The following is a 56,015-nucleotide window of genomic DNA, read 5'->3' on the forward strand; positions in this document are numbered from 1 at the left end:
AGGTCTGAGCCCGGTAAAGTACCGGGAGCAGGCCCAATCGGCCGCCTGACCCCGTCCAAGTCTCGGGGGTCACTTCAAAGTCGCGGTATTCCGCGCTGCGCGCCTGCTCGGGGTCGACGAACAGGGAGTGATGCTTGCCCTGGATCTCCTCCAGCCGGTAACCCATCGCCTGCAGGAAATTGTCATTGGCCCGCAGGATGGTGCCGTCGAGAGCGAACTCGATGACGGCCTGCACGCGATGCAGCGCGGCCACCTGCGCTTCCAGCTCGGTGCGGTCGGTCATCGCCGCCTCTGTGCTGGTGCGTTGCTGCGGCGCCAGCACGCCAAGCAGCGCACGCCAGGGCGACCAACGGGGATGCAGCTCGGCCGGCGCCTGCGCGCCTGCCGTGAAGCCTGGAATGAGCATTGTCTGATCCTCGGTGTCCGGTAAGCGGTTGTGACCCGACGGGCGGGATGCCCGGCGGCAACATCAGTTGCCAGGGACTACAGGTGCCAACGGGCACCTCTCGAGCGACTGCCAAGAACGTCTGCTGCGGGTGCGATCGGCATCTGGAAACGGCGGAACACACTGCGCGGACCACCCGTCGGGGGCAGCCTGGGGTCCTGCGGCGGGTGACTGGAGCGGGATCCAGAGGGAGTATCGGCGACGCCGTCGGCCGCTTTAGCGGGATTCCGCGACGTCCGTCGCAACTCTGTGCATTGCAGCCGGAATGCGGTAGACGATTGCCGTGTACTTCACGCCCTGCTCACATGCCACAGCCTGCCCACCAAGGGACTCAGCCAGTGCACGGCTGGACCGGTTCCGTTCCGCCACCGGGTAGCGGAACGCAGCACAGCGCAGGCGCCCGGAGGCCGCCGACCACACCGCCGCCACTGCCTCGCGGCCATAGCCGTGCCCATGCATCACTTCTGCGATCCAGATGCCCAGTTCGGGTTCTGCTTCACGGGCTCGATGCAGGCCTGCCAGGCCAAGGAATACCCCATCCCCGCGCCTGCGGATCACCAACGTGATGTCGGTCCCGTCGGCGATGGTAAGCAGCCACGCCCGCCAGACGCCAGCAAACGCCTCCTTCGAGGGTGGGGGCTCGAACGCCATATAGCGGGTCAGCCCGGGTGTGATTGCCACAAATGCCTCGTCGGCATCACCGGGCGTGAATGGCCGGAGGTGCAGCCGCGGACTGTCGATGGTCCAGTCGTCCAATGTCATCTTCTGCATCGCCTGGGCATTGCGTACAGCATCGCTCAGCAGAAGGATGCAGCTCAAGGCAGAAAGGTTTACATGACCAATGCGGGATTCCCCAGCAGGAGAAAATGACCAGCATGCGCAGGATGCTTATCGACATGGAGATCGCATGTTCCCTCGCTTTGCCAGCCTTCTCTTCCTGGCCCTGTGCAGCAGCAGCGCGCTGGCCAACGACGCCGCCTATCGACCCGCCTTCCACCCCGACCAGCTGAAGGGACCACCCGCAGGACGCCCGAACGAAGTGCTGGTGCTGGGCAGCCCGCACCTGTCCAGCCTGCCGGAGACCTTCACGCCGGCGATGCTGGAACCTCTGCTGCAGCGCCTGGAAGCCTGGCGGCCAACCGCGATCGCGGTGGAGAACCTGTCCGGCCTGCAGTGTGACTTCATGCGCCGCAATCCGGCCCGATACGCGGAGAGCGTAGCGGACTACTGCGTCGACCCGGCACCGGCGCAGGCCGCCACCGGCCTGGACGTGCCCAGCGCCAACGTGGAGATGGAACGCCTGCTTGCGGATTGGCCGAAGGCGCCGACCGCTGCCCAGCGGCGCCGATTGGCCGCCGTGTTCCTGGCCGCGGGCGAAAGCAGCTCGGCAGTCGTCCAATGGCTGCGGCTGTCCAGGGAAGAGCGACGTGCTTCGGACAGCCTGACACCGGAGCTGGTGCAGTTCCTCGACACGCGCATGGCCCGCCGCAACGAGGCCGGACTGGTGGCCGGCGTACTTGCGGCACGCCTGGGGCTGGAGCGCCTGTGGTCGGTCGACGACCACACTGCAGATTCGCCAACACCGGAATCGCAGCAGAAGGCCTACGCTGCCGCCATACGCGGTGCCTGGGACAATTCCTTCGTCAAAGCGCGCAGGGCGGCCGATGAACGACTGGAGGCCAATCTTGCTCAACCGGATGGATTGCTCGCAATGTATCGCGCCTACAACGCCCCCGCAGCCGCGATGGTGGCCTTCAACAGCGATTTCGGCGCGACCCTCGTCGAGCCCTCGCCGGAAGGCTTCGGCCGCAACTACGTGGGCTACTGGGAAACCCGCAACCTGCGCATGGTCGCCAACATGCGCGACATCCTGGGCCAGCATCCAGGCACCCGCATGCTGACCATCGTCGGTGCCTCGCACAAGGGCTACTACGAGGCTTACCTCAACCTGATGCATGACGTGCAGCTGGTCAGTTCGGATGAAGTACTGCGCTGACGCAACATGACGTGGAGGAAGCGGTGACCATCCACCGCATCACTCCACCGCGTTCCCGCCCGTCCGCCACAGCACGATGCTGGCGGCACCGATACAGGACAGCGTGAACACCAGCAGGGCGACCGCGCCGCCCTGCAGTACCGGCAGCAGGGCCTGCGCGTGAAGGTCGCCGCGCAGCTGTTCCGCACGCAGGCAGGCGGCCAGCGCGAGGCACCAGCCAACCATCGCCGGGGCGTAGGCCCGCATCGCAACCGGGTTCCAGACCTTCATGGGATCACCTGCATGAGTGGATGTGCGCGCAGTATTCGCGCACGCCCTCTCACAGGCTGAGATCAGCCTTCGGCGGCTTCGGAATCATCGCCGGGCAGCTCACTGGCCTCGCCCTGCACCTGTACGTTGTTGCGACCCATTGCCTTGGCCCGGTAGCACTGGGCATCAGCCGCTGCCACGGCCTGGTCCACGCTCATCCCACCCGCCAATGGCGCGATACCGATGCTGGCACCCACATGCAGGCGGTCCCGGTCCCACGGAATCGACAGCGATGCCAGGGTGTGCAGCAGTTCACCGCCGATGCGCGCGGCACGACGCGGCGTGCAGCCGGACAGGATCACTGCGAATTCGTCGCCGCCCAGACGCGCCACTACGTCCGAATCACGCACACCGTGGCGCAGCACGCTGGCCACCGCCCACAGCACGGCATCGCCAGCCAGATGGCCCCAGGTGTCGTTGACCGGCTTGAAGCGGTCCAGGTCGATGTACATCAACGACGCGGCCTGGCCAGTTCGCTCGACGCGGGTGATCGCCTGCTGCAGGTGCACCTCGAAGCCGCGACGGTTGCTCAGCTCGGTCAGCGGATCGATCTCGGCCAGATGGCGCGCTTCGCGCTGGCGCGCGCGCTGCTGGGTGTCATCGCGCAGTACCCACACTGCACCGCGTACATGACCTTCATCATCACGCAGCCAGGCACGGGTCAGGTCGACCGGGATCGTGGCCGCGCCCAGGCGCAGCAGAAGATCGGCGTGCAGGTCCACCGCATTGCTTTCCGGGTCCAGCAGGACCGACACATCCAGTACCGAGCCGGGCGCATATTCGGTGGTCAGTGCCAGCACGTCCTGCACCTTGTGCCCGGCCAGCGACAGCGCGCCATCACCCGCCAGGGTGCGTACTGCGGCGGCATTGGCGTAGTCGATACGGCCATCCAGGCTGACACTGAGCACCAGGTCGGCAACCGCATCAAGCGTGATACGGCTGCGCTGCTCGCTCTCGAACAGGCGCTGCTCGCTGCTGCGCTGGGCGCTGATGTCCTGGATCTGCGACACGAAATGCAGCGGTTCACCGTGCTCGGTGCGCACCAGCGACACCGACAGCCGCGCCCAGATCACCTTGCCGTCGCGATCGAGATAGCGCTTTTCCAGGTGGTAGTGGCTGCGCCGCCCGGCCAGCAGATCCTGCACCAGGGCCAGGTCGGTCTGCAGGTCATCGGGGTGGGTCAGGCGCTGGAAATCAACCTGCAGCAGTTCTTCGCGGGGGTAGCCCAGGATCCGGCACAGTGCGTCATTGACGTCCAGCCAGCGTCCTTCCAGCGACACCAGCGCCATGCCCAGCGCCGCCGACGTGAACGCACCGGCGAATTTCTCTGCCGACAGGCGTGCTTCGGCGCGCGCCTGCAGGATCTCGGTGATGTCGATGGACATGCCGACATAGCCGATCCGCGCGCCGCCGGCACCATCCATGCGGCTGATCGACAAGCGCACCTGGCGTGGCTGGCCATCCTTGCGCCGCAGTGTCCACTGCCGTGAATAGGTCTGCTCATCGGCGCGGGCGCTGAGTGCTTCAAACGCGCCCGGCAGGCTTCCGTCCGCAGCCGCCAGCGGACGCAGCCAGGCCGCCAGCTCGTCCGGATCGTGGAAATCACCCAGTCGCCGCTGGCCGACCACTTCTTCCGCGCTGTAACCCAGCAGGCGTTCCGCGCCGGTATTGAACAGGGTGATGGTCCCTTCGGTATCGGTCGCGATCACCGCCACCTCATCGGACGCGTCGACCACGGCCTGCAATCGCTGTCGGCTCTCGGCCGCATCCTGCCGCGCCTGCTGCAGCTCGGTCACGTCGGCGTGCGCACCGGCCATCCACAGCGGTCGTCCCTGCCCGTCCCATTCGAACACGCGGCCACGATCGTGGATCCATATCCACTGGCCATTCTTGTGGCGCATGCGCAGCAGGCAGACATAGTTGTCGCTGCGGCCTTCGAAGTGATCCTCGAGTGCCGCGTCGGACAGGACGATGTCGTCGGGGTGGACCAGCTTCAGGAACGTCTTCTGGCACACCGGCTCAAGCTCTTCCAGCCGATAGCCGACAATCTCCGCCCAGCGCGCATTGACCCGCATTTCGCCGGTCTGCACGTTCCATTCCCAGGTACCGGCAGCGGTGCCGTCGATGATCATGGCCAGGCGCCGGCGCTCCTCTGCCAGTTCCTGCAGGCGCCGCTCGAGCAGCCCGTTGCCGTTGTTTCCCTGGCCCGCCATCAATCCGGTCCCCGGCCCGCACAGGCGGGCAGCAGCCGCAGCACAACGCTGCAGCCCTCAACGAAGACAACGGGTCCTGCTGGCGTCATGGCCCTCCCCAGCGACAGCGGGGAGGCCAAACGCCCCCCTCAGGCGCAAGTGTGCGCAATCACGGGGAAAATCGACAAGTCCCCCGCCACGAATCAAGCGTGACGGGGGACACGGTCCTCAACTGCGCTTGGCGCGGGCGAAGGCCTCCGCCAGGGCGTTGTTGGCCGGGGGCGCGGACTGAGCGGGACGGCCGCCATTGCCCTGGCCCCGGTTTGGCCCGCGGTTCTGGCCGCCTGCGTCGCGGCGCGGCCCCTGCCCCTGGCCGCGGTCATCGCGCTGGCCCGGGCGGCTGGTGGCCTGGCCCGGGGTATCGTCCAGGCGCCGGGTCAGGGCGATGCGCTTGCGCGCCACGTCCACCTCCAGCACCTTCACCTTGACGATATCGCCGGCCTTGACCACGTCGCGCGGGTCCTTCACGAACGTATCGGAGAGCGCCGAAATGTGGATCAGGCCATCCTGGTGCACGCCGATATCGACGAAGGCGCCGAAGGCGGCCACGTTGCTGACCACACCTTCCAGCACCATGCCCTCGCGCAGGTCCTTGATGTCCTCGACGCCCTCGGCGAAGCGCGCGGCCTTGAACTCCGGACGCGGGTCACGGCCCGGCTTTTCCAGTTCCTTCAGGATGTCGCGCACGGTCGGCACGCCGAAGGTGTCGTCGGTGAACTGTTCTGCCTTCAAGCCGCGCAGGAAGCTGCCATCACCGATCAGCGCCTTGATCGGGCGCGCGGTGCTGGCCACGATGCGCTCGACCACCGGGTAGGCTTCGGGGTGCACCGCCGAGGCGTCCAGCGGCTGGTCACCATCGGCGATACGCAGGAAGCCGGCGCACTGCTCGAAGGTCTTCTCGCCCAGGCGCGCGACCTTCAGCAGGTCCTTGCGGCGCTTGAACGGGCCATTGTCGTCACGATGGCGCACGATGTTCTCGGCCACCGTGGACGACAGGCCGGACACGCGCGACAGCAGCGCGGCCGAAGCGGTGTTCACGTACACGCCCACGGCATTCACGCAGTCCTCGACCCGCGCATCCAGCGCCCGTGCCAGGCGGTACTGGTCCACGTCGTGCTGGTACTGGCCGACACCGATCGCCTTGGGTTCGATCTTGACCAGTTCGGCCAGCGGATCCTGCAGGCGGCGCGCGATGGACACCGCGCCACGCAGCGACACGTCCAGCCCCGGGAATTCCTTGGCCGCGAACTCGGACGCCGAGTACACCGACGCGCCCGCCTCGCTGACCACCACCTTCTGCAGCTTCGGGTTGGCGGCAGCCTTGATCGCTTCGCCGGCCAGCTTGTCGGTTTCGCGGCTGGCGGTGCCGTTGCCGATCGCGATCAGTTCCACGTTGTGCTTGGCGCACAGCTGCTTGATCGTCTGCAGCGACTGGTCCCACTGGCGGCGCGGCTCGTGCGGGTAGATGGTCTCGGTGGCGACCAGCTTGCCGGTGGCATCGACCACGGCAATCTTGCAGCCGGTGCGGATGCCCGGGTCCAGCCCGAGTACAGTCTTCGGGCCCGCCGGAGCCGCCAGCAGCAGGTCCTTCAGGTTGTCGCCGAACACTGCGATGGCTTCGGCCTCGGCCTTTTCGCGAGCCTGGTTGAACAGGTCCAGCAGCAGATGGGTGTGCAGCTTGGCACGCCAGGTCAGGCGGCAGGCATCCAGCAGCCAGCGGTCGGCGGCGCGGCCCTGATCGGCGATGCCGGCCTTGCGCGCCACGCGTCCTTCGGCGTACTGGTGGCCGGCCTCGGCCTCGCTGCCCGGGTCCAGTTCCAGGAACAGGATCTCCTCGCGGCGCGCACGGAACAGCGCCAGCAAGCGGTGCGAGGGAATCTTCGCCAGCGCCTCGGCATGCTCGAAATAATCGCGGTACTTGGCGCCTTCGGTTTCCTTGCCCTCGGCCACGCGGGCACGGATCACGCCGGTCTCGCCCAGCCAGGTGCGCAGCTCACCGACCAGCGCGGCATCTTCGCCCCAGCGCTCCATCAGGATCGCGCGTGCACCTTCCAACGCAGCCTTGGTGTCGGCCACGCCCTTGTCGGTGTCGACGAAGGAAGCCGCGAAGACCTGAGGGTCCTGCGTCGGGTCGGCCAGCAGGCCATCAGCCAGCGGTTCCAGACCGGCCTCGCGGGCGATCTGGGCGCGGGTACGGCGCTTGGGCTTGTACGGCAGGTACAGGTCTTCCAGTCGGCTCTTGGTGTCGGCGGCCAGGATGTCGTTGCGCAGGTCGTCGCTGAGCTTGCCCTGCTCGCCGATGCTGGCCAGCACCGCCGCGCGCCGGTCTTCCAGTTCGCGCAGGTAAGTCAGGCGCACTTCCAGGTTGCGCAGCTGGGTGTCGTCCAGGCCCCCGGTCACTTCCTTGCGGTAGCGCGCGATGAACGGAACGCTGGCGCCCTCGTCGAGCAGGCCGACGGCGGCACGTACCTGGGCGGACTGGGCACCGATCTCGTCGGCGATGGTCTGGGCGATCTGCTGGGCGAGCGCGCTCTGGGCGTTCTTGGCGTCGTGCATTGCTTCAGGTCTGTGCCGCGTTACGGGAAGACCCCATTCTGGCAATCCACGACGGAGCCGGACAAGGCATTGACAGGGGGCGAGGTTCAGCAGCGAGGCCGGAGTGGACGCCGGCATCCTGGCGGAGAGAGGGCTCGGACTGGCCCTGGGCTGGGATGCCGGCGCGGGCGCACGATGGTGGGCGCGCCCTGCCGCGTGTTGCGGAGGTCAGCGGTAGTGGCGGGCGGCGCGCTGCATGACGATCTCGTCACGCATGCCTTCCAGGGCCATCAGGCGGACCTTGCCGACACCCTGCAGTTCCATGAACCGCTCCGTGTAGAACTCCGGCCCCAGCGCGGTGTCGGCGCGGGATTTGCTGAAGCCGTAGGGCACCACGCCCTTCTCGCCATCCTTGCTACCACCGACATAAAGAACGATTGCCATGTGATGTATTCCTCCAAATTGCTACTGCGTACTGCACTCGATGAGCGATGCTGCGAGCTCATCGAGGGAGAGCTTACCGCGTCGAACCTGACTGGAACGTCACGAAGGCTAATGACGATCGGTTGCATGCAGATGACTGCGGGATCGCAGCAGAATGCTTACGGATCTTTAACTTCCGGCTAACGAATCCGTGGGGGATTCCCGCCAACGGCGCAGCCCCTCGTGGGTGGTTTGGTTGTTCGCGGAAAGCTGGTTTCCCGGGGGCTGGCCGGGAGGGTGGGTAGTGCGGGGACGCCGTGAACCCGTCCCTGAAGTGCCCCCCGGGGCTTGGCCGCGGCATCCATGCCGCGGACACCCCGCCCCACCCACCCTCCCGGCCGCTGACAGGTTCCTGATGCCTGCCTCCCCCCACGGAAAAGAAAAAAGAAGATCAAAAGCAAAAACAGCTTGGCCGGCTGATTTGTTGCTTCCTGTAGAGCCAAGCCAAGCCAAGCCATGCCCCGCTCGCGAGCAAGCGCAGCGCGCGACCCGCTTCTGCTGTTCTATTTCTTCTCCGTGGCTGGACGCGCACGGAAACTGTCAGGGGCCGGGCGGGGTGGGTTCGCGGGACCGTTGGCGCCATGGATGGCGCCATCGAGCCCCCAGGGACGGGTTTACGGCGTGTCCCGCGAACCCACCCCGCCCGGCCCAATCGCATGAACGCATTCCGCGACCACCCACGAGGGGCTGCGCCGTTGGCTGGAAACTACGGCCACCAGCCACGCCCGAACCGGGCGAAATGATCGGCCGCGCGCTCGAACGGATTGCGCGCACTCACCCCACCACACAGCAGGTACACCGGCAGGTACAGCGGCCCCAGCACCATGTATTGGTAGACGTGCGCGCGTTCGTGGTCATCCAGCCGGATCAGCGGCTCCACGCCCCACCCTGCCTGGTGCGCATAGGTGCGGCAGGAAATGCCCAGGTCATGCCCGGTGTGCAGGATCACATTGCCCAGGGTGATCGCCCCACCCGGCCCCCACGGCCAGCGATCGAACACCAACGCGCTGTCACGGCCGCTCCAGCGCAGCGTCGCGCCGCCGAGCATGCCGGCCAGTCCACCGATCAGGCCGAGCAGGGAATTGGGGGACGTCCACACCGCGCCCAGCACCTGCAGCGCGCGCAGCCAGATCGGCCAGGGCGTCACGGGAGTCTTCAATCGGCCTCGTTGGGAATCAGCAGCCACAGGATCAGGTAGACCAGGATGCCGGGGAAGGCCGCCGAGCCGATCGAGACCAGCACGAACACGATCCGTACCAGGGTGGCATTCCAGCCGAAGCGATGGGCAATGCCGCCCATCACGCCGGCAATCATGCGGTCGTTCAATGAACGCGACAGCGTGCGCGGCGTGGTGTTCATGGCGGTTCTCCTGGGCTACGGGAAAAAGCAGTCGAGATGGCTCGACTCTACACCGCCCCTATGTCTACGGCGTGCGGTGGCGCAGGGCCTGCAGGCGGGCGCCGAACCAGGCGGCCGCGGTCTGTTCAGGCTGCCCCGGGCATTGGATGCGATAGGGCTTGCCGCTCATGCTGCTCTGGCTGGCGGCGCGCTCGATGAACTGCTCTGCGCTGTCCACCATGTCCTTCTTCAGCAGGTAGTCGTACTTGCGCTGCAGGTGCGCGCGCGCATCGCTGCTGTCGTACCAGCTGCCATTGCGCTGGAACCGGCACTGGGAGCCGTCCAGGCTGGAGATCAGCTGGGCGATCTCCCGGCGTGCATCCGTACTGGGTGCGGCGTGAGCAACAGGTGCTGCCAGCAGCAGCGTGGCAAGCAGCAGCGTGAACCGTTGCGACATCATTATTCTCCAAGGCAGTCGAGCAAGCTCGACTCTACAAAAGCGAAGCAGGCCTTACACGTCGCGCGCCTTCAACCAGCCATCGATCGTGGCGGGCACTTCGCGCTGCGCGCGACCGGACACGTAGATGCCGATATGGCCGCCACGGAAACTGGACTCAGTGTAATCCTCGGTGCCCAGGCGTCCACGCATTGCGCGCGAGGCATCCGGCGGCACCAGATGGTCCTGCTCGGCGTAGATGTTCAGTACCGGCAGGGTCACCTTCGACAGATCCACCGCCTCTTCGCCGATCCGCACCGTGCCGTTCATCAACCCGTTGCCCTGGTAGAACTGCTTGATGAAGTCGCGGAACGCCTCGCCGGCCAGGTCCGGTGAATCGAAGATCCACTTCTCCATCCGCAGGAAATCCTCCAGCGCAGCCTTGTCATCGAGGATGTCGAGCAGGCCGACGTACTTCTGCACGTTCAGGCGGAACGGCTTGAGCATCAGGTAACTGGCATTCATCAGGTCGGCCGGGATGTTGCCCAGCGTGTCGACCAGCAGGTCCACATCCACCTGCCGCGCCCAGTGCGAGAGCATGTTGTCGGCGGTGTGGAAATCGACCGGGGTGACCATGGTGATCAGCTTGCCCAGCTTCTGCCGGCGCAGCGCGGCGTAGCACAGCGCGAACACGCCGCCCTGGCAGATGCCGAGCAGGTCGACCGGTCCACCACCGCGCGCGCGCAGCGCATCGACCGCGCCATCGATGTAGCGCAGCAGGTAGTCCTCCAGGGTCTGGAAGCGCTCCGAGCGATCCGGGTAACCCCAGTCCAGCACGTAGACGTCCTGCCCCAGCGCCAGCAGCTTCTGTACCAGTGAGCGATCGGCCTGCAGGTCGACCATGTACGGCCGGTTGACCAGCGCGTAGACGATCAGCAACGGCGTGCGGCGGGTCGGTGCCTGTTCGCCGACGAAGCGGTACAGCACCACCTTGTCGTCGCGCCAGACTTCCTCGCGCGCGGTCACGCCGTAGTCCACGTCTTCCACCTGCGGCAGCAGCTTCAGCCCTTCCATCAGCTTGCGCTGCATGGCCAGGGTTTCCTGCATCAGGTCATCGGCGTTGAAGCCCAGCGGTCCTTTCATCGGTCACGCGTCCGCGTGGAAGTACGGGGCGCTGCCTTTGGTGCAGCCCTTTTCGCAGGCGCCTTTTTCGCAGCCGCCTTCTTTGCCGGCGCGGCCTTCTTCGCGGCCTTGCGCGCGACCGGCTTCACCTTCGCCGGCGCCGGCTGTGCCACCGGATCGACCTCGCCCGCACCGGCCATGGCCGCCACCTGTGCCTGCAGGCGGCGCAGGCTGCGCTCCAGCTCGGCGATGCGGCGGTGCGCGGCGTCCATCTCACTGCGGGTCGGCAGGCCGATCCGTTCACTCATCTGTTCCACCTCGCGCTGCAGGCCGGCGCGCAGGCGCATCTGAGCGTTGCCCAGCGCGGCATACACCTGCTGGAACGGTTCGGACATGGCGACCTTGGCGTAGGCCTCCTCGGCCACTTCAATCCACAGGTCGAACATCGCGCGGGCGCTGGTCAGCTGGCTGCCCGGCTGCTCGTGCTCGGCCAGGCGCTGCTCGAACAGCGCGAAGGCCTCGTCCAGTGCCTGCTTGATTTGATCGACGTAGGCGCGCGAATGCTGCTGGTATTCCTCCTGCGCCCGCAGCAGCGCCTGCCAGCGCGCCTGGTGCTCGCGGCCGGGCCCGAACGCCGGGCTCTGCAGCCACGGACCGGCCTGCAGCTGGAACTGCTGCAGCCAGGCGGCAAACTCCGGTACAGCGGCGCCAGCGTGGGTGCTGCCACGGGCGCCCTGCAGCATCCACTGCAGCATGCCGTCGCCCTGCCCCTGCACCGCCTCGCGCCAGGCTTGTGCCACGTCGGCACTGCTGGCGTCGCGGCCGGCGAAACGCGCGGCCACTTCCTGCATGGTTCCGTACCAGCTGCCCGCCTGTTCGCGGAAGCGGCGCACGGCATCTTCCGGCGCGCCCTGCCCCTGCTCGGGCAACAGCTGGCCCCACCAGTCGAACAGCCGTTGCCAGCTGCCGGGGTCGTCACCTGCCGGCGCACCGGGCGTGCTGGCGTGGCGCAGGGCATCGCCCCAGGCGCCGAAGTACTGCCGGGCCAGGGTCTCGAAATCGCTGCTGCCGGCGTCGTGGGCCGAGCTGGTCATCGCAGGCCTCCGCAGGGCTGGCTCATGGCTTGGGAATGCGCAGGGTCTTGCTGATCATCAGCGACCCGGACAAGGCGAACAACAACACCATCGGGTGCAGCTGCCACGGGCCGATCTGCCACTGGCCGAACCAGATGTTCTGGCCGATGGCATCGGTACCGGCGGCGATCGCCAGCACAATCACCAGCACCAGGCTGGTCGGGATCGGGGTGCCCTCGAAATACGCGACCTTGCCCTCGTCGCCGGCCAGCGCCTCTGCGGTGACGTTGTAGCGCGCCAGGCGGCTGACGCCGCAGCAGACGAAATAGCTCAGCACCAGCCAGTCCCAGCCGCCCTGCATGCCGCAGGCGTAGGCCAGCGCCGCCGGGGCCACACCGAAGGAGATCACGTCGGACAGCGAGTCCAGCTCGCGGCCCAGGGTGGAGCTGGACTTGCGCCAGCGCGCGATGCGCCCATCGAGGGCGTCGAAAATGAAAGCCAGCGGGATCAACGCCATGCCGAACAGCAGGTAGCCGCGCTCGCCGTCCTGCAGGAAGCGCATTGCGGCAAAGACCGCACCGGTGCCGCAGAAAGCATTGGCCAGGGTGAACCAGTCGGCCAGCTGGAATTCGCGCAGCATCGAGAAGTGACGTTTCATGGGGTCTCACGGAGCATCAAGGCCCACAGGTTACCGCGAGCGCCGCCACTGGCGACAGCGCTGGCAGGCCCCAGCCTTCACCGCTCCCTCACCTGTCCTCACCGGCGGTGAATTTTTCGCCACCCATCTTGACAGCCTAGGGGGGTGGCGCCTGTCGCGGCTTATCCACAAAGTTGCCCACGCGTAATCCACACCCCCTGTGGACAACCAGATCTCACCGACTGCGACGCTGGACATTTCCTCATCACCCCGAAGCGGGGTTTCCCTACTTCCCAAGCCACAAGGTCGGCGCTATGGTCACCGGCGGACCCGCCGCCGCCACGTCCGAAACTCTGCAACGGACGATGATGATGCTGGATGCTCCCACTCTGGCCGCACAGCTGCGGCAGCCCCATGGCGAGGCCGCGCTGGCGGTGGCCGACTCGATGAACCGCAGCAACGGCGCACTCAACCTGGCCGCGATCGGGCTGCTGGCCGTCGGCACTGGCGAACGGGTCCTGGAGATCGGCCCCGGCAATGCGGCCTTCGCGCCGCTGATGCTGCGGGCCACCGACAGCCACTATCTGGGTATTGAGCTGTCCACCGCCATGGTCGAGGCCGGCAACCAGCGCCTGGCCAGCGCCGGGTTGGCCGAGCGTGCCGCGATGCGACACGGCGACGCTCATGCGCTGCCGGTCGCCGATGCCGCGATGGATGCCGCGCTGGCGGTCAACACCCTGTACTTCTGGCCGAACCTGGCGCCGGTGCTGGACGAGCTGGCGCGGGTGCTGCGCCGGGGCGGCCGCCTGTGCCTGGCCTTTGGCGACGCCAGCTTCATGCGCAGCCTGCCATTTGCTGCCGACTTCCAACTGCATGAGCTGGACGCGGTGGAGCTGGCGCTGCGTGTGTCGGGCTTCCGCGTCTCGGCCTGGCGCAGCCACCGGGAATCCGCAGCCGGCAATGACGGCCAGATCCGCGAAAAGCACTTCCATCTGCTGCTGGCACAGCGGCGCTGAAGTGGTAGAGCCGGCCGCTGGCCGGCTGCCGCGGCATTCCGGATTGCCGGCCAGCGGCCGGCACTACCCAGCCTGTACCCGCCGCCAGCGAGCAACACAGAACACCTGCATCACCAGTGGCCGACCCACCGCAGCCGCCGCAACGACTGTGATCCGAACGCGTGGTAGAGCCGGCCGCTGGCCGGCTGCCCCGGCCGTTCCGCGTTGCCGGCCAGCGGCCGGCACTACCCAGCCTGCACCCGGCGCCAGCGAGCGAAACAGAACACCCGCATCACCAGTGGTCGGCCCACCGCAGCCGCCGCAACGACGGTGATCCGACCGCGTGGTAGAGCCGGCCGCTGGCCGGCTGCCGCGGCATTCCGGATTGCCGGCCAGCGGCCGGCACTACCCAGCCCGCACCCGCCGCCAGCGAGCAACACAGAACACCCGCATCACCAGTGGTCGGCCCACCGCAGCCGCCGCAACGACGGTGATCCGACCGCGTGGTAGAGCCGGCCGCTGGCCGGCTGCCCCGACCGTTCCGCGTTGCCGGCCAGCGGTCGGCACTACCCGGCCTGCTCCCGCCGCCGCCAATGCGCGAAGCAGAACACCTGCATCACCAGCATCGCCAGCAACCCCAGCGGCCACGCGCACCACAGGCCGGCCAGCCCATGCCGCGCCTGCAACCACATCGCCAACGGCAGCTCCAGCAGCAGTACCGCTGCCATGCCCAGCAACGCTGGCAACATCACCGTGCCACTGCCTCGCATCACTCCGACCAGCACCGCGCTGCCTCCCATCGCCAGCACGCCCCATACCACCGTGCGCAGCTGCGATGCGGCCAATTCGCGCACCTCTGCGGCCGCAAGAATCAGCCCGGTCAGCCAGGGCGCCAGCGCCATCACCAGCAGCACCACCACGCTCAGCATCGCCAGCCCAAGCAGCACACCGGTGCGAGCGATGGCGGGCAGCCGTGCCGTACGCCCCGCGCCCATCGCGTGCGCCGCGAGGATGGTGGCGGTGATCCCCAGCGACATCGCCGGCAGTTGCACCCAGCTCATCAACTGGTTGACCGCACCGTAGGCGGCCGTGGCCGTGTAGCCGTAGCGGTTGATCCAGCCCAGCAACACGATTTCGGCAATGGCCAGGCTAAGCATCTGCAGCGATGACGGTACGCCGATGCGCAGCATCGCGCGGATGAGCACGCCATCGAAACGGATGGCACGCAGCAGCTCACGTCCCGGCGCCAACGGGTGCCCCATCCTCTGCCACCGCCACATAAGCCAGGCCAGGGCCAGCAGCGAGGCAAACGCCGCGGAGACTGCCGCACTGGCCGAACCCAGCTGCGGCAGGCCGGCCCAGCCGAGGATCAGCAGCGGCGTGCACAGCAGGCCGACCACCGTTGCCAGCAGCAGCGCATCCAGCGGTGTCTTCGCATCGCCCACCGCGCGGCTCACCGCAGTGGCCAGCCACAGCAGGAAGAACACCGGTGCCGTCAGCAACAGCACGCGTGCGTAGACAATGGACTCACTGAGGACCGCTGCCGGCGTGCCCAACGCCACCAGCAGTTGTGGCGCGAAGCCGCCGCCCACAGTCATCACCAGCACCGACAGCAGCAGGATCAGCGCCACCGCGCTGCCAGCCACGGCGCGTGCCTGCTGCGGGCGGCCCGCGCCCCAGGCCTGGCCGATCAGCACCATCGCACCGGTCGCCAGGCCCATTACCAGGGCCAACAGCAGGAAGAAGACGGGGAAGAACGCAGCCGCTGCGGCCACTGCCTGTGTGCCAAGCAGATGGCCGAGGTAGATGTTGTCCAGCGTGCCTGCGGCCAGCTGCAGCGCATTGGTCAGCAGCATCGGCAGCAGCAGGGTCAGATAGGTGCGCCACAGCGGGGGTGCTGCCGGAGGTATCGGATGTACAGGGGTGCTCATGGGGTTCTCTGGGCAAGGCGCCGCCCTGCCCGGCGTTTCCGCCAGCAAAGCAAGCACAGGGAAAGCAGGCCGTGGCCCGTGGTCAGGTGGCGCCGTCGCTCAGCAACGGCGCGATGGCTCAGCCGTCGATGTGGTCCGCAGGATCGTCGAAGGCCAGGCGCAGAGCGTGGGCGCGCACATCCGCGGGCCAACTCCGCAACGCCGCTTCCAGGCCCGCGCGGTCATGCGCGAACAGGACGCGGATGGCTTCCTCGAAACCCGGCAGGTCACCGGCGATGGTCTGCAGGAAGTGATAGGCACGCTCGCTGTCACGACGCTGGCGGTCCTTGTCAGCACCGGCACGGCTGGCCGCCTCCACCAGCTTGCGCAGCACCACCGAGGCACCGCCAGGCTGCTCGGCAAGCCACGCCCAATCGCGCGGCAGCAAGGTCACTTCTCGGGCGACCACACCCAGCTTGGGGCGGCCACGGCCACGTGGGGTTGCGGGCGCCTCTTCGGCAGTGACGTCGGCATCCGTCCCCACGGCGGCGGGAAACGCTTCGTTTACCCGCGCCAGGAGTTCTGCGTCGCTGCCACGCGTATCGAAATCACGGGTGCGGCCGGTGGCGTTGTCGAACACCAGCAGCGGACCGGCAGCGTTGTCGACACGCAGCTGCTTCAACGCCAGCGCGGCCACTTCCGGCGTACCGGAAGCGACCAGGCGATGGCCGTCGAAACAACTGAAGGGAGGAAGTCGGGACGCAGGCATGGCAACGGCATCAGAGGCGATGCGCGAATATTGCCCGGGTAATTCTCTCCCGTCAATATTGCCCGGGTATTAATTTGCCAGAAGAGCGTGCCGACCAAAGGTTGGCAGCTACCCGATTTCCCGGCTCACAGGCGGCTGAAGGACCAGCTCACCATGCGCCCGTCCTTGTACGGCATCACGCCGTGGAACGGGCGCGGGTCGGCGTCGAACACCAGCGGCAGGAAGTTGCGGTCGCCCTCCCACATCGGCAGGGTGTCCAGCTTGTCCAGGTCCACCCACTCCAGCGTGCCTTCGTGGTTGCCGCCGTGCGGGGTGCCCTCGAATCCATCGATGACGAACACGAAACCCAGCCAATCCTCGCCGTGCTTGCCGAAGCCCGGCCAGCTGATGGTGCCGCGCAGGCGCATGCCGGTGCAGTCGATGCCGGCTTCCTCGGCGATCTCGCGGCGCATGCTGGCCGCCACATCCTCGTCCGCTTCGATCTTGCCGCCCAGGCCGTTGTACTTGCCCAGGTGGTGGTCACCGGGACGGGTATTGCGGTGGATCATCAGCACCTGGCGACGATCAGGCGACAGCACATAGCCCAGGGTGGCGACGATCGGGGTGTACGGCATGGGGCAGCATCCAGCGGCAGGTCAGCCGTGGATTATGGCCGATCAGCGCACCAGCGACAGGCGGCGCTCGGCAGGTGTGCCAGCACCGTCGGGATCGCGGCGCAGGGTGGCCACGCCGTGGCCGCGCTCGGCCAGGTATTCCAGCCACTTGCCGAGGAAGGTGTTCATCCGCATGCGGTGGCTGATCAGCTCCGCCGGCGGCGGATACAGGCCCATCGTGTCCTGCCAGCGGCGGCCTACGTAGCAATGGGTGGTCTCGGCCTGGCGCGCGTCACGGTACAGACGCACATAGGCCGACGGATCCGGCTCACCGGTGACCGGGTCGGCCAGGTCGTAGGTCAGGCGCAGTTCCACCGTGTAGCGGTGGCACTCGATCACGTCCAGGCGGACATCCAGGCCGTCGCCGATCGAGGAAATGTAGCTGCCCGCCACCAGTCCGGCCGGTTCGAACAGACGCACCAGATGGCGGTAGTTTTCCGCGTACAGGCCCATGAGCCAGCTCAGCCGGCTCAGGCGGGGAATGCGTTCGGTGCGGGGCAAGGCTCGGGCCATGGGTCGATCCTACACGTTGGTGCTTCAACGTGGGGGCGCGCACGTGCAAGCCAACCCCTGGGTAGTGCCGGCCGCTGGCCGGCAGCCCCGCATCACGGCCGAGGGTGCATCGACCAGCCGGCCAGCGGCCGGCTCTACCAGACGAGGATCAATACAGCTCGCGCTGCAGCCCCAGCGTGGCCAGCACCTTGCTGGAAATCTCCTCGATCGAGGTATGGGTGGTGCTCAGGGTCGGGATCCGCTCCATCTGGAACATCACCTCGGCCGCAGCCACCTCGCGCTTGCAGGTGTCCAGGTTTGCGTAGCGCGAGTTCGGGCGGCGCTCCTGGCGGATCTGCTGCAGCCGGTCCGGGTCGATGGTCAGGCCGAACAGCTTGCGCCGGTAGTTGCGCAGGCGTGGCGGCAGGCGGTCGCTTTCCAGGTCTTCGTCGGTCAGCGGGTAATTGGCCGCGCGCACCCCATAGTGCAGGGCCAGGTAGATGCAGGTGGGCGTCTTGCCGGCGCGCGACACCGCCACCAGGATCACGTCGGCATCGTCGTAGTTCACCGCGATGCCATCGTCATGGGTCAGGGCGAAGTTCATCGCGTTGATGCGGCGGTGGTAGGTGTCGAAATCCACCATGCCGTGCGCCTGGCCGACCCGGGCCAGGCGCGGACTGGCCAGTTCACGCTCCAATGGCTCGATGAACGGCGCGAACACATCGAGCATCAGCGCGCCGCTGTCGGCCAGGATCAGGCTCAGGCTCTGGTCCACGCAGGAGTTCACCACGATCGGCCGGACCTGGTACCGCTCCCCTGCCGCCTGGATCCGGGCACAGGCTTCACGCGCTTTTTCGGGGTCGTCGACAAACGACATGCGATCGGTAATGAAGCTGAACCCGGAGAACTGGGTAAGCAGGCTATGCCCAATGGTTTCAGCGGTGATACCGGTTCCATCGGAAACGTAGAACACCGGACGGATGGTCGACATGCGCGCTTTTACCCCCTACGAAGCCTAAAAAGGCCGCCAGCACAAGCTTGTGCCGACGGTACTCTGCCCGGCATCATATCGGCTTCTTCCTACGGACGCGGCCATTCCAGCCCGCCTCGGGCGATGGCCAAACGGAGCATCGCGCTTGAACGAGAACATCCTGTGGTTGCACGAACTGCGTCTGGCCGATCTGGCCCGCGTAGGCGGCAAGAATTCGTCGCTGGGCGAGATGATCGGCAACCTGGCCGGTCTGGGCGTTTCGGTGCCGGGCGGTTATGCCACCACCGCTGAAGCCTTCAAGGACTTCATCGCGCACAACGATCTGTCCAAGCGCATCTTCGACAAGCTGGCCACGCTGGACGTCGAGGACGTCAACGCGCTGACCGCAGCGGGCAAGGAAATCCGCACCTGGGTGATCGATGCCCCGCTGCAGCCGCAGCTGGACCAGGACATCCGCACTGCCTACGCCCAGCTGAGCGCCGACAATGGCGGCGGCGACGTGGCCGTGGCCGTGCGTTCGTCGGCCACCGCCGAGGATCTGCCGGATGCCTCCTTCGCCGGCCAGCAGGAAACCTTCCTCAACGTCACCGGCGCCGACGACGTCGTGCACAAGGTCAAGGAAGTGTTCGCCTCGCTGTACAACGACCGTGCCATCGCCTACCGCGTGCACCACGGCTTCAAGCATGAAGACGTGTTCCTGTCCGCCGGCGTGCAGCTGATGGTGCGTTCGGGCGTCGGTTCCTCCGGCGTGCTGTTCACCCTGGACACCGAGTCCGGCTTCCGCGATGTGGTGTTCGTCACCTCGTCCTTCGGCCTGGGCGAAATGGTCGTGCAGGGCGCGGTCAACCCGGACGAGTACTACGTCTACAAGCCCACCCTGCAGGCCGGCAAGCCGGCGATCCTGCGCCGCTCGCTCGGCAGCAAGGCCATCCGCATGGTGTATTCGGATGTTCCGGGTGAGCGCGTCAGGATCGAGGACACCCCGGCTGAACTGCGCAACACCTTCTCGATCAGCGACGAGGACGTGCAGGAACTGTCCAAGCAGGCGCTGGTCATCGAAAAGCACTACGGCCGCCCGATGGACATCGAGTGGGCCAAGGACGGTGTCAGCGGCAAGCTGTTCATCGTGCAGGCGCGCCCGGAAACGGTGAAGTCGCGCAGCCATGCCACCCAGATCGAGCGCTTCGCGCTGACCGAAAAGGGCGGCAACGTGCTGGCCGAGGGCCGCGCCGTCGGTGCCAAGATCGGTTCGGGCGTCGCCCGCGTGGTCAAGACGCTGGACGACATGAACCGCGTGCAGCCGGGCGACGTGCTGATCGCCGACATGACCGACCCGGACTGGGAACCGGTGATGAAGCGCGCTTCGGCCATCGTCACCAACCGTGGCGGCCGCACCTGCCACGCCGCGATCATCGCGCGCGAACTGGGCGTGCCGGCCGTGGTCGGTTCGGGCAACGCCACCAAGGTGATCGAAGATGGCCAGCTGGTCACCGTCAGCTGCGCTGAAGGCGATACCGGCTTCATCTACGAAGGCAAGCTCGGCTTCGAGCGCACCACCACCGATCTGGGCAACATGCCGCCGGCACCGCTGAAGATCATGATGAACGTGGCCAACCCGGAACGTGCCTTCGACTTCGGCCAGCTGCCGAACGCCGGCATCGGCCTGGCCCGCCTGGAAATGATCATCGCCAGCCACATCGGCATCCACCCGAACGCGCTGCTGGAATACGACCGCCAGGACGCAGCGACGAAGAAGAAGATCGACGAGAAGATCGCCGGCTATGGTGATCCGGTCAGCTTCTACGTGGACCGCCTGGCGGAAGGCATCGCCACCCTCACCGCCTCGGTCGCACCGAACGCCGTGATCGTGCGCCTGTCGGACTTCAAGTCCAACGAGTACGCCAACCTGATCGGCGGCAGCAACTACGAGCCGCACGAAGAGAACCCGATGATCGGCTTCCGCGGCGCCAGCCGTTACGTCGACCCGAGCTTCTCGGCCGCCTTCGCGCTGGAGTGCAAGGCCGTGCTGCGCGTGCGCAACGAAATGGGCCTGGACAACCTGTGGGTCATGATTCCGTTCGTGCGCACCCTGGAAGAAGGCCGCAAGGTCATCGAGGTGCTGGAACAGAACGGCCTGAAGCAGGGCGAGAACGGCCTGAAGATCATCATGATGTGCGAAGTGCCGTCCAACGCACTGCTCGCCGATGAGTTCCTGGAGATCTTCGACGGCTTCTCGATCGGCTCCAACGACCTGACCCAGCTCAGCCTGGGCCTGGACCGCGATTCGTCGATCGTCGCGCACCTGTTCGACGAACGTAACCCGGCAGTGAAGAAGCTGCTGTCGATGGCGATCAAGTCGGCACGTGCCAAGGGCAAGTACGTCGGCATCTGCGGCCAGGGCCCGTCCGATCACCCGGATCTGGCCGAGTGGCTGATGCAGGAAGGCATCGAGTCGGTGTCGCTGAACCCGGACACCGTGGTCGATACCTGGCTGCGCCTGGCCAAGCTGAAGGCCAACGGCTGAGACCGTGATTGCTGAGGGCTGACGTCGCTTTCATCGGCGCCGGCCCATACTTCAGCTGCATGCAAGCCCCGCCTCTGCGGGGCTTGTTGTTTCTGGCGTCTGCGCGCGCCACCTCCCCCGCTGCAAAGGAGCCCGCATGCTCGGCACTGCCCCACCCGCCCCCGCCGCAACACCCTGGTTCCACTCGCTCGATTGGGAACGCCTGCTGGAGACCTACGGCGTGCCATTGCTGGCCGCGATCGTGGTGCTGCTGGTCGGCATATGGGTGGCGCGACGCCTGTCCAACGCGATGCCACGCGCCACCGCGCGCATGGGCGTGGACCCGATGCTGGGCAACTTCCTGCGCAACGTGGTGTACGCCGCGTCGCTGGTGATCGTGGTGGTACTGGCGATCGGCACGTTGGGCGTGCAGATCACCCCGCTGCTGGCTGTGCTCGGCACCGCCGGCCTGGCGGTTGGCCTGGCACTGAAGGATTCGCTGTCCAACATCGCCTCGGGCGTGATGCTGGTGACGCTGCGCCCGTTCCGCGTCGGTGATGTAGTGACGGTGGCCGGACAGACCGGCACGGTGCGCGAAGTGCGCATCTTCCAGACCGTCATCACCGGTGCCGACAATCAGCACACCACCATTCCGAACACGCTGATCACCGCTGCGCCGATCATCAACCTGACCGCCGAGCCGACCCGCCGCGTCGAACTGGTGGTGGGCATCGGCTATGAAGACAACATCCAGCTGGCGCGCGACACCGCGCTGGCGCTGATGAAGGCCGACCCGCGCGTGTTGCAGACGCCCGCACCGGACGTGGTGGTGTACGAACTGGGCGCGCACGCGATCAATCTTGGCATCCGCTGCTACGTGAAGTCGGCCGACTGGTTCGGTACCAAGGTCACGCTGTTGGAGCAGCTCAAGCTGGGCTTCGACAAGGCCGGCATCAACATCCCGTATCCGCAGCAGGACATGCACCTGTACCTGCACGGCAAGGATGGCGGCGTGGTCGAGGCCGACGCGCTGGTGCGCGACAAGCCCTGATCCCAAACAGAAATGCCGGCCAGCGGCCGGCACTACCCTGCCCCGCGCACCCTGGTAGTGCCGGCCGCTGGCCGGCACCCACCCCATCTCCATACATCGGTAGTGCCGTCCGCTGGCCGGCAGCCTCCGGGATCAGGCGGCGACGCTTTCTTTCAGCGTCGCGTAATCGGTGAACCCGACCGCACCACCGCCGAAGAACGTTGCGCGATCCGGCGGGTTCAGCTCCGCCCCCAGACGCAGGCGCTCGGGCAGGTCCGGGTTGGCGATGAACGGGCGACCGAAGCCGATCAGGTCGGCCCAACCTTCAGCCAGTGCCTGCTCGGCGCGCTCGGCGGTGTACTTGCCGGCGTAGATCAGGGTGCCCGGGTAGACCATGCGCAGCGCCTGCTTGAACGCCACTGGCATCAGCGGTGCGTCATCCCAGTCGGCCTCGGCGATGTGCAGGTAGCCCACGCCCAGCTCGCCCAGCAGGTGTGCCGCCGCCAGGTAGGTGGCCTGCGGCGTATCGTCCACCGCGCCCTGCAACGTCGTCAGCGGCGCCAGGCGCACGCCAACGCGCTCACCACCGGCTTCTGCAGTCACCGCCTGCACGACCTCGCGCAGGAAACGCAGCCGGTTCTGCAACGAGCCGCCATAGCCGTCGCTGCGCTGGTTGGCCTGCGAGTCGATGAACTGGTTGATCAGATAGCCATTTGCACCGTGAAGCTCGACACCATCGAAGCCGGCGGCCAGCGCATTACGCGTGGCCTGCGCGTAGTCGGCGATGATACCCGGAATCTCGGCCTCGGCCAGCGCGCGCGGCATCGAGTGCTGGATCATCTCGCCCACGCCCGCTTCCGGGCCGGCGCCGGTGGGGTCGACAAACACCTTCACGCCCTCGGCCAGCAGCGCCGACGACGACACCGGCGCGGCACCGCCGGGCTGCAGCGCCACGTGCGAGACCCGACCCACATGCCACAACTGGGCGTAGATGCGACCGCCTGCAGCGTGCACGGCATCTGTCACCTGTCGCCAGCCCTGCACCTGTTCCGGGCTGTGGATGCCCGGCGTCCAGGCATAGCCCTGGCCCTGCGGGCTGATCTGGGTACCTTCGCTGACGATCAGGCCCGCGCTGGCCCGCTGCGCGTAGTAGGCGGCCATTTCCGCGGTGGCAACGTTGCCGTCGGCGGCACGCGAGCGGGTCATCGGCGGCATCACGATACGGTTGGGCAGGGCCAACAGGCCCAGACGGTGGGAAGTGAACAACATGGCAGCGATCTCTTGCGGGGGGACTGACCGCAAGGATGGGGATGGATGCCGCAGTGCAACAGGCGGATCGTGGCAAAACAGTTGTGCCTGGCAGGCAAGGGTGGCGTGGCCATTGGTCAGAGCCCCTTCCTGCGGAACGGGATCCGACCCCGCGCGCAACCGAGGTCGGATCCCTTTGCAACGCAAAGGGCTCTGACCCCGAAGCGGGTTACAACGTGGGCTCGATCAACGCCCCGCCATGCGCCACGCGGTCATAGCACGTGCGCACCACGTCTTCGCCGTACTTGCGCTCCAACCGGCGCACGATGAAGTGGCCGCGGGCCATGTCCTGGTAGTAATCGGTGAACATCGTATTGAGCGTCGCACCGGCAGCGGCACCCACGATCGGCACCGCCTGTGCGGCGAATTTCTCGGTGACCACCACGCCGAAGCGCGCGGCTACCTTCTCCACCATCTTCGCCAGCAGCTTGCCGGCTTCCTTCGGCGCTACGCCCAGGGTGAGATCGCGGCCGGTCACCACGCGCCCGGCCAGCTCGGCCGACAGATGGCGCATCACATCGGTGGTGAAGCCGCGGGCCAGGTAATAGCCCGTCTCGCTGGCGTCATCGCGCGGCGAGTTGCCGCCCAGCGCGAACACCTCCAGGCAGGCCTGGCGGGTACTGAACTCGGACAGGTCGAAGCCTTCGCTGCGAGCCACGTCGGCCACCGCGCGCATCATGATGGTGGTCGACACCGGCAGCTCGATGAACAGCGCGGCAAAGCCAAAGGCGCCGCCCACCGCACCGGAGGTCGCTGCGGCCAGCTTGTGCCAGCGGGTGGACGCCCCCTTGCCGGGGGTGTTGTCCATGCTCCACAGCGCCGCCTGCGCCGACTTGGTCAGCGCCGCCTGCACCGCGCCGTGGATGCGATTGGAGACCGAGCTGGGCAGCGCCTTCACCGCGAACTCCAGCGGCGTGCCGACCAGATTGGCCATGCGCGCGGTCAGGGTCGGCGCTTCCAGCAGGGCCACCGCCCGCTGCAGGTCAGACCAGTCGCGGGCGTCATGGGCAATGTCGCGGGGAAGCAGGATGGGCTCGTTCATGGCGCTGATCTTAGCGCCAGGGAGTTGAACGGAGGGTGGTGCCGGCCGCTGGCCGGCAACCTGATACACGTCACGAAGGCCGCTGAATTGCCGGCCAGCGGCCGGCACTACCAGTTCGCGTGTCACCCGGTAGCGCCGGGCCATGCCCGGCGTCGTTGTTCAGGCCGTGGGCAACCCCGACAGCGCGCCCATGAACTGGCGGTAGTGACGCAGCTCGGCGATGGAGTCATGCACATCGCTCAGCGCGGTGTGGTTGCTGTTCTTGCCGACGCCAGCGGCCACGCTCGGCGCCCAGCGCTTGGCCAGCTCCTTCACCGTGGACACGTCCAGGTTGCGGTAGTGGAAGTACTTCTCCAGGCGCGGCATCTGGCGGTGCAGGAAGCGGCGGTCCTGGCAGATGGAGTTGCCGCACATCGGCGAGAGGCCGGCCGGGATCCACTGCGCCAGGAAATTCACCGTCTGCGCTTCAGCCTGGGCAAGGGTCACCGTGCTGTCCACCACACGCTGCCACAGGCCCGAACGGCGGTGCTGGTTGCGGTTCCACTCGTCCATCGCTTCCAGCGTTTCCAGCGGATGGTGGATGGCGAATTCCGGACCTTCGGCCAGCACGTTGAGCTGGGCGTCAGTGACTACGGTGGCGATCTCGATGATCGAATCGTTGTCGGTATCCAACCCGGTCATTTCCAGGTCGATCCAGATCAGTCGTTCGTTGGCCGCGCCGTTGTCCGCCATGTGTCGCCTCGTTGCTGGGCAGGCGCGCGGCCTACCGGTGAAGGAAAGAGGCGCCCATCATACCCGTTCGCCCTTCAGCCCTCGCCGACGTGGTCTTCCAGCAGCAGCGGCGGCTTGCCACGCTTGGCGCGGAAATAGTTGGTCAGGCGCATGCTGGCTTCCTTGGCCAGTACCCCACCGTGGATCTCCACCCGGTGGTTGTGGCGGGCATCGCCAATGAGGTCGAACACGCTGCCGCAGGCACCGGTCTTGGGGTCGCTGGCACCGTAGACCAACCGTGCAACGCGCGCGTGCACGATCGCCATTGCGCACATCGCACACGGCTCCAGGGTCACATACAGCGTGCTGCCAAGCAGGCGATGGTTCGCCAGCAGTTTTCCGCCCGCCCGCATGGCCACGATCTCGGCGTGTGCGCTGGGGTCATGCGAGGCGATGTTGAGGTTCCAGCCCTCGCCCAGCAGTTGGCCGTCGGCACCGACCAGCACTGCACCCACCGGGATCTCGTCGAACTCGCGTTGTGCGCGCTCAGCCAGCGCCAGCGCGTGGCGCATCCAGTGTTCGTCGGTGTCGTGCACCGGCACACCCAGGGCGTCGGTCATGGCGGTTCTCGCGTGTCTGCAGGGCCAGGATGGCCGCCGGGGCCGCATTGTACGCCCGCAGCCGTGCAGGCGCCGCTAGCGCGCGTCGAAGCGCTCGCGGGCAGCGTCCAGCGCCGGGAAATTGTGCTCGGCCCAACGGTCCAACGCGGTCAGGGTGTCTACCAGACTGCGCGCAACCTCGGTCAACCGGTACTCCACGTGCAGTGGCTTGCCGCCCAGATCGCAGCGCTCGATCAGACCGTTGCGCTCCAGCTGTCGCAGGGTCTGGGTCAGCACCTTCTGCGAGATGCCTTCGATCTTCCGCAGCAGCGCACCATTGCGTTGCGGGCCCTCGGCCAATGCCGGCAGCAGCAGCATCACCCACTTGCCGGAGATCAGTGCCAGCGCATCGCGCGCCGAGCAGTCGGCGGCATAGACATCACCGGGAAAGGCCATGGTTACCTCAAAGTGCGTAATTGCCGGGGCATGCCGGCACCGCGAGGATGGTCGCACATCCCAATACGCCCCTCCCTCATGCGCGCTCTGATCCTGCTGGCCCACCCCGAACCCCGTTCCTTCAATGCCCACCTGGCCATGCAGGCGGCCGAGCAGCTGCGGCACGACCATCTGCAGGTGGACATGGTCGACCTGTATGCAGAAGGCTTCGATCCGCTGGAAGCGGCCTGGCACCATCCACGGCGCCTGCAGCCCGAGCGCTTCGATGCCCAGCGCGAACAGCGCTACAGCGCCGAACACGACCAGTTGCCCGCCGATGTGCGGCATCACCTGCAGCTGCTGCAGGCCGCGGACCTGGTGATCCTGCAGTTCCCACTGTGGTGGTTTGCGGCGCCGGCCATCCTCAAGGGCTGGCTGGACCGCGTGCTGGTTTACGGACCGATGTACAACAGCCGGCAGCGCCACGAGCGCGGCGTGATGCGCGGCAAGCGTGCGCTGCTGAGCGTCACCACCGGCTCATCAGCACGGGCGTGCGCGCTTGATGGCCGCGAGGGTGACACCCGGTTGCTGCTGTGGCCGTTGATGTACAGCCTGCGCTACGTCGGCTTCGAGGTGATGGAACCGCATGTGGTGCATGGCGTGCGCTCAGGGCTTGCAGCGGAACGCGTGCAGGCCCACGACGAAGCATTGGTTGCAGCCACCCTTTCCTACCGCGAGCGACTGTCGCGATGGCGGCAGTGGCCGACCGTGCCCTTCAACAACAGTGAGGACTTCGAGGATGGTGTGGCGCTGCGCGCGGAAGCGACTGCCTACAGTCCCTTCATCGGCCATCGCAACGCCGGATGAATCCGCACCTGCAAGCACGGCCGGAAAGCTTCATACTGCGCATTCCTGCAAGCACCTTGGTGAACATATGACCACCCTCCGTCTCTCTCGCGCTGACGACGGCGCCGCCCTTGTCGATCTCTGGCGCCGCGCCGTCGACGCCACCCACGACTTCCTCAGCACTGAAGATCGCCTGGCGATCGATGCCGAAGTCGCCGGTTTCCTGCCGCAGGCGCCGATGACCGTTGCTGTCGATGCACAGGATCGGCCGCTGGGCTTCATGCTGATCGACGGCACCCACATGGAAGCACTGTTCATCGATCCGGACGTGCGCGGCACCGGTATCGGTCGGCAGCTGCTGCAGCACGCACTGGCCCTGCACCCGCAGCTGAGCACCGACGTCAACGCACAGAACGCGCAGGCCGTGGGCTTCTACCTGCGCATGGGCTTTGTCGAAACCGGTCGTTCGCCGCTGGATTCGCAGGGCCGCCCGTATCCGCTGATCCACCTTCGGCATAAGGCCTGACATCCGTTGGCAGCAGCTGCGTGTTAGCGTGGCTGCTTTCGATCAAGGAATGCCGTACATGGATGGTGCAAAAGCCCTGTTGACCCTGTTTGCGCTGGGCATCAGCCTGGTCTGGATCCTGGTGCCGTTCGCCATCTTCGCCGTGCGCAACCTGCTGCGTGAGGTACTGATCGAGCAGCGTCGTACCAATGAACTTCTCGAGCATATCGGCGGCTACCGCATTCCGAAACCGCAACCCGAACCGACCGTCTGGCGCGCGCCCTGAGCGGGCGCACGCCCGCCGTGGCTCAGGCTGTCGCCTCGAAGGCCGGTGAGTACTGCACCTCGCCCTGAGCCAGCGGAGGCTGCAGGCAAAGCGCCTGGAAGTACTCCGCCGGCACGCCCGGCAACACCAGGCCCGGCTCGGCACGGAAGCCGAAGCGCCCGTAATAGGCCGGCTCGCCCAGCAATACACAGCCATGCGCACCCTGCTGACGCAGTGCTTCAAGTGCGGCGCGCATCAGGGCCGCACCGATGCCCTGCCCCTGCCACGCGGGCAATACCGAGATCGGGCCCAGACCAAACCAGCCCGTGCTTCCATCGCTGACCGTCACCGGCGACAGGGCAATGTGACCGACCACCTGACCCTGAGTTTCGGCGACCAGCGAAATGCTCAACTCCCCGCGGGTGCGCAGGGCGTCGACGATGAACTGCTCGGTGTGGCTGCTGTGCGGGGCTTCGCGGAAGGCGGCCTCGGTGAGTGCATGGATGGCGGCGTGGTCGGCCGTGGTTTCGGTGCGGATCATGCAGTTCAAGAGAACGCCTTTGATAACGTGATGAATGCGTGAATTATTGATTTACGTCGCAGATTCAACCGCGAACAGGCCCTGCCAGCAAGGCCAACGCGACACCCGAATCCCCTGTGCTGCAGTCGATTCGCCGGAATACACCGCATCGGGCGCGTCAAAAAGCCGTCGCGGCGGTGGCGCTGCGTTCCTGACACGCTCCATAATCGAGAAACCTGTCACCCAGGAAGGATATATGGACATGGACGCACGATGCAGGATCAGGCCATGGGAGTAGCGCTCCCTGAAAGGAAAAGGCAGCCGCTGCTGGCGTTGCTCGCCCTTATCCCACTGGCCGCATGCTCGCCCTATGCTGATGCCGAGCGCGACGTCGCCGCTGGTGGGCGCGGCCTGGCCAAACTCAACCCATCACCGGAGCAAGGCTACGAGCTGGTGCTGACACTGAAGGATGCCCCCGGTCCCTTCGCGGTGGTCGAGGGCGTTGCCCAGTACGACGCACGCAACTACGCAGCATGTGGGCGGATCGTACCTGCAACGGGCACTGCGGGCCGCATCACCAGTCAGGAACCTATCGCACTGCGCCAGGTGGGCGAGAACGAATACCGCGGCACGTTCTACCTCGACCGAATGCAGGACGAGGATTACTACGGGCGTGGTGTCTGCCATTGGGCGCTGACGGGAGTCGGTGCGATGTTGCGCGCTACGACCGGCGAGGCGGATACGCGATTCCTGACGTTCATCGACAAGGAGCGCATGGAGAACGAGTCTCCTCTGACGCTCTACTACCCAAAGTTGATCTATCCACTCGCCGCCACCGTCGCCAACTATGGCGCCAGTGGCGAGGAGAATCCATCAGAGTACAGCGAAGATCTGCGCGACGCGCTGTTCTCGACCACCACCACTGTGCAGAAACTCGCGCCATGAGCTGCCAGTTCAACCATTCCTACCCCCAAGGAGGCCGACATTGCGCCACAAGATGATCCCGTGCCTTGCTCTGCTTCTATTGACCGCCTGCAATCCGGAGACCGCCATGAACCAGGAACGTGCCGCTGCTGAAGCCGATGTCGCCCAGGGTGGGCGTGGCCTCGCCAAGCTCAACCCCAGCCCGCGCAAGGCCTATGAACTGGTGCTGCGCCTGAAGGATGCCCCCGGTGATTTCGCGCTGGTTGAAGGTGTCGCGCAGTACGACGTGACCAACGAAGACCAGTGCGGGCACATCGAACCGGCCACCGGTACCGCCGCACGCATCACCAGCCAGGAGCCGGTGGAGCTGCGCAAGGTCGCCGACGGCGAATACCGCGGCACCGTGTACCTCGACCGGATGCTGGATGAGGACTACTACGGTCGTGGCGTCTGCAAGTGGGAATTCAGCGGCGCCGGCGCGATGCTGAAAGCCACCGGCGCCGAGGGTGAAACGCGCTTCCTGTCGTTCATTGAGGCAGCGCCGTTCGTCAAAGGCGAGACCGAAACTCGCCACTATCCTCGCGCAGACTATCCGCGTGTGAACGAGATTCCTGATTACGGCGCAAGCGGCCAGAAAGATCCCACCAAGTTCCGGCCTGAACTGCAGAATGCGCTGTTCTCCGCTTCGCTTGAAGCCAGTGAGGTGCGCCAATGAGCCTCAACAGCCAGGACTATGCTGCACTATCCGAAGATGCATACAAGGATTATGCGGTCGGTCGTCGTGCACCTGGTCAAGAAGAGATCGTCCCGATCAACGGCCACAAGTACAAGATTCTTGAGCATGTTGATAATCGACTGAACGGCTATCAGGGAACGATCTACCAGCGAGTCGACACCAATGAAATTGTCGTCGCACATCGCGGCACCGAACAGATCGCACGCGATGCAATTCTGACCGATGGTGGCATGGTCGTCGCCCGCACCAACGTGCAGGCTCCGGACGCCATCGCGCTGACTCAACGCGCCCTCGCCTACGCCAAGAAGGAAGGGCAGGATCTCGGACAACGTCCGCCCGAAGTTACCGTCACAGGCCACTCCCTCGGCGGCGCCCTGGCCCAGATCACCTCGCACCACTTCAACGTCAAGGGCGAGACCTTCAACGCCTACGGCGCGGTCAGCCTCAGCTACCGCATTCCGGAAGGCGGCAACACCATGATCAACCACGTCATGGCCTCCGATCCGGTCAGCGCTGCCTCGCCGCACTTCGGCCAGGTCCGCATCTACGCCAAGCCCGACGAGATCAAGACGCTGGCAGCGAACGGCTTCAGCAATCACGCCCTGCGTGATCTGATTCCAGACCGTCCGATCATCGCGGCCACCAGCTCATTCGGCGCGCACAAACTGGGCAACTTCCTCAACGAAGGCTCGGTGCTGAAGCACCCGGAAACGCAGAAACTGGCGAAAGACAACGCCAAGATGATCGAGGAGTACCGCGACGACGTCGAATCACTGCGCCGCGGTGTTACCCGTGCAGCACGCGGCATCCCGGGCGGCGCCATCGATCTGTACGACCACCTCCGTGGCCCGCTGCAACCCGGTGAGCCGGCCCGTCGCGAGGCGGAGAAGAACGGCCATCACACCAGCATGCTGCGCATGGACGATGCCAATCACCTGGGCAACCCGCTGTTCAACGACGCGATCCGTGGCGTGCATGCGCAGGACGTTCGCGTCGGCCGCGTGCCGGACGTGATGAGTACGCAGTTGGCCGGTAGCCTGGCGGCGGAGATGCACGCTGCAGGCGGCAAGCGCATCGACGAGGTGGTGATGAATGCCGACGCCTCGCGCAGCTTCGCGGTGCAGGGCCTGGGCGGCGACCCGGCGCATCTGCGCGTGTCGGTGGACACGGCCGTGGCGATGAACACCCCGCTGGAGCAGAGCAGCCAGCGGATTGATCAGCAAGCTGCGGGACAGCGCCTGGCACAGGACCGCGATCAACAACTGGAACAACAGCAGAACCAGACCCGCAGCATGCAGGCCTGATGAACAGCGCGGGAACCGGTCAATCCGGCTCCCGCGTCACTTCGGCCCTCTGCCTCAGGGGCTGGAGGCCGCGACCGGCGCGGACGCACTGGCGGTCACGAACAGATCCGGCCCGGAATCCGGGAAGCCACCACAGGCGCGATCACCCGGCGCTACCGGATCACAGGGCCACTGCGCCCGCGCGACCTTTTCGCGCAGCTCGAAGCGATCCCCAGTCCAGACCACGAAGGCCAGGTGCTCGCGGTTCCAGTCACTGTAGGCACGCGGACCGACCTGATGCGCCGTCTCCGGGTACTGCACGAACCAGCGCATGGCCGGGCCATACTGCAACTTGCTGTGGTCCAGGCTGATCCGGCCCTCGCGCGACAGCTGCCGTGCACGATCGGCCTCCGTCACCTGGGGCATGGCCGGCATGGCGTCGGCGGTCACATCCCTCGGCGCGGCATCCCCGCGAACCTGGTACACACGCTGGGCCACATAGGCCTCGCGGCAGTCACCCGCTGGCACACGTACCGGCTCCGCGCCGTACTCATCGCGGTTGGCGACCCGGTCGCTGCAGGTGAACGGTGCCGACACCAGGTAGAACGTGCTGTCGGCGTCGCGTCCTTCCAGCGAGCGCACCCAGATGTCGCCCATCCGCGCGATGAAGTCCGGGCGCTGGCCGTAGCCCGGCACCGCCTTGAACCAAACCTTCTGTTGCACCTCACGCTCGCGCCAGCTGCGCGGCAGGTGGATGTCCTGCTGGGGCAGCGCGACCAGCAGCGCGGCCAGATGCGCCGGCATCGTGCCCTGGCAGGCGCCGATCAGCAGCTCGCCCTGGGCCGCCAGCCGCCCAGCAAGATCCACCGGGCAGCGGGCACCAAGCGCACGCTCGGTCGCCTGCTCGGGCGGCAACGGCACGATGGCCAATGCGGGCGGTGCGGGCGCTACCGCCGGAGCGGCTGGCTCGGCGGCGGCTGGCTGTGCAGCTACTGGGGCCGTCCCTACAGCCGTCGCGGGCGGGGGCGTCGGGTTTGCAACGGGCTCCGGTTGTGCGTCCACCACGGGTGTTGCAGGGGCTGGCGCGGCAGCGGGTACATCGGAAGCCGGCGCCGCGACAACGGCATCGGTCGCCGCGGGCGCTGCAACAGACGCCGTCCCTGCAGGCACGTCAACGGTCGGCTCGGCAGCCGGGGGCGCCTCCACGACGGGCGCCGCTGTCTCCTGAGCTTGAGCCTGTGCCGACGCTGCGGCAAGTCCAAGTGACAGCAGCCAGAGCGGCGGCAGGCGGCGCGCGGATGCATCGCAGCGGGCAGCGGCGTGCCGGGCATTCGAGGGAACGATTCGCATGTGGTGTCCTTCCGAGTGGGTTTCCATGTCGGCGCCACAGGGCGCCACGCGTCGTACGTAAAGCGCCGGCGGGTCCCCTGCCCGCCGGCATCAGGTGTTACAGGGATCGAGAACGCTGCTCCTGCTCGCGGGCGAGCGCGGCCGCCGGGTCCTGCTGGGCGACACTGGCAGCCAACTGCTGGCTGCTCTGCGCCAGCGGCTGCTGGGCGGCCTGCTCCCGGTCAACGGACGCACGCAGCATCGCCGGATCTCCCAGCGTGCCCTGCACCGCAAACAGCGTGCGCCCGTCGTTGCCCGCCAGCAGATGATCGATACGCGACAGGCCGGCCTTCTGCGCGCTCAACGCCAGCGCGCCGGCGGCGTTGTCCAGTTCCTGTTCACTGCGCAGTCCGCTCTGCACCCCCATCTGCTGCAGGTGCTGGCGTGCCCCCTGGAACAGGGCGTGTCCCGGCTCGCCCGGCTGCGACATGTCGCGCAGGGTGGCCTGCTGCGCCGGCGCCCCTACTTCGCCCCGCTCCAGCCGCGCCATCACATCAGGCGTCAGCTTCTGCTGCCACGCATCGAATCGCTGCTGGCGGGCCTCGATGCCGTTAAGGCCACCATTGATCGCGCGCGTCGCTTCGCGCACATCCTCGCGCGCCGCCTCCGGCACGCGCGTTTGCCACTGCCACACCGCAATACGGCCCGCATGCTCAGGCTGCGCGGCCAGTTCCGGTTGATTCACCAGATCCAGATCCAGCGCCTTGCCGGCACGCTCGTAATTCTCTTTGCCGACCAGCGGCAGATAGCCGCGACCGTGATACTTCAATGCTTCGCCGGGCGCATCATTGCCCATGCGCCCGCCGTACATCAGCTCGGCCAGATTCTCCGGACGGCCGCGCAACGCGTCCTGGCGGGCGTCCTCAAGCGCGCCATTGCCATTGCGCCACGCCGCTTCCACCGGGATCTGCGAGATACCCCGGGTGAAGTTGAAACTTTCATTGAGCCGGCTCAGGCCACGGGACTCGTGCCCGGCCTGCGCCATGAAGTTGGCCAGTTCCCGGGACGAGGTGATGCCGGCCTCCGTGGCCTGCCGCAGCAACTGCGACTCTCTATCCTGCGACACGGTGAAACTCCTGCTCGATCATCGTTGGGTACTCCCGCCTCCTCACAGGCATGGCACTCAGGGCAAGCTCACGTCGGCGACAACGGACGGATCGAAATCCTCGAACCGCACCCGACCAAGTTCGGCCGCCGAGAAATCGCGTGTATGACTGGCCTCGGTCTCGGTGTCGACCACCCTGCGCTGCACGCCATGCACCCAACAGGCCTCGTCGGCCGGAACGTAGCGGAACGTGTAGATGCTGCTCCAGCGCTCACGGCTCCCGCCGTTGGTGATCACACTGAACGCGCCATCCTCGATGGTCACGTACGCGAAGGGGTCGCCGGCAATGCCCCCACGGGTGGAGCACGGCACCAGCTTGTCGTTGCGCGCGGCCAACTGCCATCGGCCCGCGGCGTCACCCAGCAGCAGCAACAACACCCGGTTAGGACCGTGCTCGCCGGGCACCAAGCCGTCGGGTGCCGGTTGATCGATCACCAGCAACTGGTCGTCGATCCCGTTGCCGGTGAGATCGCCGCGTACCGCCTCCAGCAGGTTCGCGCCGGACGGAACGAACGCCAAGGCATTGTCCATGTGTACGCCACTCCCCTTCTGCATCCCCTGCAACTCCTTCAATCCCGTCCTGCCAGTATCCGAGCGGAGGCCGGAACCGGCGCCATGCACCACGCGCGCCCAGCGTCCGCCATGCCGGATGATAGCCCTGAGCCCACGGCGACCGCGACGGTGGCAAGCGTCATCCGCAACGCGGGTGATCAGAGTCCTCATGGACGGAAAAGCTCCTGCGTTCGATGGCACCGATGCGTCGGGATTTTGACGCGCACGCAGCTTACTTCGAGGAGGCGGGGCTCGTCGAAGGGGGCTTGGGATGAAAAGCGCACTTGATCACAGAAAAAGCGCGGTTAACGTGAATGGTGGCTTATCCGACAAACAGATCCGCGTTGGATGGCGCCGGGGATGCATCGCCTCCCGCAGCCCCGCCGGCCTGAGGTTGCGCGGAAAGCGTGCGCTGCTTATCGCGCCCGAACATGCCCATGCTGGTGGCAACGGCCACAATCAACGCTGCGCGCGCCATGTTGGTTACCAGGACCATCATCGAGTCGCGGCTGCGGCCGGTGATTATCCGGTAGTCTTGCGGCCCTTTTCCACAGCGCAGCAAACGGGCATCCCCCCCCTAAGAAAGATGCGCCTTTCGCATCGCATTCTGGATGCCGTCGTTCTCGATCAAACTTCTCGGCGTGCAGCTTCTTCAGCCGCAGGCTCTCACCCCAGACTCTCGAGTCGCTTGGTGCCAAGTGCTTTCATGCCACCAAATTTCCTCACCGCAGGTCGGAACGACGCCTTTTCACGTCCAATCCCCTTGCCATTGAGGATTGGTCTCCAAGCCGCCTCGCACTCAATCCCGGGGCGATGCGAGATCCAGCATCTGATCCGCTGTCACTCATCCTTCCGCCACCACGCACCCGAGTTACGGAAGCCGATTCGCCTCTACACCAAACGCCCGAGCCAGCGCGCAACTACCGGGCACCTCACCATTTCGACCTGCCTGACATTCAATCTTCCGGATTCTTTCCATAAAGGACTGTGCCAGGACGCCAGTCGGACGACCACAGACTCGCTATTGGATTTTTAGAATTCCTCGAAGATCGGCTCAGAGCAAGCGGAGTAGACGGCAGCACAATCGCTCCCTCCTTTCGAGGCACAGAGGCGGGAGGCAAACTCCGTGGCACTCTCGATCGTTGCACCTGTACCAAACTGCGTGGTTCCACCTGTGCCCGAGCTGGCGACAACGGCGGCCACGCATTGATTCTTATATGTAATTGTAACCTTACATCCCACTCCGCCGGATTCAGCACACTTCCTCTGCGCCTCTTCAACGGCCTCCGTCTTCCGTACCCGCCCTGTTGAGGAGCCAGAGGCGCCCGACGGCGCCAATGATATTGCGCCCCAAGTCTTGATCCATTTACCCGTCGCTCTGGGCCCACTGGTAGCTGCACCTTCGCCTCCAGGAATCGGGGCGCAACCACCGACTCCCTTCCCTCCGATCGGGTACTGCCCAGGAGGACATCGCCCCTCAGCCCGAGCCTCAAGGGCCGATGTGGCGAACATGAACACCAACGGCGCTAGCAAATGGATCATTCTCATCAGGCAACTCTCCTTACACAGACAACGCGCATCTCCGCGGGCTAAATAGGTGCCTTGGCAAATCGGCCTGTATCCGACGGCCTATCGGCAACATGTGGAGATCCAGTTGATCTACCCATCTGCCCCACGCCGCTTGCTCCATGCCCGGTGCTCCCCTTCTCTGGAGCCGGAGGCGTGTAGTAACTACCCGGCGGCTGCCCGCTCGGGCCCGGCGCCTGCGCAACCGGGCTGCCACCTATCTGCGAATATGCCATGAAGCTACCCAAGGTGCCTCGGAAGTACATGGCCGCCATTGGCAACAGTCAGAATCGTGTTCGCCAGGATCAAGCCCATGCCGCGCTACTGCGCCGTGAGCGTCGCCCGCAATACTCGCCCTCAGAGCCGTCAACGACGAAAAAGTTCCTGCGTCTGAGGGGCTGATGCGTCAACATTTTTGACGCGAACGCACCCTACTTCGAGGAGGGATTGCTCGCCTAACGGAACTTGGATTGAGAGGCGCTCTTGATTGAAAAAAGCGCAATCACCATGAGTGGCTACCTACGTGACTCAAGCGCCAAGCAGCAGTCTCACCTAGAGACAGATACCACTACTATGCCAGAATGCGATAGACGCTGGACGTCGGATGTATCAACGCAGCTCCATCGAGCAATCAGAATTCTTGGAAGATCGGCTCACTGCAATCGGTGTACTTGATCGTGCACTGCCCACCGCCGTGAGCAGCACAGTACTTCAGAACCTCAGTGGAAGCAGCCTCTCTCGTTGGGCCGCCGGCCATTGAAATCAAGCCTTTAGAGCCCGGAGCCGGATCCGCGTAAGCGACGCACTGGTTCTTATACGTTATCCCTACAGTGCAATCCTTCGCACCATATGTCGCACACCTGGACTGAGCCTCAGCGACAGCCTCGGCCTTTGATCTCTTTCCAACCGAAGCTCCCACATCACCGGTCGCAACAGAACGGGATATGGCTCCCCAGGTTTTGATCCACTTACCTATCGCACGCGGCCCGGAACTCCCCTCACCCTGAGAGGCTGGAATCGGGGCACAGCCACCCGCACCCTGCCCGCCAACCGGATACTGACCTGGCGGGCAGCGCCCCTCCCCATAAGTAACTAGTGGGGCAAGAGTCAGGAGAATCAGCAATAGAAAATTATTCATTCTCATAAGAAGCGACTCGACAGCAGATCAAGAATTTTTGCCAACTTGCGGCGACGCATCAAGTTAACGATTCACCCCGCGAAGGCCCGTGTCGTGAATCGTCGGCGCTGAGTTCTGTGGCAAGGTCATGCGAGCTGTCCCGGAAGCCGCGTCCTGACCCGCCGTCGGAGCCTCAGTACTGCTAGAAGGCTTCGGCGGAGCGTAATAGCTCCCTGCCGGCTGGCCATTCGGACCAGGCGACACAGCCCCAGCACTGCCACCTATCTGCGAATATGCCATGAAGCTACCCAAGGTGTCTTGGAAAAGCATGGCCACCATAAGCGGAAACTTGCTTACCGGCTCATTGCTTATAGAACGAAGCCGAAGCACGAGTCATCGCTTCTTACACAAGGGCAAGTCATTTCCCACGCCCAAATGGCTAGCTGCCGGACGCAACACTATCATCTGATTCGATCGCCCCAGTACAGTAAGAAGAGGCAAAGTGTGAATTTTCGGCAGCCCTCTTACACCGCATGCCAAGCAAAGACGGCTGCAATGATCGCAGGACATTGAGTTGGCAAGAAAAGCATGAGAGCAGGTAAACCTAAACTCTTCCAGCCGTTCCAACCTGCGCCGCCTCGTTGACGACCACTCAGAACGACTCGAATTCCGGTTCGCTGCACGCCGAGTAGATCACCACACAACCCTCACTGCCGCGCTTCGTGCAGAGCCCCATCGCCAACGAAGTCGCGGCAGAGACAGATTCAGCGCGTCCAAACGTGGAGCCTCCGAATGCGCTAGTTCGAGGAGAGACCAAGGCGACGCACTGATTCTTGTAAGTCTGAGTAACCTTGCAGTCCGACGCCCCGTGCTGACTGCAATTGGCCAAGGCCTCATTTGAGGCGTCAGCCTTTCTCACTTTTCCGACTGACACGCCAACATCGCCATTGGATGCCATGGCGATCGCGCCCCATGTCTTATTCCAGCGTCCCGTTTGGATAGGACCCGTCTGACCCGTGCCCGCATCCCCTCCTGGGATCGGCGCACACCCACCGACACCCTGACCTCCGATTGGATACTGACCTGGCGGGCAACGTCCTTCAGCGCCAACAACGGGCGCGAAGCCAAAAAATAGCATGCAAATTGCAGCGCCGAAGATAAGCGCAGATCGGCGGCCAAATATCGAGACCATATCGTTAGACCCTCAAACTTCCCATCAGCCGTTGTTCTTTGCAAGACCAAGACGCCCGGAGTCCACCACCGCCGAACCCGGCGATGAACTACCACCAGTCACTCGCGAACCAACAACCTGCTCGGTAGTGGCATTATGCGTCCCACCCTTCTCTGGAGCCGGAGGTGTGTAGAAGCTACCCGGCGGCTGCCCACTCGGGCCCGGCGCCTGTGCCACCGGGCTGCCACCTATCTGCGAATATGCCATGAAGCTACCCAAGGTGCCCTGGAAGAACATGGCCGCCATTGGGGGCGCAGTCAGAATCAGGGTCGTCAGGATCAATCCCATGCCGCCCTGCTGCATCGCCTGACTGGTCATGCCGTCGCTGGACGCTCCCATCAGCGGGAACTTGTTCACCAGCGCCGTCACCCAGAACGAGGCGGACACGCGAATTACCATGTCCAGTGCGATCGACACCATTGCCGCCAGCACCGCCATCGAGAACATGGTTCCGATGCCATAGAACAACCATCGCTGGAACAACTGCTTGGTCTGGTCGAACAGAAGGCAAAGAATGAACAACGGCCCGAATCCGATGAACAACGCCATTGCTACTTCGTAGAGCAGAAGCATTGAACCCGCAGTTACCGCTGGACCACCTGTGCCGAGGCCGATGAACCACATGGCCCGGGTCTTGTCTTCCTGCAATCCAGGGTCATTCAGAATCTTGATGCCATCAATGCTGGACAGCGCCACCTGCATCCAAGCCAGACTCTTGTCGATCTGCTCTTCCGGCTTCTGATCCTTGCCAGTGACAACATGGGTGATCAGCCCCTTCACGTCCTCGGTCAGGAACTCATGAAGATCGCGCCCGAACATGCCCATGCTGGTGGCAACGGCAACAATCAACGCTGCGCGCGCCATGTTGGTTACCAGGACCATCATCGAATCGCGGCTGCGGCCTGTAACGATTCGATAGCCTTGGATCAGCACCCACAAGGTCATGAGGGTCAGCGCGATGCCGCCCACCCACGCCATCATGTTGTCCATCAGGTCGAAGCCGAACTTGCCGATCCTGTCCCGCAGGTAGTCCAGGATCAGCTTGAAGAACACGAAATCGCCAATCGACTGGACACGCGCGACGTGCCCCATCAGATCCTGGAATCCGCCCGAAAAATCAAAGTTGGCAATCGACCTGATCGTCATACCCACATTCCCTTGGTAATACTGCAATCACATGAGGGGCGACGCAGACGCGCGCACCCTTGGTGCTCCATTCCATGCATCAGTCGATGGACAGCGCTGCCTTCAGCGCCGCCGTCTTGACCAGATCACTGGCAATGGTCTTCATCGGGTCGCCCTTCAGCGCTGCCTGTGCAACGACCTTCTGATTGGCTTCCATCACCTCGATGTAGGCATCGTAGGCCTTCTGCTGTGCCTCGAAGGACTTTGCCTTGGCTGCCATGTCGTTCGCGGTGCGCAACGTGTCGTTCTGCGTTGCGTTGACGTTGCCGAGCAGATTGCTGACATTTCGCTGCTTCTCGATTGCATCGAGGCTATCGAAGAACGACGGCATCGTCTTGAGCATGAAGTCCACCGCATCGTTGTACTTGCGGTTCTGCATCATCCGGATGTTCACGCAGATCTGTTGCTGCTGATCTTTCCAATCGCCCTTGAAATTGAAAACGACCCGGGTCGCGAGAGTCTTCAGGTCGGTGCCGATTCCGCAGGTCTCGGCAACCAGATAATTGGGTGGCACCGGCGTCAGCGGGGCGGAATCCGGCAACCCGAAGGAATTCACGATGCCCTGGATCTGGACCATCGTCTCCTGGTACTCCTTGATCGTCTGCGCCCAGTCCCGTGCCCACTGGGTGTTCTCCTTGACGAACTGGTACTTCTCCTGGAAACGGGCCTGGTACGTATTGATCTGATTGAGGATGTGCTGCCACAGCGCAGGACCCGTTTCCTGCACCGGGCCGATGGCGCCCGCATTGGTCGCTGAGAGGGCCAAGGCAACGCCGAGCACCTTGGCCATCGGCTTGAGTACCTTGCGGGCGCTGGCCCGACGCTTGACGTTGTTCATGGGAAAACTCCTGTTGTTCTGATTGACGTCCACTTGCCTGTCTCCTGCTCGCACGGCCATCAGGCCGCGTCGGACCGGGGTTCCTTTCCCGACCCCTTCCGGTTCTTGTAGAAATCTTCCAGCCACTGCTCCGGGCTGAGCTCGTCTACAGTGACGCGATTGCGGACCGCGGCCGTCTGCAGAACCCGATGCATGACATCGATGTTGTCGGTCGAAGCCGAGATCACCGACAGGATGTCGTCCATGCCGCGCAGGTTGAGCTGGCACACGCTGGAGGCATGGCCCTGCTTGACCAGGAAGCAGCGCGAGCGCTCGTCCAGTGCAGTCACCACCCTGAACTCGGCCTCGGTCAGCTTCAGGCCGTCCATGTAGTCGCTCTTGCTGGCATTCGGGTTCGGCAGCAGGATCAGGGTAGCGGTCTGCTCGATCAGGGCGGCGGAGATATCGCTCTTCAGCGCATCTTCCGGGCTCTGCGTAGCGAAGATGCCGAGACCGTTCTGCTTACGGATGGTCTTCTGCTTGTTCTTCGCGAACTCCTTCAGGCCACCTTCGCCGTCCAGGATCTTCCAGAATTCGTCCATCACATAGATCAGCGGACGACCGTCGATCAGCGACTCCAAGCGGTGCAGCAGGTAATTGATCACCGGCACGCGCACTTCAGGATTGTCGATGATGTCGGTGTAGTCGAAGCCGATGATGTTGGCCTTGCTCAGGTCAACGGTATCGATCGGATTATCGAACACCCAGCCCAGCGAGTTGCCCGAGGTCCAGCGGCGCATGCGCGCGTAGAGGCCATCGTCGCCCATATTGGGCAGGCTCTTCTGGAAGTTGGTCATGCTGCGCAGGTGCATCGGCGTATCGAGCATGCTCTCCACCGCGCGGTAGATATCCTCTTCCTCACGGGCGCTGTACTCGCGCTTGCCGGCCAGCACCTTGATCAGGTCAGCCAGGAACTGCAGGTTGGCTTCGTTGTTCTCGCACTGGAACGGGTTGAAGCCGGTCGGTGCGCCGTTCTCCAGGGCCAGATAGTTGCCACCGCAGGCGCGCACGAAGATCTCCGCGCCGCGATCCTTGTCGAAGAAGAAGATGGTCGGCGACGGCTCGTACTTCTGCACCTGGCTGAGCAGGAAGTTGATCAGCGCGGTTTTACCGGTACCGGACTTGCCGATCACCATGGTATTGGCGATCGCCTTCTCACCCAGCGAATTCTCCGAGGGATGGGTCGCATGGAAATTGAAGTAGTACGGCTGGCCATTGGTGGTCTGCAGCGTGGTGACGCAGTCGCCCCACGGGTTGTTGTGCTGCTTACCGGTGGCGAAGTTGTGCAGCGGCGACAGGCCCAGGAAGTTCAGCGAGCTGACATTGGCCAGGCGTGTGCGATAGCGCCAGTTGCCCGGCAGCTGCGAATAGAACGACGAGGTAACCGCCAGGTCTTCCTTGGTCGATACGAACCCGGCGTTGGACAGCTCGGCGCGGGTCGAGGCGACGTTCTGCGAAAGCTTGGCCTGCGTGTCGCCGTAGACCGCCATGATGAAGTGGTATTCACCCAGCACGAAGTTGCCCGACGACAGCTGATCCATGGCCTGGTCCAGCTCGACGATCTGGCTGACCGCCTTGTCGCCGGAGGAGATCATCATGCCCTTGGTGCGGTCGAGCACCTTCAGCGCATCCTGGCGCCCCATCGGGCTGAACGAATGGGTGATGACGTATTCGTAGTCGAGGTACTTCAGGCCGTTGAGGATGCCCGGGTAAGTCCCCTCGGCATACTCCTTGATGTTCAGAATGGCGCCGTAGTGATTGGCACCGTTGGGAGTATTGATCGCAAAATCGCCGGTCTTGGCCGAGAACATGTGGCGACTGACCGGCAGGTAATCCTTGATCGGTGCCGACAGCACCGGCACCGGCTCGTCGATGCGATTGATCAGGTAACCGAACAGCTCCAGCGTTTCCGAGAACACCACGCCATTCTTGGCTTCGTACATACCCAGGCGATACGGCGCGTAGTCGCGGATCACGGCCTCGACGTTGCCGGCCAGTTCCATCAACTTCTCGACCGCCTGCTCCTGCTCGGCGCGCAGCTTCTCCACGTTCGCCGACTTTTCGACGAAGCGTTTGCCCGCCACCACCGGGCGATAGATCATGGTCAGGTACAGCTCGTTCTGCATGATGCGCTGCGAGGACAGCATGCCCATGTACTGGTCGGAAACGTCCTGGTTGAAGCGCTGCCTGTAGTTGCTCTTGCCCTTCAACGTGCGACGGCGACGGATGTCGTGCACCCAGAAGGCTACGTTGACAAAGTCAGGCGCGCGCAACGTCTGCAGCAGACGGTTGAACGTGTTGTGGCGATGCTCGAGCTCCCACTCCTCTCGGCCGACAAACGGCAGCCCTTCCAGATGCCAGGTCAGCAGGTAGTCGCCGCCCGTGGTCTTGACCACGTTCGGGGCGACATGCGACGACAACGGGATGAACTCACTGATGGAGGTGTCAGGGCTGAACATACGACTGCTTCCAAAGAGGTACTGCCAAGAAGTTTCAAGAGACCTGGCGGGCGCGGATGCCCGCCAGGCCGGATCCGGACCTCAATCCATTCGGGCCGGCTTGTTGCGGTAATGGTTGGGGTTGAGCACCCACATGCCATCGTGCTCCTGCACGTTGCGCACCTTCAGCTTGAACATCAGGCGCAGGCCCAGCAGACGGAAGATCATCTCGTCACGCTTGGCCATGTGCCGCATGATGAAGACCGCCACCGGAATGGTGAGCAGGAACCAGAAGTTCGTGTACATGCTGAGCAGCAACAGCCCGCCTGCCACCATGAAGAATGGCAGGTAGGGAACGCCCAGGAACATCGCTGGACGCGTGCAGCCGCGGAACACGACGTTCTTATGCACTGTAGTACTGGATCACGTGGTTGATCAGGTAGGAGGTGCTGGTGCCACCACCGCACTTGCCGTCGCTGCCATCACCCAGCAGCATGCGCGCGATCTGGCCTGCGGCGCCGATCAGCACGCCACCGATCAGGATCGGGGCGACGTCAGCGATGCGCTTGTGCGCGAAGGCGATCTGGTAACCAGCGAAGATCACCGCGATGGTGACCACGGCGATCGAGGCGATGTTCAGCAGGCCGTTGATGTTGTTGAAGAAGCTGCAGACCTTCTTGTCGGTGCCGCCAAAGTCGGTGGCGCCGTTGGCGAAGACTTGCGGGGCAAACAGTGCGCCGACGAACAGAGTGGCCATCAGCAGGGTCTTCAGCGTGCGCTGGGCCTGGACGAGGTCGAGATTGGATCGCTTCATGGATTGATTTCCTTGTTGATGGACTAACACAACTGAATCGACCAGCCGGGGGACTGGCCGTACCACGACTTCGTCAGAACACGAAGGCCGCATCCCCTGCGGGAATCTGCTGCACCGGTGCGGACTGTGCCGGTGCGTTATATGAACTGCCATTGCCGGCCACTGGCTGATTGCGCTCATTCCAGGGCCGCAACATCACAGGGCCCTCGTTGCTGCCACCTGCAGCACCTGGCAACTGCTGCGGCATGGCCATCGCCTGCGCCGGACCCTGCTGAGGCAGCTGCTGCGGCATGCCACCGGCCTGTTGCTGCGGATAGGCGGCCCCTTGGGTGGGCTGCGCCTGCGGCTGCATCATCCGATCCACCGAGCCCAGTACCACTTTGGAAAGCGCCTGGTCGGCGATGTTCAGCAGGCTGCCCCGCGCCATTGCACCGGTGGACGGATACACGACATACGCACGTGCCGGGTCTTCCGACGGCACGTACACCGGGCCACTCGCCTGCGCAACGATGCGCGCCTGCGCCGGGGAAGCGAGCTGCGGGTGATGCTCGACCTTCACGCTGCGGCGTTCGCCGCGACTCACCACGTCGATCGGTGCAACACCATTGCTGGCAAGCTGCTGCCCACGGCGCATCGAGTCATAGACCTTCTGCACATAGCCATGGCGGAAGCCAGTCTCGAAATTGCCCGAGTAGTAGCAACTGAATGACTTGCCCCAGTCACCACCGGAGCGCTTGTAGCACTCGGCGAGGATCCGAGAACCCGCTTGCAGGTTCGGGCATTGCTGGAAAGCCTTCTCGTAGGAATCCAGACCGTACTTGCCCAGGTTATAGCGGTTGACCTGGGCCAGCCCGATGGAGAAGTTGTAGCCTTTCTCTTCCAGCATCCGAACCGTCGCCAGTGCCTCGTCCAGCGCCTTGGGCTGGCGCACCAGAGCGCCACCGACTACGCCGATGGCATAAGGGTTGCGTGACGATTCAACGTTGATGACGTGCTGCATCACGTCCATCGACACCGCCATCTCCGGGCACGCCATCATCTCCAGTCCTGGCAGCATCCTTCAGCCCTCCTGCCCCTGGGCACGCCCAGGATTGAAATCGATACCGGTGATGTAGCGCGAACCGGCGTGCGCCTTGATATGCACGACGATGTCGATGGTCATCATCAACAGTCGCTTGATCACGTTGAACTCCAGGCCCGAACCTTCGGTGGAGGCCTTCACCATGAGGGCCAACTGGTCCCAGGTCTGTTCCGGACTGCCTGCATGGCAGCTGGTGATCGAACCCGGGTGGCCCGATGCGCAGTTGCGGATGAAGTAGAACGCCTCGTCACCGCGCAGCTCGGCCAGGATGATGCGCTCGGGCTTCATGCGCAGGCAGGCTTCCATGCAGCTCTTGGCACTGACATTGCTGGTGCTCTGCCCACCCTTGGAGTACAGCAGGTGCACCACATTGGGTTGGGTCAGAAACAGCTCGCGCGCGTCCTCGATCGTGACCAGGCGTTCGTTGTCCGGAATATGATTGACCAGCGCTTTCATGAAGGTGGTCTTGCCGCTACCGGTCGCACCGGATACCACGATGTTCTTGCGGTACATCACCGCACGCCGGAAGAACTCTGCGTACTCGCGCTGCTGACGCAGCTCCAGCAGCTCGCGATCCTGCTCGCTGATGCTGCCATCGCTTTCCAGGATCTGGTTGAAGAACCCATCTTCGTGATACTGGCTGAGCGACTTGGTGTGCTTGGACGGCAGACGGATGGTGATCGACACCTTGCCTGCATCGCACGCCGGCGGAATCACGAACTGGGCACGCTGGCCGGTGGGAAACGTGAGCGAGACCACCGGATCGGCATCGGTGATGCGCTGGCCGGTGTTGCTCTCGTTCACCACCGCCGTGCAGAACTGCCGGGCCCGCTCGAAGGTCAGGCTCGGCACATCCACCCGCTGCCACCCCGCCCGGGTTTCCAGGTACAGCTCACCGGGACGGTTGATGCAGATTTCCGTCACTTCCGGGGAAGTCATGTACTCGGCGATGCCCAGCACTTCGTACTGATAGCGCAGGAAATCGCTGGAGACGAGGGCAAGGGGTGACACTTCAGCGTCCATGATCGTTCGTTGGGTTACCGGCGAGGATGCAGCACGCTCGTGAAGTCGACGTCCTTGGCGACGTACACATTCACGATGGTGCCTTGGTTGATGGTCACGGTCGGCGGGCGACGTTGGCTGAGCGACTCGTTGGCCAGGCGTTCCATGGTGCGCGCGGTGGCGCTCTCATAGGGCGACTGGATGGTCATGCCGTTGTTGGCCACCGTGGTGGTCTCCGGGCCATGTTCGGCGGCGGCATACTTGAACGCATCAGCCAGCAAGCTGATCATCAGCGCCGAGGCGATACGACTACCCCAGTGCGCGCTGTACTGGCCCGGATGACCGGCGCCACCCAGCTGATCCACGCCCGGGCTGGACATGGCCACGTCAATACCGTTCGGCGTGGTGATGCGGTCCCAGATCACTTCCACCCGCTTGCCGGTAGGACCACCGCCATAGGCGCCATAGATCTTGGAGCCCTTCGGCAGCAGCAGATTGCGGCCGTTGATCGAGTACACCGGCTCTGTCACCAGGCACGAGGTGTAGCCCGCGATATCAGTGATGATGCGGGTTTCCAGTACACAGCGCAGATAGGTTCCTCGCACCAGCAGCGCATCGGGGCTGCGGATGTAGCTGGCATTGGACACGTCATCCACGTCGGGGCCACGACGCACGCGCGCTGGCGCTGCATTCTGCTGCCCGTTCATCTGCTGCAGCATTGCCCGCGTGTATTCGTCCATGCCCGCCTGCTGCGAGCGCTCCTCATCCTGTGAACTGCCATTGCCAACGAAACCGTCGGCACTGGCACCCATCCGACGTTCGGCAAGCGTCGGACCACGAGGGCCCGCGGAGCGATCTTCCAACGTCACTGGCGGCTCAGGGCGACTCGGCCCCAATGGGGGCGGCGGCAACATCGGAATCGGATCAACGGGCTGCATTGCCTGCGCCGGACCCGGATCGGTCTGGACAGCATCCGGCAGTGTTGGCGTGCTCGCGCGCGCAACATCCGGCACCTTCGGCGCATCGTCCTTGTCTTGGCCCTTGCGGAACAGCAGGAAGCCCATGGCAACAAGCAGCACCACGATACCGCCCAGGAACAGCAGCGCCTTGCGGTTCAATCGCTGCTCTTCAGCCGAGCGCAGCTGCGGCGCGGCCGCGTCCAGATCCGGTGCAGGCTCAGCCTGGGTCGTGCCGAAGTACGGATTCGTCTGCGCCTCCGGAGCAGCCTGTGCACCGTACGGGCTCTGGCTCTCGTCGCGTCCGTTGTTCGGGTCGTTTCCGGGAGTGTTCTGCTGGCTCATTTCTTCACGTTCCTTCGCAGGCCGACGACGAAGTCGCCGTGGCGGATGACCAGGTACGGGTGCGTCCCGTGCACGATCAGCGTATTGCCTTCAACCGTGGTGTTGACCACGAAGTCTTCACCGTATTCCGTTTCGCGACCGAAAACCGCCGGGAAGATGCCGGTCTTGTACTCCGGCGAATTCGGCAGTTTCAGGTAGGTGAAACGACCATCGTCATAGGCGTTGACCGGGATCAGCCATCCCATCTTCTTCGCCTTGCTGGTCGAATAGGAGTAGTTGAAGTTGTACTGGCGGTCCTTGGCCAGTTCAGAGCTCAACAATGGCTTGGCCTCTTCTTCGACCGCTTCCTGGGCGACGCCGAACACGGTGTCGTTCGGGTAGGTGAAGGCGATCTTGTACTGCACGCCAGCACGACGGGCCTGTTCCAGCTGGCGCCAGTCAGTGGCCACCACCTTCAGCTCGAAGATGTAGGAATGGGTCTCGGTGCGCACCATCATGTTGGTGTCGACGTCGACGTTCTTCGGCTTGAGATAGAACACGTTCTCGCGACGGGTCAGTTCCCAGCCGCTGCTGAAGCCGGTGCTGTAGTCGAGGATCTTCTCGTTCGGGCTCAACTCGATCTGGGTGGTCAGGCCCAGGCCGGTGCGAACCGGATAGATGCGGTCCTTCTCGTACTCGTAATGGTCCACCGCCTGCGCCATCGCCGCTGCTGAAAACAACAGCGACAACATCGACAGCAGCGCCAGTGCGCTTCCCCTGATATTTCGACTACTCATCGGTTGCTTGCTCCATCAGCAGTTCCGGTGGAATTGTTCTTCGCCGGCCTCATGGCCGGCTGTCCGGGCATGGCCTGCCCCGGCATTGCTTGCCCCTGCACCGGCTGACCCGGCACCGGCTGACCCGGCATCGGCTGGCCCGGCGTCGGGCCATTGGCCGGGACGGCGACCGGCTGGCCGGTGGCCGGATCGATCATCGTGGCCGCGGCCGGGTTGTTGGGATCGTAGACACCCTGGGCCTGCTGCGCGGCCTGTGCAGCCTGCTGCGCCTGCGCCTGCATGGCGCCGTCATCCGGCACCGGGACGCCACGGGAATAGTCGTTGTCGACGCGATACTCGGTGACCTGGAAGGCCAGCGGATTGAGGATGCGATCCTGCTCGGACAGCGCCAGGTTCTGGTTGTAGCCGAAGCGCATCGTTACCAGCTGGTTGTCCAGGTAGGTGGCAACGCCAGTGCGCTTATCCAGCAGGCTGCGCTGGATGCGCACCGAAGCGCCGCGGAAGCTGCCGTTCGCTTCGGCGCCCAGCGGCGTGATGCTGAGGATCTTGACCCGGATGGCACGCTCGCGGCCATACATCACGAACGGGTTCTGCGGGTTGTTGCCGGCATAGCGCACGCGCATGGACTGCGCCACCGGATCGGTGGACATCACGAACACCAGTTCCCAATCGCGCAGGCCCATCACCGCCGAGTCGTACGACTCGCGCGCCAGTACGTACTGGGCCACATTGCTGCGATTGATCGCTTCGTTGCTGGTAATCGTCTCGCCCTGGAAGGTCCCGCTCAGGCGTGCGACCGTCGCGGTACCCGTGTACGCATCGGCCATCACCAGGAACGGCACCTTCTCCTTCAGCGGCAGCATGTAGTAGTAGCCGCCCGCCAGTGCGAGCGACATCAGCAACGAGCCCGTGGCGACCCACCAGGCACGGCGCTCGCTGCGACGCGCCATGTCGGCCACGGTGATCTCGTAGCTGACCGCCTTGGCGACCGACTGCTCGACCTTGGGACTGTTGCCGGGATCCTTCTTGCGGAACATGGATTCTTCCGTACTGCTGAAACATCAATGGGCATGGAGCCCCTGCGACAGGCGCGGGGAGCGGCACGTTCGATGGTTTCGAGGTGGACTCAGGTGCCGCTGTTGGAATCAGCGCCCTGCGCCGACGCGGTGGGCGTCGAGCCTGCGCTCTGCACAACGATCTGGTTGCCAACAATGGAGACGGAGATGCCTTGCGCCGAATACGCCGAAGTCAGATCGATCACGGCCTGCTGCGCATTGGTGGTGTCGATCTTCGAGACCGCGCCATACAGCGTGAAGTCCGAGCTGAGGCGGTAGTCCAGTGTTCGTCCGGAATCCTTGGCCCAGCGCTCGAGCATGGCTTTGAGCGTGCCATCCATCGGCGAGGCCTGGTAGACGTAGCTGGAGTACAGCGGGATCTCGGTTGTGGCCGCGGCGAAGCGGTTGACCGGCTTCCAGCGGCCGCCGAAATCGGGGGCCGGCTTGGTGGCACACCCTGCCACCATCAGCGCCGCGACTGCGGCGATGGAGATTTTCGCGATAAACGCCTGATTCATACGGGCTTCACTTTGACGTACGAAAAAGCAGTCCCGAGCGTTGGTTCCCTGGCCGTCCGGCGCTGCATGGCGCACGCCGGAATCGGGGAGACGCGCTGGCATGCAGCACACCTGCCCCGGCTCCCCTGCAGCCCGAAAGCTGCCAACCAGGTCGCGGGGCCGCCAGACGTTGCCGACAACACACCCGCACACCCTCACCAACGTCGAAACCATCCTTGTTTCCATGGCACAAACTCCTGGCCACCCTGCGCTACAACTTTTGCCATCCAGCACACACTTCTGGATGACGCACACAGAGTTACACAACCACGCGTCAATTCCATGTCAGACAAGTCTGAAAATCTATGAACAGATGCCGAATTTTTGACTCAGCTCACGGTTTCACGTCGGTGAATATGAATCTACGTCACAAATTTAGCGACGTGAATTAGACGTTAAGCATCGGAACGTCGACCTTCGGCAGCAGCCGCGATGTGAAATAGCGATCCTTGTAATAGCGGATCTTGTCGCACTTCACCGGATGCGGTATGCCCTCGTAGAGGAATACTTCCTTGTCCGGCCCCATCGCCTTCAGCTCCTGCGGCAGCATCAGTGCACGCCGCTCTTCGGTGAAGTTGTGAGTCTTCTCACGGGCATGGGTGACGTTCTTCTTGCGGACGGTGGTGTAGCCCAGCATGTCCGAGTAGTCGTTGGCGTCCTGCTGCTCGCGCGGCGCGTACAGGATCTGCAGTGCGTGGTTGGTGATGATCGTGCGTGACACTTCCCGGCCGTAGGTGGCATCAAGCTGGGACATGCTCTGGATGATCGGCAGCAGGCGGATGTTGTAACCGGCCATGTAGGACACCGCCGAGGCGATGATCTCGACCTTGCCGATCGAGGTGAATTCGTCCATCAACAGCAGGCACTGGTACTTCAGGTCCGGGTTGGACTTGGGCAGTTCCTTGGTGTTGAGGTTGATCAACTGGCTGAAGAACAGGTTGATGATCAGCCGGCTCTCGGCCAGCTTGTTCGGCTGGATGCCGATGTAGATGGTCATCTTCTTCCTGCGCACGTCGGTCAGCAGGAAGTCGTTGCTGCTGGTGGCCTTGTCCAGCACCGGATTGATCCAGGGATTGAGCGGCTCCTTGAAGGTGCCCAGGATCGAGGCGAAGGTCTCATCGGCCTGGGACAGCATGTTGGCGAATGCCGAACGTGCGTTGCCACTGAGGAACGACCGCTCCGACAAGGCCTTGAGGTACTTCTTCAGATCGGTGCCGTCGCCCGATGACAACCGGTAGACAGCGCCCAGCGTCGGCGTGCCCGAGCCGCCCGGGAATCCGCTGCTGCGCTCGTCATCCCAGTTCTCGAACAGATACAGGGTGAAGGCCATGAACGCATTGCGCGCCTGGCTGACCCAGAATTTCTGGTCCTCGGCCCCGTCCGGATACAACATTGCGGCGATGCTCATCAGGTCCGAGACACGGAACGCCGGGTCATCGGACACATAGCTGAGCGGGTTCCAGCGGTGCGTTCGCCGATCTTCGGCGAAAGGATTGAACAGGTAGATCTCCTGCCCTTGGCTGGCACGCCAGCCACTGGTCAGGTCGAAGTTCTCCTGCTTGATGTCCAGCACCACCAGCGATTCGCCGTACTCCAGCAGGTTCGGGATGACGACGCCCACGCCCTTGCCTGAACGGGTGGGCGCTGCAAGGATCACGAACTGCTGGCCGTCCAGCCGCACCAGCTTGCCGCCATGGCTGCCAACCACGATGCTCTGGCCGGTTTTCTTGAACATGCCGTGCTTGGACAGGTCGGCGCCGGTGGCAAAGCGCGCGTCGCCGTGCAATGAGCGCTTGTCCTTTTTCAGAAGCACCACCAGGCCGGTCACCAGCAGCACCAGCAGCGGCAGACCGAAACCGAGATAACCGGCCCACTTGATCTTGCCCACGAAGGGCGCGACCTGTGGCTGGCCAATGGCGTGGTAATACTGGTAGTACGTGTTCCAGGTGAACAGCTTGGTGTCCAACCCCAGCAACAACAGGGTCAGGTAACCGGAAAACACGAAACCAAGCAGCAGGGTCGCCAGCGTGATGACGGCGATGAGCAGATACTTCTTACTGGGCAACACCCGGATCCTCCATGATGCGCACAAGGGCGCGACGGCCTAGCGGCGGCGCCAGCGCGACGCCTTCTTCCGCAGGTGGTTTTCGTTCTCCAGCCCGGGCTCTTCGCCCTCTTCACGCACCAGTGCCTGCAGGCGTTGGCGCGCTTCGGCCAGCGACATCAGGTCGGTCAGACGATCCCCATCGTCGGCGACGACCGCATGGCCGACCACATCGCCCGGAGCGTACACCGGCGCGTAGGACACCGCTACCAGCTGATAGCGGCTGCGCGTCTCCAGCACATGCCTGAATTCCTGCATCGACATCCTCCTTGTTCCAGCACTCCGCAGCCCCTGTGTTTCGCATCATGCCGACGTCCATGTCGTCATTACATGCAGGACGCCGACAACAATGCGCCGAACCTGCTTTCGTACCGAGCCTGTGCCCGGCTTGCCGCAACCCCACGGATCAAACGCTGATTTACCCTCAGCATGGCTGCTGCTGTTGCGGTGCAGCAGTACAATGCACGGCTCCCCGCCCCCATCGCGCCCCCGCATGAGCCCCAACTCTTCCCTGGCTGCGCGGCTGACGCCCCGTCAGCGCACCCTGATCATCCTTGCCCTGTCCCTGGGCGGCTTCGCCATCGGTACCAGCGAGTTCGCCAGCATGGGACTGATGCTGGAGATCAGCCGTGGCCTGTCGATCTCCGAAACCCAGGTCGGCCACCTGATCAGCGCCTATGCCATCGGCGTGGTCGTCGGTGCGCCGATCCTCGCCTTCGTCGGCGCCAGCTTCCCGCGCCGCAAGCTGCTGCTGGCACTGATGGGCTTCTATGCTGTCGGCAACCTGGCCAGCGCACTGGCACCGAACTACGGCACGATGCTGATCGCGCGTTTTGTCGCCGGCCTGCCGCATGGCGCCTACTTCGGCGTGGCGATGCTGGTGGCGGCGGCAATCAGCCCGGCCGGCCAGCGCGGCCAGGCGATGTCGCGCGTACTGCTGGGCCTGTCGATCGCGATCCTGGTCGGCAATCCGCTGACCACCTGGCTGGGCCAGCAGCTGAGCTGGCGCACCGCCTTTGCCCTGGTCAGCGTGCTGGCCATCGCCACCGTGGCGATGATCGCGCGCTTCCTGCTGCCCGATCCGGACGAGGTGCGCACCTCGCCGATGCGCGAACTGCGTGCCTTCAACACCACCCAGGTGTGGCTGGCACTGGCGATCGGCGCGGTCGGTTTCGCCGGCATGTTCTGCGTGTTCACCTACCTGGCGCCGACCCTGGTGCAGGTCACCGGCGTGGCCGAATCGTGGATGCCGCTGGCGGTGGGCGTGTTCGGCATCGGCGCGATCATCGGCAACATCGCCGGTGGCTGGCTGGTGGACAAGTTCCACTTCAAGGCCGCCGCGGTGGTGCTGCTGTGGTCGATCGTGATGCTGCTGCTGTATCCGCTGGCCGCACAGTCAGTGTGGACCATCGGCCCGATGATCATCACCGTCGGCACCATGGGTGCGCTGGCTGCGGTGCTGCAGACCCGCCTGATGGACGTGGCCGGCGAAGCCCAGACCCTGGCCGCCGCCTCCAACCATGCCGCCTTCAATACCGCCAACGCGCTCGGCCCGTGGCTGGGTGGCATGGCGATCAGCGCCGGCTTCAGCCCGGCCAGCACCGGCTATGTGGGCGCGGCCACCGCCATCGGCGGCCTGCTGCTGTGGTGCGTGGCGGTGATGCTGGACAAGAAGCGCAAGGCCGCCGTAGCCGGCAGCCACTGAACATCGCGCCGGATCGTCAGTCGCGGCCCATGCGGCGGCGGCGATCCGGTCGCAGCATCGCCACATCGCCGGCCGCCAGCGTCGGCCGCGCCAGCTCACCACGCTTCACCCGGTCCAGCACCCGCCGCGAGTTGGCCGCGCAATCAATGCCCTCCGGCCGCGCCTGGATGTCCTCGATAAGGGCCAGCAGGTGCGCACGGCTCTCTGCCAGCCGCAGCTGCAGCGCCTCGATGTCGGCCACCTTCTGCTGCAGCATCGTGATCAGTGCCTCGTGCTGCCACTGGCCCATGTCCGGCGGCAACAGCGCGCGGATCTCTTCCAGGCTGAAACCGGCGCGCTGCGCACCGGTGATCAGTTCCAGCAGCAGCACCGCCTGCTCCGGATAATCGCGGTAGCCGTTGGCCTGGCGCTGGACCACCAGCAACCCGGCCTCTTCGTAGAAGCGGATGCGCGACGCTGCCAGGCCCGTGCGGCGGGCCAGCTCACCGATCTTCATCTGCCTGAACCCTCGACATGGAAGCCTGTTGACCTTCAATCAAACTTGAAGGTTAGCGTAGCCCCATTCCCCTGTCTTGGAGCTGTCCGATGTCGCTGTTCTCGCCCCTGGCACTGCCCTCCGGTGCCGTCATCCGCAACCGCATCGCCAAGGCGGCGATGGAGGAAAACATGGCCGACGCTGACCACGCTCCGTCCGAAGCGCTACTGCAGTTGTACCAGCGCTGGGCCGACGGCGGCGCCGGACTGATCATCACCGGCAACGTGATGGTCGATGGGCGCGCCATGACTGGGCCCGGCGGCGTGGTACTGGAGGATGACCGCCACCTCGACCGCTTCACTGCCTGGGCGGACACTGCCCGCTCGCGGGGTGCGCAGATGTGGATGCAGATCAATCACCCGGGGCGGCAGATGCCGGCCGCACTCGGTCAACCCGCGCTCGCGCCTTCGGCCGTTGCATTGCAGATGGGCGCGCTGTCCAAGCAGTTCGCACCGCCGAAGGCGATGACCGAGGACGACATCGACTCGGTGATCGCGCGCTTCATCCGCAGTGCCGAACTGGCCGAGCGCGCCGGTTTCAGTGGCGTGGAGATCCATGCCGCGCACGGCTACCTGCTCAGCCAATTCCTGTCGCCGTTGTCGAACCGGCGCGAGGACCAGTGGGGTGGCAGCCTGGAAAACCGTGCGCGCCTGCTGCTGGAGATCGTGCAGGGTGTACGCGCGGCGGTAGCGCCCACGTTCGTGGTGGCGGTGAAGCTCAATTCCGCCGATTTCCAGCGCGGCGGTTTCTCGCCCGAGGATGCGCGCGCCGTGGTGGAGATGCTGGCCCCCCTCGGTGTGGATCTGGTCGAGCTGTCCGGCGGCAGCTATGAAGCACCGGCCATGACCGGCGCCGCACGCGACGATCGCAGCGTGGCCCGCGAAGCGTACTTCCTCGAATTCGCACGCGAGATCGCCACGGTGGCAACGATGCCGTTGATGGTCACCGGCGGCATCCGCCGCCGCGAGGTGGCAGAACAGGTACTGGCCAGCGGCGTGGCCATGGTCGGCATCGCCACCGCACTGGCGATCGAGCCGGATCTGCCACAGCACTGGCAGCAGGGCCGCGACCCGGCGCCGACGCTGCGCAACATCAACTGGCGCAGCAAGCCGCTGGCGGCCAGCGCGCACATGGCGGCAGTGAAGTATCAGCTGGGCCGGTTGAGCCGGCGCCGCCCCACCGCACCCACGGTTTCACCGGCGTGGGCACTGCTGCTGGCACAGGCGGCCGCAAAGTGTCGGACCCGCCGCTACCGGCGCTGGATCAGCGCCCGCGCCATCGCACATTGAGCCGCGCGGTCTTCTCATCGCCGCAGCGATGCTCCACCATCTGCAGGGCCGGCGGCAGTCCGTCGCCGGTCGCAGCATGGAGATGGAACCCACGTGGCAGCAGGATCAACCAGGAACCGCGAGAAGCTGCTCGATGACCTGCTCTCGCTGGGCCGCAACTGGGCACTTGCCATCGCCATCGCCGGTGCCGGGGCCGCTGTCCACTACAACGAATCGGTCTACGAGGCCGGGCTCTGGCGCGGCCTGTTGCCCACGCTCTGCTTCCTGGTTGCGATCATCTGGATCGTGCTCAGCATCATCCGCTTCGACCTGACCATCCAGCAGCACTTCGAGCGCAAGCTGTCGCGCTGGCTCAGCCGCCTGCTCTACGTGCTGCTGCTCGGTACCGGCATCACCGCCGTGTTCTTCGTCACCGAGCTGGCGTCCAACAACCACATCGCAAGGATGTGCGACTCGGTAGCCAACGAACCCGGCAGCCGCATCCACAGGTCGACCGAATGCCAGCGCCTGTATCAGCACCGCGCTGCCTACCGGCAACGGCTGGAATCGGCCGAGGGTGAGTTCGACTGAGCAGATGCGTGGGCGAAGGCGCACGAGGACTCACACAGAGGTCCAGCAAGGGTGGATTCAAAATAGTTGCATGGACTTCGTTGCAACGCGACGCCACGCTCTCTTGCCGGAAAGCCGTGATCGAACACAGTCCATGAAGTTACCCATCGCCCACTCCCGCCTCCCCGCCCGGCCCCGGAAGATCGACAGTGAAGTGCGCATCTTCAGGCGCTATCACCAGTACGCCATGTTTGCCATCGGGGCCGTACCACTGGCAATACTCCTGTTCGCCCGCGCACCCGAACTTGGACTTCTCACCGCACTGGGTGCGGCAGCGGTTTTCACGCTGTCGGCGTTGATCCTCGCCTTCGTTGTCTATCCCCCTCGACGGGACCGGGTGGCACTGGAACATGATCGTCTGGTATTCCAGCACCGTGCTCCTCTCCCGTTCAAGCAGATCCGGTCCTACAACCTGGACGATCATGTTGATCTGACCCTGATCGATGGACCGAGCGTGCTGCTCCAGCGCACACGGGCATCGACGCATGAATTCTCAACCTTCCGGGACGCGCTGGCAGAGGCTCTCGCGAAGCGGCCCGCCAATGCTGCCGCCGCTCCGCAACGTCGCCACTTCTTCGGTGCCT

57 protein-coding genes and 1 pseudogene (1 of these 58 running past the window's edge) are annotated in these 56,015 nt (G+C 64.8%); 14 read left to right on the forward strand and 44 right to left on the reverse strand.

Going from position 1 to position 56,015, the window contains the following annotated elements; genetic code table 11:
* Together ACX9OT_RS08015 and ACX9OT_RS08020 are read right to left on the reverse strand one after the other, a co-directional pair.
* A partial coding sequence (locus tag ACX9OT_RS08015; protein WP_459001630.1) for a PAS domain S-box protein occupies positions 1-406 on the reverse strand: 406 nt, incomplete at its 3' end.
* Positions 407-661: 255 nt separating this feature from the next.
* The gene (locus ACX9OT_RS08020) at positions 662-1,264 is read right to left on the reverse strand and encodes a GNAT family N-acetyltransferase (RefSeq protein WP_258014138.1); all 603 of its coding nucleotides are present in this window, start codon (positions 1,262-1,264) and stop codon (positions 662-664) included.
* 88 nt (positions 1,265-1,352) lie between these two features.
* On the opposite strand from ACX9OT_RS08020, the gene ACX9OT_RS08025 reads away from it, so the two are divergent.
* Positions 1,353-2,441 carry a DUF5694 domain-containing protein gene (locus ACX9OT_RS08025; protein WP_134951325.1) on the forward strand — a complete coding sequence of 363 codons (1,089 nt, stop codon included), beginning with the start codon at positions 1,353-1,355 and terminating at the stop codon, positions 2,439-2,441.
* A gap of 39 nt (positions 2,442-2,480) precedes the next feature.
* On the opposite strand, the gene ACX9OT_RS08030 is transcribed toward ACX9OT_RS08025, so the two are convergent.
* From ACX9OT_RS08030 to ACX9OT_RS08075, 10 genes are all read right to left on the reverse strand, one after another.
* Positions 2,481-2,711 carry a hypothetical protein gene (locus tag ACX9OT_RS08030; RefSeq protein WP_180845175.1) on the reverse strand — a complete coding sequence of 77 codons (231 nt, stop codon included), beginning with the start codon at positions 2,709-2,711 and terminating at the stop codon, positions 2,481-2,483.
* A gap of 62 nt (positions 2,712-2,773) precedes the next feature.
* Positions 2,774-4,963, reverse strand: coding sequence for a PAS domain S-box protein (locus tag ACX9OT_RS08035; protein ID WP_459001634.1), 2,190 nt, complete (start codon positions 4,961-4,963; stop codon positions 2,774-2,776).
* Between the two features lie 207 nt (positions 4,964-5,170).
* Entirely contained in the window at positions 5,171-7,558 is a 2,388-nt protein-coding gene (locus tag ACX9OT_RS08040; protein ID WP_180845173.1) for a Tex family protein, read from the reverse strand.
* Positions 7,559-7,765: 207 nt separating this feature from the next.
* Positions 7,766-7,981, reverse strand: coding sequence for a hypothetical protein (locus tag ACX9OT_RS08045; RefSeq protein ID WP_005410085.1), 216 nt, complete (start codon positions 7,979-7,981; stop codon positions 7,766-7,768).
* Between the two features lie 745 nt (positions 7,982-8,726).
* Positions 8,727-9,179, reverse strand: coding sequence for a hypothetical protein (locus tag ACX9OT_RS08050; RefSeq protein ID WP_154352821.1), 453 nt, complete (start codon positions 9,177-9,179; stop codon positions 8,727-8,729).
* Positions 9,176-9,379 (reverse strand): PspC domain-containing protein, encoded by a 204-nt coding sequence (locus ACX9OT_RS08055; protein ID WP_006452007.1) that lies wholly within the window; start codon positions 9,377-9,379, stop codon positions 9,176-9,178. The genes ACX9OT_RS08050 and ACX9OT_RS08055 overlap by 4 nt, the downstream gene beginning before the upstream one ends.
* Before the next feature lie 64 nt (positions 9,380-9,443).
* On the reverse strand, positions 9,444-9,815 hold the full coding sequence (locus tag ACX9OT_RS08060; RefSeq protein WP_429000452.1) for a YfeK family protein: 372 nt from the start codon (positions 9,813-9,815) through the stop codon (positions 9,444-9,446).
* A 54-nt stretch (positions 9,816-9,869) separates the two neighbouring features.
* The gene (phaC, locus tag ACX9OT_RS08065) at positions 9,870-10,937 is read right to left on the reverse strand and encodes a class III poly(R)-hydroxyalkanoic acid synthase subunit PhaC (protein ID WP_180845426.1); all 1,068 of its coding nucleotides are present in this window, start codon (positions 10,935-10,937) and stop codon (positions 9,870-9,872) included.
* Entirely contained in the window at positions 10,934-12,010 is a 1,077-nt protein-coding gene (gene phaE / locus ACX9OT_RS08070) for a class III poly(R)-hydroxyalkanoic acid synthase subunit PhaE (RefSeq protein WP_180845427.1), read from the reverse strand. The genes phaC and phaE overlap by 4 nt, the downstream gene beginning before the upstream one ends.
* 22 nt (positions 12,011-12,032) lie before the next feature.
* Positions 12,033-12,647, reverse strand: a complete 615-nt coding sequence (locus tag ACX9OT_RS08075; protein WP_032130352.1) for a CDP-alcohol phosphatidyltransferase family protein — start codon at positions 12,645-12,647, stop codon at positions 12,033-12,035.
* 344 nt (positions 12,648-12,991) lie between these two features.
* Between ACX9OT_RS08075 and ACX9OT_RS08080 the strand changes: the two genes are divergently transcribed.
* Positions 12,992-13,642 carry a class I SAM-dependent methyltransferase gene (locus ACX9OT_RS08080; RefSeq protein ID WP_107432469.1) on the forward strand — a complete coding sequence of 217 codons (651 nt, stop codon included), beginning with the start codon at positions 12,992-12,994 and terminating at the stop codon, positions 13,640-13,642.
* A gap of 545 nt (positions 13,643-14,187) precedes the next feature.
* Here the strand turns inward: ACX9OT_RS08080 and ACX9OT_RS08085 are convergent.
* The 5 genes from ACX9OT_RS08085 to ppsR form a co-directional block, all read right to left on the reverse strand.
* Positions 14,188-15,552, reverse strand: coding sequence for an MATE family efflux transporter (locus ACX9OT_RS08085; RefSeq protein ID WP_459001638.1), 1,365 nt, complete (start codon positions 15,550-15,552; stop codon positions 14,188-14,190).
* A gap of 118 nt (positions 15,553-15,670) precedes the next feature.
* Positions 15,671-16,300, reverse strand: coding sequence for a DUF2239 family protein (locus tag ACX9OT_RS08090; RefSeq protein WP_459001640.1), 630 nt, complete (start codon positions 16,298-16,300; stop codon positions 15,671-15,673).
* A 125-nt stretch (positions 16,301-16,425) separates the two neighbouring features.
* The gene (locus tag ACX9OT_RS08095) at positions 16,426-16,914 is read right to left on the reverse strand and encodes an NUDIX hydrolase (protein WP_049462146.1); all 489 of its coding nucleotides are present in this window, start codon (positions 16,912-16,914) and stop codon (positions 16,426-16,428) included.
* A gap of 42 nt (positions 16,915-16,956) precedes the next feature.
* Positions 16,957-17,466: a DUF1249 domain-containing protein gene (locus ACX9OT_RS08100; RefSeq protein WP_049398213.1), complete on the reverse strand. Its 510-nt coding sequence runs from the start codon at positions 17,464-17,466 to the stop codon at positions 16,957-16,959.
* A gap of 148 nt (positions 17,467-17,614) precedes the next feature.
* The gene (gene ppsR / locus ACX9OT_RS08105) at positions 17,615-18,436 is read right to left on the reverse strand and encodes a posphoenolpyruvate synthetase regulatory kinase/phosphorylase PpsR (RefSeq protein WP_006452040.1); all 822 of its coding nucleotides are present in this window, start codon (positions 18,434-18,436) and stop codon (positions 17,615-17,617) included.
* A gap of 145 nt (positions 18,437-18,581) precedes the next feature.
* Here ppsR and ppsA point away from each other — a divergent pair, with 145 nt between their 5' ends.
* Both ppsA and ACX9OT_RS08115 read left to right on the forward strand, forming a co-directional pair.
* Positions 18,582-20,960, forward strand: coding sequence for a phosphoenolpyruvate synthase (gene ppsA / locus ACX9OT_RS08110; protein WP_008267432.1), 2,379 nt, complete (start codon positions 18,582-18,584; stop codon positions 20,958-20,960).
* A 136-nt stretch (positions 20,961-21,096) separates the two neighbouring features.
* Positions 21,097-21,990, forward strand: a complete 894-nt coding sequence (locus tag ACX9OT_RS08115) for a mechanosensitive ion channel family protein (RefSeq protein ID WP_459001643.1) — start codon at positions 21,097-21,099, stop codon at positions 21,988-21,990.
* A gap of 132 nt (positions 21,991-22,122) precedes the next feature.
* Here the strand turns inward: ACX9OT_RS08115 and ACX9OT_RS08120 are convergent, their stop codons facing one another.
* The 5 genes from ACX9OT_RS08120 to ACX9OT_RS08140 all read right to left on the reverse strand — a co-directional run bounded on the left by ACX9OT_RS08120 (position 22,123) and on the right by ACX9OT_RS08140 (position 26,085).
* Complete coding sequence (locus ACX9OT_RS08120; RefSeq protein ID WP_459001645.1) at positions 22,123-23,238, reverse strand: alkene reductase; 1,116 nt, start codon at positions 23,236-23,238, stop codon at positions 22,123-22,125.
* 208 nt (positions 23,239-23,446) lie between these two features.
* Positions 23,447-24,319: an EcsC family protein gene (locus tag ACX9OT_RS08125; RefSeq protein WP_046986287.1), complete on the reverse strand. Its 873-nt coding sequence runs from the start codon at positions 24,317-24,319 to the stop codon at positions 23,447-23,449.
* A gap of 159 nt (positions 24,320-24,478) precedes the next feature.
* Entirely contained in the window at positions 24,479-25,051 is a 573-nt protein-coding gene (orn, locus tag ACX9OT_RS08130; protein WP_459001647.1) for an oligoribonuclease, read from the reverse strand.
* 74 nt (positions 25,052-25,125) lie between these two features.
* Positions 25,126-25,650: a tRNA adenosine(34) deaminase TadA gene (gene tadA / locus ACX9OT_RS08135; protein WP_459001649.1), complete on the reverse strand. Its 525-nt coding sequence runs from the start codon at positions 25,648-25,650 to the stop codon at positions 25,126-25,128.
* A gap of 75 nt (positions 25,651-25,725) precedes the next feature.
* On the reverse strand, positions 25,726-26,085 hold the full coding sequence (locus ACX9OT_RS08140) for a winged helix-turn-helix transcriptional regulator (protein WP_032129513.1): 360 nt from the start codon (positions 26,083-26,085) through the stop codon (positions 25,726-25,728).
* A gap of 78 nt (positions 26,086-26,163) precedes the next feature.
* On the opposite strand from ACX9OT_RS08140, the gene ACX9OT_RS08145 reads away from it, so the two are divergent.
* From ACX9OT_RS08145 to ACX9OT_RS08155, 3 genes are all read left to right on the forward strand, one after another.
* On the forward strand, positions 26,164-26,931 hold the full coding sequence (locus tag ACX9OT_RS08145) for an NAD(P)H-dependent oxidoreductase (protein ID WP_459001651.1): 768 nt from the start codon (positions 26,164-26,166) through the stop codon (positions 26,929-26,931).
* Positions 26,932-26,998: 67 nt separating this feature from the next.
* Complete coding sequence (locus tag ACX9OT_RS08150) at positions 26,999-27,436, forward strand: acetyltransferase (protein WP_071227607.1); 438 nt, start codon at positions 26,999-27,001, stop codon at positions 27,434-27,436.
* Between the two features lie 58 nt (positions 27,437-27,494).
* Entirely contained in the window at positions 27,495-27,701 is a 207-nt protein-coding gene (locus ACX9OT_RS08155; protein ID WP_071227606.1) for a hypothetical protein, read from the forward strand.
* Between the two features lie 22 nt (positions 27,702-27,723).
* Here the strand turns inward: ACX9OT_RS08155 and ACX9OT_RS08160 are convergent, their stop codons facing one another.
* Positions 27,724-28,230 (reverse strand): GNAT family N-acetyltransferase, encoded by a 507-nt coding sequence (locus ACX9OT_RS08160; protein ID WP_049462139.1) that lies wholly within the window; start codon positions 28,228-28,230, stop codon positions 27,724-27,726.
* 243 nt (positions 28,231-28,473) lie between these two features.
* Here ACX9OT_RS08160 and ACX9OT_RS08165 point away from each other — a divergent pair, with 243 nt between their 5' ends.
* Genes ACX9OT_RS08165 through ACX9OT_RS08175 form a run of 3 tightly spaced genes read left to right on the forward strand, consistent with a single transcriptional unit; the run spans position 28,474 to position 31,164 of the window.
* The gene (locus ACX9OT_RS08165; RefSeq protein WP_440977542.1) at positions 28,474-29,145 is read left to right on the forward strand and encodes a hypothetical protein; all 672 of its coding nucleotides are present in this window, start codon (positions 28,474-28,476) and stop codon (positions 29,143-29,145) included.
* A 40-nt stretch (positions 29,146-29,185) separates the two neighbouring features.
* Positions 29,186-29,839: a hypothetical protein gene (locus ACX9OT_RS08170; protein WP_180845080.1), complete on the forward strand. Its 654-nt coding sequence runs from the start codon at positions 29,186-29,188 to the stop codon at positions 29,837-29,839.
* A complete protein-coding gene (locus ACX9OT_RS08175) occupies positions 29,836-31,164 on the forward strand; it encodes an XVIPCD domain-containing protein (RefSeq protein WP_180845081.1) in 1,329 nt (442 codons plus the stop codon). The genes ACX9OT_RS08170 and ACX9OT_RS08175 overlap by 4 nt, the downstream gene beginning before the upstream one ends.
* 54 nt (positions 31,165-31,218) lie before the next feature.
* Here ACX9OT_RS08175 and ACX9OT_RS08180 read toward each other — a convergent pair whose 3' ends face one another.
* The 20 genes and pseudogenes from ACX9OT_RS08180 to ACX9OT_RS08275 form a co-directional block, all read right to left on the reverse strand.
* Positions 31,219-32,493 carry a hypothetical protein gene (locus ACX9OT_RS08180; protein WP_429000443.1) on the reverse strand — a complete coding sequence of 425 codons (1,275 nt, stop codon included), beginning with the start codon at positions 32,491-32,493 and terminating at the stop codon, positions 31,219-31,221.
* 97 nt (positions 32,494-32,590) lie between these two features.
* The gene (locus ACX9OT_RS08185; RefSeq protein WP_180845083.1) at positions 32,591-33,598 is read right to left on the reverse strand and encodes an XVIPCD domain-containing protein; all 1,008 of its coding nucleotides are present in this window, start codon (positions 33,596-33,598) and stop codon (positions 32,591-32,593) included.
* Between the two features lie 57 nt (positions 33,599-33,655).
* Positions 33,656-34,192 carry a hypothetical protein gene (locus ACX9OT_RS08190; RefSeq protein ID WP_032129521.1) on the reverse strand — a complete coding sequence of 179 codons (537 nt, stop codon included), beginning with the start codon at positions 34,190-34,192 and terminating at the stop codon, positions 33,656-33,658.
* A gap of 397 nt (positions 34,193-34,589) precedes the next feature.
* A pseudogene (locus tag ACX9OT_RS08195) lies at positions 34,590-34,727 on the reverse strand (type IV secretion system protein); the annotation flags it as partial.
* A gap of 494 nt (positions 34,728-35,221) precedes the next feature.
* Positions 35,222-35,737 carry a DUF4189 domain-containing protein gene (locus ACX9OT_RS08200; RefSeq protein WP_164080294.1) on the reverse strand — a complete coding sequence of 172 codons (516 nt, stop codon included), beginning with the start codon at positions 35,735-35,737 and terminating at the stop codon, positions 35,222-35,224.
* 649 nt (positions 35,738-36,386) lie between these two features.
* Positions 36,387-36,899, reverse strand: a complete 513-nt coding sequence (locus tag ACX9OT_RS08205; protein ID WP_343170874.1) for a DUF4189 domain-containing protein — start codon at positions 36,897-36,899, stop codon at positions 36,387-36,389.
* A gap of 625 nt (positions 36,900-37,524) precedes the next feature.
* Positions 37,525-38,064: a DUF4189 domain-containing protein gene (locus ACX9OT_RS08210; protein WP_321029109.1), complete on the reverse strand. Its 540-nt coding sequence runs from the start codon at positions 38,062-38,064 to the stop codon at positions 37,525-37,527.
* A gap of 24 nt (positions 38,065-38,088) precedes the next feature.
* Complete coding sequence (locus tag ACX9OT_RS08215; protein WP_459001657.1) at positions 38,089-39,249, reverse strand: TrbL/VirB6 family protein; 1,161 nt, start codon at positions 39,247-39,249, stop codon at positions 38,089-38,091.
* Positions 39,250-39,328: 79 nt separating this feature from the next.
* On the reverse strand, positions 39,329-40,126 hold the full coding sequence (locus ACX9OT_RS08220; protein ID WP_049398226.1) for a hypothetical protein: 798 nt from the start codon (positions 40,124-40,126) through the stop codon (positions 39,329-39,331).
* Between the two features lie 59 nt (positions 40,127-40,185).
* On the reverse strand, positions 40,186-42,624 hold the full coding sequence (locus ACX9OT_RS08225) for a VirB4 family type IV secretion/conjugal transfer ATPase (protein ID WP_032129524.1): 2,439 nt from the start codon (positions 42,622-42,624) through the stop codon (positions 40,186-40,188).
* An 81-nt stretch (positions 42,625-42,705) separates the two neighbouring features.
* Complete coding sequence (locus ACX9OT_RS08230) at positions 42,706-43,014, reverse strand: VirB3 family type IV secretion system protein (RefSeq protein WP_006374695.1); 309 nt, start codon at positions 43,012-43,014, stop codon at positions 42,706-42,708.
* Positions 43,007-43,417 (reverse strand): TrbC/VirB2 family protein, encoded by a 411-nt coding sequence (locus tag ACX9OT_RS08235; protein ID WP_006374697.1) that lies wholly within the window; start codon positions 43,415-43,417, stop codon positions 43,007-43,009. Before ACX9OT_RS08235 ends, ACX9OT_RS08230 begins: the two co-directional genes overlap by 8 nt.
* A 73-nt stretch (positions 43,418-43,490) precedes the next feature.
* Positions 43,491-44,474: a lytic transglycosylase domain-containing protein gene (locus ACX9OT_RS08240; protein ID WP_071227599.1), complete on the reverse strand. Its 984-nt coding sequence runs from the start codon at positions 44,472-44,474 to the stop codon at positions 43,491-43,493.
* A gap of 3 nt (positions 44,475-44,477) precedes the next feature.
* Complete coding sequence (virB11, locus tag ACX9OT_RS08245; protein WP_032129526.1) at positions 44,478-45,521, reverse strand: P-type DNA transfer ATPase VirB11; 1,044 nt, start codon at positions 45,519-45,521, stop codon at positions 44,478-44,480.
* 14 nt (positions 45,522-45,535) lie between these two features.
* A complete protein-coding gene (locus ACX9OT_RS08250) occupies positions 45,536-46,801 on the reverse strand; it encodes a TrbI/VirB10 family protein (RefSeq protein WP_032129527.1) in 1,266 nt (421 codons plus the stop codon).
* Positions 46,798-47,577, reverse strand: a complete 780-nt coding sequence (locus ACX9OT_RS08255) for a TrbG/VirB9 family P-type conjugative transfer protein (protein WP_071227598.1) — start codon at positions 47,575-47,577, stop codon at positions 46,798-46,800. The genes ACX9OT_RS08250 and ACX9OT_RS08255 overlap by 4 nt, the downstream gene beginning before the upstream one ends.
* Positions 47,574-48,614: a VirB8 family type IV secretion system protein gene (locus ACX9OT_RS08260; RefSeq protein WP_459001662.1), complete on the reverse strand. Its 1,041-nt coding sequence runs from the start codon at positions 48,612-48,614 to the stop codon at positions 47,574-47,576. Before ACX9OT_RS08260 ends, ACX9OT_RS08255 begins: the two co-directional genes overlap by 4 nt.
* An 89-nt stretch (positions 48,615-48,703) precedes the next feature.
* Positions 48,704-49,150 carry a hypothetical protein gene (locus ACX9OT_RS08265; RefSeq protein ID WP_049398230.1) on the reverse strand — a complete coding sequence of 149 codons (447 nt, stop codon included), beginning with the start codon at positions 49,148-49,150 and terminating at the stop codon, positions 48,704-48,706.
* Between the two features lie 427 nt (positions 49,151-49,577).
* Complete coding sequence (locus ACX9OT_RS08270) at positions 49,578-51,257, reverse strand: type IV secretory system conjugative DNA transfer family protein (RefSeq protein ID WP_459001664.1); 1,680 nt, start codon at positions 51,255-51,257, stop codon at positions 49,578-49,580.
* A gap of 36 nt (positions 51,258-51,293) precedes the next feature.
* Positions 51,294-51,551: a hypothetical protein gene (locus ACX9OT_RS08275; RefSeq protein ID WP_459001666.1), complete on the reverse strand. Its 258-nt coding sequence runs from the start codon at positions 51,549-51,551 to the stop codon at positions 51,294-51,296.
* Between the two features lie 235 nt (positions 51,552-51,786).
* Between ACX9OT_RS08275 and ACX9OT_RS08280 the strand changes: the two genes are divergently transcribed.
* Entirely contained in the window at positions 51,787-52,998 is a 1,212-nt protein-coding gene (locus ACX9OT_RS08280) for an MFS transporter (RefSeq protein ID WP_121503590.1), read from the forward strand.
* A gap of 16 nt (positions 52,999-53,014) precedes the next feature.
* On the opposite strand, the gene ACX9OT_RS08285 is transcribed toward ACX9OT_RS08280, so the two are convergent.
* On the reverse strand, positions 53,015-53,494 hold the full coding sequence (locus ACX9OT_RS08285) for a MerR family transcriptional regulator (protein ID WP_049422464.1): 480 nt from the start codon (positions 53,492-53,494) through the stop codon (positions 53,015-53,017).
* Positions 53,495-53,583: 89 nt separating this feature from the next.
* On the opposite strand from ACX9OT_RS08285, the gene ACX9OT_RS08290 reads away from it, so the two are divergent.
* From ACX9OT_RS08290 to ACX9OT_RS08300, 3 genes are all read left to right on the forward strand, one after another.
* Positions 53,584-54,822 (forward strand): NADH:flavin oxidoreductase/NADH oxidase family protein, encoded by a 1,239-nt coding sequence (locus tag ACX9OT_RS08290; RefSeq protein ID WP_071227592.1) that lies wholly within the window; start codon positions 53,584-53,586, stop codon positions 54,820-54,822.
* Positions 54,823-54,915: 93 nt separating this feature from the next.
* Positions 54,916-55,392, forward strand: coding sequence for a hypothetical protein (locus ACX9OT_RS08295; RefSeq protein ID WP_459001669.1), 477 nt, complete (start codon positions 54,916-54,918; stop codon positions 55,390-55,392).
* 133 nt (positions 55,393-55,525) lie between these two features.
* A protein-coding gene (locus ACX9OT_RS08300) for a hypothetical protein (protein WP_154352855.1) crosses the window boundary here: on the forward strand, positions 55,526-56,015 show its 5' portion. Its footprint extends 155 nt past the window's final position; 490 of the gene's 645 nt are visible here — the first part of the coding sequence; the start codon lies at positions 55,526-55,528; its stop codon lies beyond the right edge, outside the window.

Source organism: Stenotrophomonas genospecies 3, from assembly GCF_054473855.1.

Coding starts and splice junctions, on each gene's coding strand:
- ACX9OT_RS08220 (WP_049398226.1), bottom strand. CDS start 40,126: ATGAACAACGTCAAGCGTCGGGCCAGCGCCCGCAAGGTACTCAAGCCG.
- ACX9OT_RS08235 (WP_006374697.1), bottom strand. CDS start 43,417: ATGAAGCGATCCAATCTCGACCTCGTCCAGGCCCAGCGCACGCTGAAG.
- phaC (WP_180845426.1), bottom strand. CDS start 10,937: ATGAAAGGACCGCTGGGCTTCAACGCCGATGACCTGATGCAGGAAACC.
- ACX9OT_RS08175 (WP_180845081.1), top strand. CDS start 29,836: ATGAGCCTCAACAGCCAGGACTATGCTGCACTATCCGAAGATGCATAC.
- ACX9OT_RS08190 (WP_032129521.1), bottom strand. CDS start 34,192: ATGCAGAAGGGGAGTGGCGTACACATGGACAATGCCTTGGCGTTCGTT.
- ACX9OT_RS08250 (WP_032129527.1), bottom strand. CDS start 46,801: ATGAGCCAGCAGAACACTCCCGGAAACGACCCGAACAACGGACGCGAC.
- ppsR (WP_006452040.1), bottom strand. CDS start 18,436: ATGTCGACCATCCGTCCGGTGTTCTACGTTTCCGATGGAACCGGTATC.
- ACX9OT_RS08200 (WP_164080294.1), bottom strand. CDS start 35,737: ATGAGAATGATCCATTTGCTAGCGCCGTTGGTGTTCATGTTCGCCACA.
- virB11 (WP_032129526.1), bottom strand. CDS start 45,521: ATGGACGCTGAAGTGTCACCCCTTGCCCTCGTCTCCAGCGATTTCCTG.
- ACX9OT_RS08085 (WP_459001638.1), bottom strand. CDS start 15,552: ATGAGCACCCCTGTACATCCGATACCTCCGGCAGCACCCCCGCTGTGG.
- ACX9OT_RS08145 (WP_459001651.1), top strand. CDS start 26,164: ATGCGCGCTCTGATCCTGCTGGCCCACCCCGAACCCCGTTCCTTCAAT.
- ACX9OT_RS08150 (WP_071227607.1), top strand. CDS start 26,999: ATGACCACCCTCCGTCTCTCTCGCGCTGACGACGGCGCCGCCCTTGTC.
- ACX9OT_RS08045 (WP_005410085.1), bottom strand. CDS start 7,981: ATGGCAATCGTTCTTTATGTCGGTGGTAGCAAGGATGGCGAGAAGGGC.
- ACX9OT_RS08205 (WP_343170874.1), bottom strand. CDS start 36,899: ATGAGAATGAATAATTTTCTATTGCTGATTCTCCTGACTCTTGCCCCA.
- ACX9OT_RS08095 (WP_049462146.1), bottom strand. CDS start 16,914: ATGCCGTACACCCCGATCGTCGCCACCCTGGGCTATGTGCTGTCGCCT.
- ACX9OT_RS08180 (WP_429000443.1), bottom strand. CDS start 32,493: ATGCGAATCGTTCCCTCGAATGCCCGGCACGCCGCTGCCCGCTGCGAT.
- ACX9OT_RS08255 (WP_071227598.1), bottom strand. CDS start 47,577: ATGAGTAGTCGAAATATCAGGGGAAGCGCACTGGCGCTGCTGTCGATG.
- ACX9OT_RS08080 (WP_107432469.1), top strand. CDS start 12,992: ATGATGATGCTGGATGCTCCCACTCTGGCCGCACAGCTGCGGCAGCCC.
- ACX9OT_RS08210 (WP_321029109.1), bottom strand. CDS start 38,064: ATGGTCTCGATATTTGGCCGCCGATCTGCGCTTATCTTCGGCGCTGCA.
- ACX9OT_RS08115 (WP_459001643.1), top strand. CDS start 21,097: ATGCTCGGCACTGCCCCACCCGCCCCCGCCGCAACACCCTGGTTCCAC.
- ACX9OT_RS08280 (WP_121503590.1), top strand. CDS start 51,787: ATGAGCCCCAACTCTTCCCTGGCTGCGCGGCTGACGCCCCGTCAGCGC.
- ACX9OT_RS08275 (WP_459001666.1), bottom strand. CDS start 51,551: ATGCAGGAATTCAGGCATGTGCTGGAGACGCGCAGCCGCTATCAGCTG.
- ACX9OT_RS08090 (WP_459001640.1), bottom strand. CDS start 16,300: ATGCCTGCGTCCCGACTTCCTCCCTTCAGTTGTTTCGACGGCCATCGC.
- ACX9OT_RS08260 (WP_459001662.1), bottom strand. CDS start 48,614: ATGTTCCGCAAGAAGGATCCCGGCAACAGTCCCAAGGTCGAGCAGTCG.
- ACX9OT_RS08100 (WP_049398213.1), bottom strand. CDS start 17,466: ATGGCCCGAGCCTTGCCCCGCACCGAACGCATTCCCCGCCTGAGCCGG.
- phaE (WP_180845427.1), bottom strand. CDS start 12,010: ATGACCAGCTCGGCCCACGACGCCGGCAGCAGCGATTTCGAGACCCTG.
- ACX9OT_RS08165 (WP_440977542.1), top strand. CDS start 28,474: ATGCAGGATCAGGCCATGGGAGTAGCGCTCCCTGAAAGGAAAAGGCAG.
- ACX9OT_RS08265 (WP_049398230.1), bottom strand. CDS start 49,150: ATGAATCAGGCGTTTATCGCGAAAATCTCCATCGCCGCAGTCGCGGCG.
- ACX9OT_RS08290 (WP_071227592.1), top strand. CDS start 53,584: ATGTCGCTGTTCTCGCCCCTGGCACTGCCCTCCGGTGCCGTCATCCGC.
- ACX9OT_RS08140 (WP_032129513.1), bottom strand. CDS start 26,085: ATGGCCTTTCCCGGTGATGTCTATGCCGCCGACTGCTCGGCGCGCGAT.
- ACX9OT_RS08060 (WP_429000452.1), bottom strand. CDS start 9,815: ATGTCGCAACGGTTCACGCTGCTGCTTGCCACGCTGCTGCTGGCAGCA.
- ACX9OT_RS08035 (WP_459001634.1), bottom strand. CDS start 4,963: ATGGCGGGCCAGGGAAACAACGGCAACGGGCTGCTCGAGCGGCGCCTG.
- ACX9OT_RS08125 (WP_046986287.1), bottom strand. CDS start 24,319: ATGAACGAGCCCATCCTGCTTCCCCGCGACATTGCCCATGACGCCCGC.
- ACX9OT_RS08075 (WP_032130352.1), bottom strand. CDS start 12,647: ATGAAACGTCACTTCTCGATGCTGCGCGAATTCCAGCTGGCCGACTGG.
- ACX9OT_RS08055 (WP_006452007.1), bottom strand. CDS start 9,379: ATGAACACCACGCCGCGCACGCTGTCGCGTTCATTGAACGACCGCATG.
- ACX9OT_RS08215 (WP_459001657.1), bottom strand. CDS start 39,249: ATGACGATCAGGTCGATTGCCAACTTTGATTTTTCGGGCGGATTCCAG.
- ACX9OT_RS08285 (WP_049422464.1), bottom strand. CDS start 53,494: ATGAAGATCGGTGAGCTGGCCCGCCGCACGGGCCTGGCAGCGTCGCGC.
- ACX9OT_RS08155 (WP_071227606.1), top strand. CDS start 27,495: ATGGATGGTGCAAAAGCCCTGTTGACCCTGTTTGCGCTGGGCATCAGC.
- ACX9OT_RS08040 (WP_180845173.1), bottom strand. CDS start 7,558: ATGCACGACGCCAAGAACGCCCAGAGCGCGCTCGCCCAGCAGATCGCC.
- tadA (WP_459001649.1), bottom strand. CDS start 25,650: ATGACCGACGCCCTGGGTGTGCCGGTGCACGACACCGACGAACACTGG.
- ACX9OT_RS08240 (WP_071227599.1), bottom strand. CDS start 44,474: ATGCTGCCAGGACTGGAGATGATGGCGTGCCCGGAGATGGCGGTGTCG.
- ACX9OT_RS08225 (WP_032129524.1), bottom strand. CDS start 42,624: ATGTTCAGCCCTGACACCTCCATCAGTGAGTTCATCCCGTTGTCGTCG.
- ACX9OT_RS08120 (WP_459001645.1), bottom strand. CDS start 23,238: ATGTTGTTCACTTCCCACCGTCTGGGCCTGTTGGCCCTGCCCAACCGT.
- ACX9OT_RS08030 (WP_180845175.1), bottom strand. CDS start 2,711: ATGAAGGTCTGGAACCCGGTTGCGATGCGGGCCTACGCCCCGGCGATG.
- ACX9OT_RS08025 (WP_134951325.1), top strand. CDS start 1,353: ATGTTCCCTCGCTTTGCCAGCCTTCTCTTCCTGGCCCTGTGCAGCAGC.
- orn (WP_459001647.1), bottom strand. CDS start 25,051: ATGGCGGACAACGGCGCGGCCAACGAACGACTGATCTGGATCGACCTG.